Below are 51,184 nucleotides of genomic sequence, written 5' to 3'. Positions count from 1 at the left end.
GATCGTATCTGCTGTTCGTCATGCTGTTGGCCCTGAATTCCCGATCATCATGCGCGTCAGCCAGTGGAAGCAACAGGACTACGGCGTACGCGTCGCTGAAACACCAGCTGTGATGGAAGACTGGCTGTTGCCATTGGTCGAGGCTGGTGTCGACGTCCTGCACTGCTCACAACGCCGCTTCTGGGAACCTGAGTTCCCCGAGATTGACGGTGAGAACGGCCTGAACTGCGCGGGCTGGGCGAAGAAAGTAACCGGGGCCGCGACCATCAGTGTTGGTTCGGTTGGGCTAGAAAATGATGTTACTAATGCCTTCGCCGGCAAGGGATCAACCCCTGCGAGTTTGGATCGGCTCGTCGAGCGCATGGAGCGCGAAGAGTTTGATCTGATCGCTGTAGGGCGTGTTCTGCTGAGTGACAAGGATTGGGCCGCCAAAGTTGAAAAAGGCGATTACGCGGATCTGAAGGGCTTCAATCCGGCATCTTTAGCCGAATTGGTTTGAGCCTTATTACGGAGTATGGAAAGTGTAATGTTACAAAGGTTTTAGCCTGAAGAAATCAGAGGTCTCGCCTCGGATTTTGCGAGGTCGAGTCGTAATCTGTTGTTGAGTGCGCCCTGACTGTTTCAATGACCGAACATGTTAAGGCCACTCAACACCCGCGCAAACAGGATTGGGTTGCAGTGTGGCCTGGGAGTTTATGCGCAGGCTACACAGCGTCGCTAATTAATGTAGCGCTAGATACTTCATGGCGCGAGTGGGCACCGTGTCATGGCGTCCATATTTGTGCGTCGCGGGGCATCCACCAATTGGAGCTGCAAGGCTGCGGCGAAAAATGCATCGGCGACTAGGCTAGCGGAGCAGGCAAGCCGAGTTGGACTGTATAAAACTCGTGGCTTTCCTCAGCATTCATATTGCTCGTCGAGGCTTGCACGAAGCTCGGGCCCAAACGCTTCGGGTCCTGGTCAGCGGTCTACCAGCAGCTTCGGGATTGACGGAATCAAGGACCGTTCGACCTGCTGCTCAAATGGCTGCACATCAAGTTGATGCTTCCAAAACTGCGACTACACTCGGTCTTGCTGGCCCAGAAGGATCGACGGCAGCCGTGAGTTTTCGTTGGTCCCGTTGAATTATTTATCTTCGAGACAAGGAGCAGTCATGACTTCGCTAGACTCACTTCAGCAAAGGCAAATCAGTCTTACACACGCTTTCGTGGTCAACAATGCGGCGTTGCATTCTCAGTCCTGGAAAAACATGAAGAATCCTACGCCGAGTCAGGTTACGGACAATATCCTTTCGCGTCTGAATGCCTCCAAGGTAGGCGGCGGTTATGGCGTGGTCTGGGGCCCTGCGCTGGTGATGGATGGCGAACACGCGGCGCACATCACCGTAGTGCTGGCCGGCGAGAATGACATCGTCGTGGTGACGAGTGGGACACTCAAGGACTCCTTAAAGGATCAGGTGGACGATCTTGATATTTTTCCAATGGTGCCGTTGCAGAGCGTTATTCCGGGTTACCAGGGATCGGCGAGTATCGCCCAGGGAACGGCGGATGGTGTGAACGCGATACTGACCACAGCCTCGACTATCGGTGCCACGGGCACACTGTGCGATTTTCTTGGGAGGCAGCAAAGTGGGGCGACGATCCGTCTGGTTGGACATAGCCTTGGCGGTGCGCTCATGTCGGTGCTCGCGCTTTATCTGAAAGACAGGTTCCCGGGCTTTAACTTCTTTTGCGAAACCTTTGCTGCGCCCACGGCGGGAGATGGTTTTTTCGCCAGCTATTTCAATAAGCAAATGGCCGGCAATGCGCTACGCATCTACAACACGCTGGATGTTGTTCCGATGGCGTGGTGTGCAACTTCTCTCGATTACTCCCTGACCCTTTATGAGGTCGATCCCAAGGAAAACACGAGGAACATGGTTTGTTCCTGCATAGACAAGGTTGTGAATAACAACCTGAACTATACGCAATGGGGAATGGGCAGCGCGAACATGGAGCTGCGGCTCTGTGGGAAACTTCAATCCGACTGCACAAGCTACGAGTCTCAATCCGGCTATCAGCACGTCTATGAGTACATGACACTGTTGGGCCTGCAGCCCGGCGATATACCGATGCCGCCGTTCGGCAGCTAGTGAGATAGTCTCGTCGTCCAGACGTTCGGGTTGTAGTTAGGGCATTTCTTTGAGAAGCCTTAACTGCAACCCGTTTATCCGTAAACCTATTACTCGCAACGGTGCTTAAGCAGACGCGATGTGGATGGTGAATTCATCCTGCGCTCACTTGGTTTTCGGATTGACCAGTTAAATGCTGGCGCCACGGTCATCGACCGATTTCATCATTCAAAATTTGAACGTGTACCGAAATATCAGTCGATTTTCATTGGCGCTATCGGCGTAGGTGGAACGATTTGTCGAGTTTCGCCATTGTGCCGACACATTCTTGAACGGGCCGCTTTGTATTGTGTAAGTAATATCGGTAACGCGTTCCCATTCCTTGCCATCTTTTCCCTCCGATCGTAGAGACGCTGCTTGGGCTGAGCCCAAAAGGGTGGGATCTACATCTCCACCTTTTGCGTATTTCAAACCCAGGGTAAGTCCAGGTAGCCCTGCCGCTGCGAAGTCGAAATCGTAGCGTGCGATCCAGACGCGTTCTTGGGGGGCTGTGAATGTGCTGACCAACGACTCAGCGAACAGATACGTGTCGGCGCCATTGATCATGGCGAACGATGTATCCCCCCAGGCTTTCTGAAAACCTGCGCCGAAGGTGTGGCCGCTCTGGCGATAAGAAAGCATCGAGCTGAGGGTGCGGTTGTTCACATCACCTATACCTTCATCCCCTGTTTCGCTGGCAGAAAAATATCGGACGTCGGAGATTACTGCTCCGGAGCCAAGTGCTCTTTCAAACTTCAGACCGAAAAAATTCGAGCGGTAGAGATCTTCCAGTTCAGCCACGTGATAGCTGAGTGAGAGTTGTGGCAAGGGTTTGTAATCGAGTGCGAGATAGGTGTAGTGATCGGCCTTTACCGGTTTGTACCCAAAAGCCGTCAGTGACTCAAAGTCCGTTGAGTTTCGCTGTTTCACTGCGTTAATTCGTAACGCGCTGAAGGTTACAGGCTCCAGGTCTTTGGACACCAGCATTCCACCGCGAAACACTTGTGGGAGCAGGCGGCTGTTATTGCTGGACAGCAGTGGGAGTACCGGGTTGAGACCACCAATGCGTATCTCGCTGCGACCAAGGCGAGCCTTGGCGGTTGGAATGAATTTGCTGTACTCGTTATCTACATTGCGCTGTGAATCATAGGCCAATAGGCCCGAGCCGGTTCGGTCCGGGCTGGAGTCCAATTTGACCCCCAGCAGACCGAGCGCATCGACGCCAAACCCAAGCGTGCCCTCAGTGAAGCCGGACTGCACATTCAAGATAAAGCCTTGAGCCCATTCATCGCGTTTGGATTGTTTGGCCCCATCGTTGCGAAAGTCACGGTTGTAGTAGAAGTTACGCAATTCAAGGCTTGTCTGTGTGTCCTTGATAAAGTCCGCGAAGGCGTTTGGAGCCGCGCAAGTGAACAGGATTGTCGAGACCGACGTCATACGTTTTTTTGCCATCTCTAATGCACCATTTGTTGTTGTTTTTGGTGATTGCAACGCGCGCAACTCCCTAAGGGAGCTACGCGCCCGCGCTCCGCATGTTGATAGTCTTTTATAAAGTGAAGTGTGGCCGAGGGAGTGTCAGCCGCTTGAAGCCAGTCGTACGATGGCTTCCCGACTACCCGCTTGTTGGCGAAGAATGAACTTCTGGATTTTTCCAGTGGCCGTTTTAGGAAGCTCCATGAATATCACTCGGCTTGGGCACTTGTAGCGGGCCAAACGTGACTGGCAATACGCGATGAGCTCAGCCTCGGTAGGTTGTTGAGATTCACTTTTCAGCTCGATGAACGCGCAGGGCACTTCACCCCATTTATCGTCCGGCTGTGCCACCACGGCTGCATGAAGTACCGACGTATGACCATGGAGGATGTCTTCGATTTCTACGGAGGATATGTTTTCGCCACCGGAGATGATGACGTCCTTGCAGCGGTCGGTGATCTGCATGTAGCCGTTGGGATGAACCACCGCTACATCGCCGGTATGGAACCAACCGCCTTCGAATGCCTTCTGCGTCGCTGCCTCGTTTTTCAGGTAGCCCATCATCACGGTATTGCCACGCAGCAGCAGTTCACCTGTGGTCTGGCCATCATGGGGTACGGGCGCTAATGTTTCCGAGTCGGCAACCATCAAATCTTCGAACGCCGCAGCACGCGAACCTTGTCGAACACGCATTCTGGCTTTTTCTGGTGCGCTGAGTTCATCCCAGCCGTCCTGCCAAACGCAGCTGATAGGCGTACCTGCCACTTCAGTGATGCCGTACACGTGATCAACCTGGAAACCCATCGACACCACTGCGTCCAGCACTGTCGCAGGTGGTGGAGAGCCAGCTGTCAGTACGCGAACCGAGTGCGAGAGCACTGGTGGTTTCGGCGCATTGGCAATCATGGCCATCACGGTTGGGGCTGCACAAAAATGGTCAGCCTTATGCCTGGAAATGGCATCGAAGACGTTTTCTGCAGATACCTTACGCAAGCAAATATGTGTCCCTGCTGCCGCCGCAATTGCCCAGGTGAAGCACCATCCGTTGGCGTGAAACATTGGCAGCGTCCATAGGTACCGAGGTGCCGGTGGAAGCGACCAATTGGTCATTTGCAGCAGGCTCATCAGGTAAGTGCCTCGGTGACTGACCACCACACCTTTTGGGTCTCCCGTAGTGCCCGAGGTGTAGTTGAGGGCAATAGGCAGCCACTCAGTGGTGGGCCATACCCCCTTGAACTGCGGGTCACCTTCGGCGAGTAGTGCTTCATAGTCTGGGGCATCTGCATCGACACATACCGTGGCTAGATGATCGCGAATCATGATGAGTGCCGGACGGAGTTCGAGCTGCTCCAGTGCCGCAGACGCAACGGCCATGTATTCGCAATCGACCAGCAGCAATTTGCATTCACTGTGACGCAGAATAAATGCAATGCCATCGGCATCCAGGCGATGGTTAATTGTATTGAGGGTGGCACCCGATAACGGAATCCCGAAATGCGCTTCGACCATCGCTGGCGTGTTGGGTGAGAGGATGGACACGGTATCGCCGAGCTGGATGCCTCGGCCTACCAGCGATGATGCAAGTCGGTAACAACGCTCGCGTGTTTGCGCCCAGGTGCGTTGCAATTCTCCGTGGATAATGGCCACCCGCTCAGGATGTACCAGTGCGGCTCGGTCCAGGAATCCAAGTGGGGTGAGCGGGACATGGTTGGCCGGGCTTTGATCGAGTCCACTTGCGTATGCGCCACTAATCATGGGCAGGTCTCCTTATTATTATGGTGAAAAACTGCGAAAGCACTGACTGGCTCCCGCGCCGTTACCAGCGTGTTTTCAATAGCCACGGGATCGGCGTAACCAAGGCTCATGCCGCATACCAGCATTTGCTCGGCCGGGATGTTCAGAGTGTCTGAAATGACATTGTGGTATTTGAGAAATGCAGCCTGCGGACACGTGTGCAAGCCTCGGCCACGTGCAGCCAGCATGACGCTTTGCAGGAACATGCCGTAATCCAGGAGGCTGCCTTGCTCAAGCACTTTGTCCAACGTAAACAGCAGGCCAACCGGGGCATCGAAGAATCGGTAGTTGCGCCCGTGCTGTTGGTGCATGCGTTGCTTTTCACCTTTGGCAATCCCCAGCAGCCCATAGAGATCCCAACCCACCTTACGCCTGCGATCAACATAGGGCGTGACCCACTCGCGTGGGTAGTATTCGTAAGGATCTTGCAGGTCGCTACTGAGCTGCGGATCGTTGTCGATAGCGGCGATTGCCATCGACAGCCGATCTTTGGCGTCACCGGTTACGACGTGAACGCGCCATGGCTGCATGTTCACACCCGAGGCACTGAAGCGAGCGATGTCTAGAATCGCTTCAATTTCTTCATGGGGCACAGCTGTCGGGAGAAAGGCTCTGACGCTGCGGCGTGAGGCGATTGCCCAGTCGACCGTGCGCTTAAGCTCTTGCGCTGACAGTGGCGGTAGTGACAAGCGATTCAAGGTACATATCCTTTAACGTGTTCAAGCCAGATGGTCAGGAACATGAAGACGGCTAGCAGTCTGTCAGCGTGATAAGGCTGGCGCTTTGCTGACCTGGGTGGAGTCCGCATGTGCCTGGTTTACGAACGTGACCGCCAAGGCGCCTATGAGGCCTGCGAGGGCGATCACCATGAAGTTTTGTTCAAGTGGCAAGGCCAATGAAACGAGCCTGCCGATTAGTACCGGCGCGATAATTGCGCCAATTCGGCCAACTCCAGACGCGAAGCCCACGCCTGTCGAACGGATTGGAGTGGGATAGAAATCCCCTGCGTAGGCGTAGGCAATCAGTTGAGTTCCGAGTGTTGAGGCGCCAACAATGAATACGACCACGAACAACAGTTCGGTTGAACGTGTAAAACCCATCACGGTGAGCGCCACTGCTCCCACGAGGTAGAATGTAATCAGCACATACTTGATGTTGAATTTATCGCTGAGCCATCCGCCTCCAATCGCACCGATAATCGCTCCCACGTTGAACACGATGACGAAGTTCAGAGCCGAGCCAAGACTATGACCTGACATTGCCATCAATTTGGTCAACCAGGAATTGAGCGCGTAGACCATGAACAGACCCGTCATGAATGCAGCCCAGATCATGACCGTGCTGAACCCGCGACCCTCGCTGAATAGCCCTTTGATCGGACTGTCGAGCGAAGCTTTTGTCTCGGCAGGATTGCCCGCGAGTACAGCGTCACTACTCAGCGGATAAGCGGGATTGATTCTTTTGACGATGGCGCGCAGTTCCGTTTGGCGGCCTTGTTTGAGCAAGTACGCCATGGACTCTGGCAGGGTCTTCAGAATCAGCGGGATTAACAGGACGGGTAGGCCTGCGACGTAAAAGACGGACTGCCAACCATGACTTTCGATCAGTTGTTTGCCCGTGAGCGCGACCAGAATGCCGCCCACGGAGTAACCCGCAAACACTAAGGTCACCAGCCGGGTACGAAGTTTCGCTGGCGAGAACTCGCCCATCTGTGCGGTGACGATCGGAAGGACGCCACCGATCCCCAGCCCGGCGATGAAACGGGCGATGCTGAAGCTGATCGGGTCGCTGGTAAGCCCCGCAGCCGCTGTGAACAGGCTGAACAACGCTACGCAGATGGCGATCATTTTAGGACGGCCGATACGATCGGCTAAGGTGCCCAGAAAGATAGCGCCCAGCATTGTCCCGAGCAGGGCCGACCCGGCCATGACACCAGCGCTTGTAGCGTCAATTCCCATGTCCTGCATGATGGCGGGCAGTGCAGCGCCGACTACGGCGAGGTCATAACCATCGATGATCAGAATCAGCACGCACCAGAAAAGAATCAGTCGATGAAATCCGTTGAATTTTGATTCGCCCGCGAGCGTGTAGACGTTCACTGATTGCATATCGTGTCTCCTTCAATTTTATTTTTGTTGGTGAAGTGCACTTGCTTAGGTACATCAGGGTTGCTTTCCCCCAAGCGGTTAGCCATTGGGGTACTCACTGACCACCGCAACCTCGATCTGGAATTGTTGACCTCTAGCGACTGGCGTTCGTAGGGAAGCCATTTGCGGTCATTCTAGGTAGGCGATTTGGCGCCGCCCATGCCTGGCCGCACCAACTTATGTGAGCTGTTTGGGCATGTCGCAAGAGCGCCGAGTGAACCCGCTGCGGTGTGAGGACAGGGTGGTGATAGCGAATGCCAGGGACGAGCTCCTGGCTAGCGGCTAATACGCGTGGGAGTAGAGCGAGTTTGCCACTTGGTGGACTTCACTCATCTAAATGATGGCGTCGATAAGCACCTGGATTGACGCCTGTCCATTTCTTGAACGCTCGATGAAAGGCGCTGGTTTCCTGAAAGCCGGTTTCTGCCGCGACTTCCGTAACCGTCATATCTCCACGCGAAAGCAGATCAATGGCCATGTCGCGACGCAGATCGTCCTTGAGATTCTGATAATGGGTGCCCTCTGACTGCAGCCGGCGCTGAAGTGTCGAGTTGGACATGCGCAGCACAAGTGCCAGGTCATCCCGTTCGGGCCATTGGTCTGGGCTCAACCCTCGCAAGTGTCGTCTTATCTGTGCGCTGATACTGTCGTCGTTGCGATACTTCACCAAAAGACTGGCAGGAGATTCTTTTAGAAACCCGCGAAGGGTTGCGGTCGACTGCGCAATTTTCATGTCCAGGAATTTTTTGTCAAAGCTCACAGCGGTCGTTGACGCATCGTATTGAATGTTCTCGCAAAAACGCATTCGGTAGTCGCTTTCATCGTCGGGCTTTGGAGCACTGAAACTGAGCGTCTGCAATGGAATCCGTTGGTTTACAAGCCAGCATGACAGGCCATGTACCAAGATAAACCAGGTGCCGTAAGCAAATAGTCGTCGCAATATCCCCTGATCCTGCAGGACGATAAACGCTTGGTCTTCCTTGACGTATAGCTCGCCATGAATGTCATCGAGTACCAACCGCAAGAACGAGAGCATCCGAGGTAAAGCCTGTCCCAAGGTTGAGCAATCGAGTAGCGCGTGACACATCAGCTTGAAGCTGCCTCGGCGCATTGGATGACTATCAATGCCGAAAAACTCGTCATCCAGCAGGTCTGCCAGTTCCACCCACAGACGAGCAAAAGAAACAGCTGAAACTCTAGCTCTTGGGGCATCAAGCAATTGAGGGTCTATGTCCGCATTTGCTAGCGCAAGGGCCAGATCCATGCCTCGTTGCTTAGCGCTATGAAGAGCTTCATGCACCAGTGAGATTGACGTTGTTCCTTTGTCCAGGATGTTCGCCATAAGTTCTCCGTGGATGTGTGACCGTTACTCACTGTATTGCTTGCGCAGTTATCTCGCCAGCGAGACGATTTTTTGGCCCAAACGCTCATGCAAGCTGATGGCTTTGACCATTGCTCGTCACGCATCAGAAGGCGTCAACTACTCGCTGGTGACTTTAAAATCAGAGGCAATGGGGTCGATGTAAGCCGTCTGCAGGTCCCGCTCCGGGATCTCCCAAATGATTTGCCTGGGCGGCGTTTCTTTGAAGGCCGGGTTGTTGAGGTAGCTGTTTGCAGCGCCAGAGAACGCTCCGCCGTCTTTGGCGAAGTTACCCACGGGGGCGCCCAGTGCCTGCTGCAGGAACCCTGCGAAGTTGGAGTTGCGTGAGAACGAAGTGCCGATGAGCGCGCTGTTGGGGAGGTCGGCATCGCCAAAGAGGTCTGCCTCAGTATCAGGGCTGTCGGCTGACGCAGCGGGACGTTCGTGGGTGTTGGTTTGGGCGACCATTTCGGGTGCGGGTTGCCAGTTGAGCGGCAGCCAGTCGATGCCCGCCAGATGGACCAGATCGCCAGGTCGTACCGCGAGCGGGGCATGACTTTCGTTGAACGACCTGCGTGGCGTTGCGCTGATGCCCAGGGTCTTCAGGCGCTGGGTGATGGCATCGGCCGCCGCCTTCGCACCGGATTCGCTCCAGTGCGTATCGGTGCGCAACCAGGCACTGGCCCCCAGTGGTGTCAGCGCACCGGTGAGGTCCAGATTCGATACGCCAGCCCCGTCTAATTTCGAGGCCCAGGTCTGGATGCGCCCTTCGAGAACGGCTGGACGGTGCAGTGCGCAACGCTGCCCGGAAGCGATGCGGCTCTTGTCTGGAACGATGACCACCAGCAGGCTGATGTCACGTTGGGAGAGCTGCTGCTTCAGATCAATCACCGCCTGGACTTTGGCATCGGCATTGCGCTGCGCTTGATCATTGACCTTGAGCTCATCGGCCAAAAACAACCAGTCAGGACAACCCGAGCGAACCCTCGGCCCGGTGTCCCCGAGGAGCAGCCAACTGGCACCGCGCTCCAGCTCGGCGAAGGTCGTGGGGAGTTGAGCGTTCGACAGTTCCTTGGCGATCCGATGAGTGATATCGCCGTCAAGAATCTGCGGGGGCAGCACTTTATCGGGTAGCGAGATTTGCCCTGAGACAATCAGACGGCCAGAGGACAGCAGTCCGACGAACAGGAATATCAGCAGCGCCACGCCTGCCAACCGACTGCTGCGTGTCGCCAGATCATCTGGCGGAGTGGGGGGCGGGGTGTGCTTTAGGTTCGTCATCAGAATTGGAAGTACAGGAAGGGTACGGTTTCGCGACTGGCGATCAGTGCGAACGACAGCATTAAACCGGCGATGGGCCAAAGAGCGGCGGTGTAAAACGCAATGCCGCCCAGTTGTTTCTCACAGTAAGGGCGCAGCAGCGGTGCGACGATTCCGAACACACCCAGCAAGCCCGCAAGGCCGTGTACCGGGCGCAGGGTCGCGGACAGTTCATCACCGAGGGCGATGCCCTGCAGGCCGAACTGCCCGGCATACAGGCGTAGCGCGCTGTGAAAGTCGGGGGCGCGGAACAGTGTCCAGGCCAGGCAAACGAACAGCAGTGTCAGCCCATGGGAAAGCACCGGCGGTACCGGGGACAGGGTAGAGCTGTTCCAGGCACGATTCACACACAACGCAATGCCATGGGCGCTGCCCCACAGCAGATAATTCCAGCTATCGCCACCGTGCCAGAGGCCGGCGATGGCCATGATCAGGAACAGGTTGCGATAGGTCTTCCAGGTGCCGTTGCGATTGCCACCCAGCGAAATATACAAATAGTCACGTAACCAACTGGACAACGACAGGTGCCAACGACGCCAGAAGTCCTGGATGCTGTTGGCCAGATACGGACGGTCGAAGTTCTCGGGAAAGTGAAATCCCAGCATCAGTCCTAGCCCAATCGCCATGGCACTGTAGCCGGCGAAGTCGAAGAACAGTTGCAGGGAGTAGGCAAGGCAGCCAACCCAGGCGTCGGAGAAGCTGGGGTTTGGCAAACTGAACGCCACATCGACCACCGGCGACAGGGTGTCGGCCACCAGCACCTTCATGCTCATCCCGACCATGAACCGGCGTGCGCCCAGCGAGAAATTCTGCAGGTTGAAGTGACGCTGATTCAGCTCACGCCGAACCCAGTCATAGCGAATGATGGGGCCGGCGACCGAGTGGCCGAACATCGAGATATAGGTGGCGTAATTGATGAAGCTGCGTTCGACCGGCACGGTGCGGCGGTGTACATCCACCAGATAGGAAATCGCCTGCAATACGATAAACGATAGCCCGGCCGGCATGATGACCCGCTGCCAGTCCTGCGGCATGGCGCCATACCAGGTGACGGCATCGATCAACGTGCCGGCGACGATGTTGGCGTACTTGTACCAGCACAGCACCGCCGTGTTGAGCACGATCAGCATCACGAGTAGCCGCACGCGGCCCGTGCCTTTTTCCCGCGAGGCGTCAATCAGCAAACCGCCGGCCCACGCCGTGATCGTCAGCACCACATGCACTGCGAGGAACCGGGGGCTCAACCAGCCATAAAACAGCCAGCTGCCGATCAGTAGCGTGACGTTGCGCCAGGCGGCTGGGCACACTGCATAAGTGCACAAGAACAGCGGCAGGAACAACGTCAGAAACTCGAGAGAGGCAAAAACCATGGTGGTGGCGCGATCCGATCAGTGGGCCAGGACGTCAGTCGCGAGCAACAGGTGCGGACCCTTTGCGCCAGGTAGCAGCACAACGCTGTAGCGCTCGCCGGCCTTGAGCTGGCCCAAGTCAAGCGGGGCACCGACGTTGGTTTTGGCGCAGACCAATTGAACCGACAGGCTGACCGGGTTGATCGCTCGGCGTTGCACGCTGCCGTCGGCCACCTCCTTGAACAGGTCGGCGTTCTTCCCCGCAGCGCGCAAACCAGCCTGGGCGCACGCTGGGTCGGCGCTGATAAACGCCAGCGAGGCTCTCAGGCTATTGAAGTCGTCGGGTTGCTCACGGATGACGACCTGGCGGATACCTTGAGCGTTGTCTGGCAAAGCGATCACGCTGGCGAATTCGCCTGCTGCCACCTGGATGTCCAGCGGCTGGCTTTTGCCGTTGCGTTCCAGGGTGCCCTTGATCGCCTGGTTGGCGGGGACGGGCAGGTAGTCGGACACGGCATTCGAACCCTCGAGTCTTAGGCTGGCCTGTGAGCCTTCGGCCAGCAGCTGCAACGGTTGGTCAGCAGCGTTGATAAAGCGCAGGAAGGCCGAGTCCTGATCCGGGCCTGTCGGGTACAGGGCAATGTCGGCGGCCTGGGCGTGCAGGCTCAGCATCAAGGGCGCGAACAGCGCCCAGCCACATGCGTATCGGCTCATTTGCCGGCTCCTGTGCTGCTGACGGTGTTGGCGGGCAGTTTGGCCAACGCACCGCCAATCGCAGTGCCCCATGCTTGATAACCGGCGACGGTGAAGTGCTGCCCATCGGTGGTGACCCACTGCCCGGGTTTGGAGAGCGTCAGCGAATCGATGTAGGTGCAAGGCGCGACGTTCGCGGCCAAAAACTGAGACATCAACTGGGTGCGGGCATCATTCTTCTGGTACATGCCACCGGCCTTGCCCCAGGCCGGGCCCACCCAGGCGCAACGGGTCCCGGTGGCCGCGATGGCCTTGGCCAGTCCGGTGACGCTTTGCCATGCCCAGGCCTTCGGAAACACTGGCTTGTCATAGGACGCCATGGTGTCGCCGATGACCAGTACCACCAGGTCGGGTTTGTCGGCGGCGATCAGGTCCTGGATCGGTGTGGTGGTTGCCTCGCGCCCTTTGATCACGATCTTGTCGTTGCCTTTGCGCTCGGCGCCGCAGTCGACCTTTTTGCTGATCAGCCAGTCACCGGCGCTGGCACCGCAGGCACCGATGGAATGAACCAGTGCGCCTTGGCGAGTCAGGTTGTCGTGCAGCGGCTCCAGCAAATGGTCCGCGAGGCTCATATGGCTCTCCCCAAGAACAAGGAGGGACAGGCCGGCAAGGGCAGAAGTGGGCATCGAAAGCTCCAGAATGATCAGTTGGAATAAGGCGAGGTATACGGGCTGACCGGCAGGCTCATGGGGCCGCTGATGTCTTCGAACTGGTAGCGCAAAGACAGGGCACCGCTGAGTTGTTGGTAGTCGTGGGCGTTATCCAGGCCCAGATTGGCGCCCAGCAGGAAGTTCGAAGCGACCTTGTATTCAGCCGCCGCGGCGACGCTGTAGCCGATCCCGGTTTTGTTTTGCCCTTCGTAGCGCAGGCCCGAGGCCGCTTGCAGGGCTTTGTCGTTGGGGAAATAGTCGGCGCTGTCCTGCTCGAAATGCTGCACGCCGACCGAGCCTTTGACTTGATACGTCAAGCGCCCGGTGCGTTGTGCCCAGGTCACCGGAATGCCCAGGGCGAAGAACGTCTGCGGGCTGAAATAGCCGCCGTGGCCATAGGTGAAATAGTCCTGATTGTTGGCGTAGCTGATGCCGGTCATGCTCAGGCCGACGGTCAGCTTGCTGTCCGTTGCATTTTTCAGGTACCAGTAGACACCGCTGCCCAGTTCACTGCGGTTGTTGGACTCAACATGGTTACCCAACAGCTGGTGCCAGGAGGCGTAGCCATAGGCGCCGACTTCGTTGTCGTCAAAGCTCAACTGGCCACGCCCGCCGTTGGCGGTCACGCCGCCCCAGGACTGCCCGCTGCGTTTGTCCGTGGTGCCGGCAAACGAGGTGACGCTGTCAGTTACCGGACGCCGGGAAACGCTCACGCCGTAACGGACATTAGAGGAGTCGCTCACGGGGCGATCAATGCTGATGCCGCCAGTGGCGGTGGTGTATTTGAAGCCGAGCGGGGTGGTGCCCAGATCAGCTTTGAGCCCATCCGCAGGCCGTTGAATAGCGACGGAAAGGCCGACACCCTCGGCTTTTTGCGAGCCGACGCCGTCGCTCTGCGCACCGCTACCAAAGCGCGACAGTGCATCGCCGCTGACACTGCCAGCGTTCAGCGAGACGGGCGTCACGCGCAGGGCGACGCGGCTTTCATCCAGCGGGATATTAATTTCCAACGGTGTTTCAATATCGGTCAGTTTGCTCAACCCCGACTCACTGTTGTTGCTGCGAATGCTCACGCCCTGGGTGACGTAGGCACTGCGCTCCTGAAGGATTTTATTCAGCGCCAGTTGCGCGGGGCTGATGTCCTCGCTCACCAGTGCTGCGCGCGGCAGCTGCGACTCGAATCGATTGCTCGCCTGCTGCGGCCTTGGCGGGGCGTCGATGCCAAAAGGGGTGTAAGACTTCACGCTGCCCGGCATCTCCTGGACCGGTGGCGGGATCGCTGCCAGCAAGGTGTCGCGACTGACCTCGCTACGTGGACCCGAAATCCCGGCAAAAGGGTTGGGCGCCACCGTCGAGCCGGCCAGTTGGCCTCCCTGGTTCCTGCGTTTCTCGCTCTGTTCAATGGCCACCGCTTTGCGCAGCAGATCGGTCGCCGTGCCGGTCTGGCCCATGTTCTGGTAGCGGCGGGCGGCCTCTGTCAGTGTTTGAGGGTTGCCGGATTCAGTCTTGAGCAACTGTTGCAGTGCCTGTTCGGCAAAGGCCGTGTCCTGTGCCAACACCGCCGCGTCGGCGGCACCCAACAGCAGTTGTGGGTCGTTTGGCTGACGTTGTAATAGCGGTTTGTAGAGTTCGAGGGCTTTTGCCGTGTCACCATTGGCCGAGTACATCCGCGCCAATGCCGCGACGGCGGCGCTGTCACCGGGACGTTGCGCCAGTGCGGGCGCTAGCGTGTCATAAGCGCTGGCCAGATTGCCTCGTTCACGCAACTGGTCAGCCTGGCGGATGCGATAGAGATAGAGCAGGTCGTCGAAACGCTTGCGAGCCGGCGCGTTCAAGGGCCTGTTCTGAAGGTCGCGCAGAATCTCGTTGACCTGTGCGTCTTCTCCGGTTTTAAGCAGGACCGCCGCGTATTGCAGGATGAAGTCCGCCGAGGGCGCCGTGGTGTTTTGCAACTGGCCGCGCATGAGGGCCAGCGCACGGGTTGGCTCGCCGATGTCGACATACGCCGAGGCCAGGCTCGCCATGCGATCGGGACTGTTGTTGGCCGTCGGCTGAATACGATCGAGCAAGGTCAGGGCTTCCTGGCGCTGGCCGCGCTTGCCCAACTCGATCGCCTGGCGCAGTTGCAGGTTGAGGCTGACATCAGCGGCCAGCGCGTCCATGTCCGGGGTGCGCTGGTCGGGGCGCAAGCGTCCCAACGTTGTCTGGGCGGCTTTCCACTCACCCATCTGCACCGACAGCAAGGCGCTGACGTAAAGCGCATCGGCATTGTCGGGGCGGGCCTGGAGCATGGCGTTGATCAGGTCCCGAGCCTTTTGCGGTTCGCCCATCGCCAGGTTCAGGCGGGCCAGGGCGAAACGTGTCCAGATGTTGTCCGGCTCAACGCGCAGCGCGTCTTGCAAGGCATTGCGCGCAGCGGGCAGGTCGTTGCGTTGTTCGGCGAGGGCGGCCAGTTGCGTCGCGCGCAAGGCTTGCAGGCGTGCGGACTGGCCGATCTTTGCCTGTCCGGTGGCGGGCAGGCTGTTGATCAGTTGCAGGGCTTCATCGTTCTTGCCGCTCTTGAGCAGCATATTGACCAGCCCTTCCTGTGCTTGAGGGTCGTCGCGGCGCTGGTTCAAAATCTGCCGATAGTTGCGCTGAGCGTCATCGAACTGGCCCGCGCTGGCCTGAATATCCGCCAGGGCGAGGCGAGCATCTACCCCGTTTGGATTGAGCCGCAGTGCCTGGTTGACCAAGAGCTGTGCCTGGGCTGTCTGGCCTTTGGCCTGGGCGTCGCGGGCCTGCTGCAATGCTGACCAGTAGCGCACTTCGTTCAGCGCAACTTGCCAGCGGCTGCCGTCGTTTTGTCGCGTGGCCTGACTCAAGAGCTGTTCCGCTTCGGCCAGTCGGTGTTGCTGCTGGCGAATAACCCCAAGGCCACCCAGCGCGTCAGCATCATCGGGCCGGGTTTTCAAGCGTGCTTGAAAAGCCTGTTCGGCGGAGGCCTGATCGCCTTCTTTGAGCGCCTTCAGGCCGCGCGCGACTTCGGCAGGCGGTTGCCATTCCTTGCTGGCCGTCGTTGCCACCTGTTGCTTGCCCTTGTTCATCTGCGCCCGGATTTCCACGTCATCCGGATGCGTCTTGAGGTACGCCTCGAACAACGGCACTTGTGCCGGATTGGGCGGACCGATCCAGGTCAGCGCCAGGCGCCAGCTTTCGTCGGCATCACCGGCAATGTCGGCACGCTGGGTCAGCGCGGCCAGGGCGCGGACGCCCTCGGCACGGCTGTCTTCACGGCGCACCAGATGCTTGGCGTAAAACAGCGCGACGATCGAGTCGTTGGGCATCTCGCGTTGCAGGCGCTGAAATCCGCTGCGTGCCTCAGCCCAGTCAGCCTGATTGAAAGCAAGGTTGTTGTAATACTCACGGCCGATCGTACCTTGAGGTGGACGGCCATCGAACAGCGAGCGAAACACGACGGTCGCCTTGTCACGCTCACCGGCATCGACGAGGCGCCGAGCCTCTTCCAGACGCTGCTGGTTCTGCGGTTGGGCCACGCTGATGTCCTGCGCCAATTGCAGTGCCTGCCGAGGCGGGGGCTGGATGGCCTGCAAGCGGGCGAGGTATTGCTGCGCCTGTTGTGGCTTGCCCTGTTGCACGCCAATCAAGCCCAGGCCATACAGTGCGTCAACCTGGGCCGGGTCCAGCAGCAGGACTTTCAGCCAGACTTCCGCCGCGCGTTGAGGGCTTTTGTGCAACTGCCAGTACTGCCCTTGCTCGACGAGTAATGCCTGTGGTGTCGGACTTTGAGCGTGTGCAGCAGCCGTCCATGCGCTCATGACGGCGATGGCTAGCGTGCGGTGGTGCGCGTGCATGCGGTCTCCCAGGAGAGTTTCAGCGTTCCGTCTTCCCGGAATCGGTAATGTTTATCTGCCCATCCGAGGGCGAACAGGCTGAGCATGAAGTTGTAGTAACGCGGCGGACCGGCTTCGCCATCAGGCCTGGCCAGTGCTTCGTGCAAGGCGAGCTCCACGCGGCGTCGTTGCTGATCGGCCAACCCGGGTTGGCCCTTGGCCTCAAGGTAGGGAATCAGTGCAGCCCAGAATCCGAACGGGCTCTGACCCTGAACAGTGCCGTGGAGAACCTGGACTGTTTCCGGGGGAGAACCCGTTGCGACAGTGCTGCGGGCCATGCCGTCCAGCCGTTTGAGCAGGCGCGCTGCCAGCGGTCCAGAGGTATCACTCATGCCCAGCCAGAGGTACACGCGAATGGCATCGTAGCTGCCCGTGTCGCCGTGGATCGGGTCGCTTGTGAAGGCACCCGATTGCGCTGAAGTGCCTTGATAACCGACCCAATCAGCGACGAAACCGTGGCGGCTTGATTGGGCAATCATCGTCGCGGTGTTGTTGGCAATCGCTTGCCAGGGCCCCGAGGGGGCTTCCTTGGCCAGCCGTCGTAACAGTGGCAGTGGCAGGTAGCTGGGGTTCAAGCGCCAGAGAGCGTCCGGTTGGACGAAACCCTGTGGTCCAGGCAACACCATCGGGCCCAGCCCGGGGAGCTTGACGACCAATTGCGCTTCAATTGTCGCCATCAGGTGCAGGGCGTCCTGGTGATAGTCCGGCCGATGCCACAGGCGTGCGGCTTCGAGTAGGGCGTAGGCGATCCACAGGTCGGCGTCGGCGGCCGAATTGGCGTCTTGCAGGCGCCACTGACCGTCCGTGCCTTGCCCCCATAACCAGCCCGGCAGGCGTGTGGCGGTGTCGGAGCCTGCGAGGTTGGCTGAGGTCCAGCGCCAGAGTTTGTCAAAGCGTGGCTGATCGTTGCCGATCAGTGCGAAGAGCATGCCGTAGGACTGCCCTTCAGAGGTGCTGTGATTGTTCTCCTGGCTCGATTCCAGAACCCGGCCGTCGGCCTGGACGAAGCGCGCTGCATAGGTTTGCCACAGTGGCCAGGCTGGCGACTCACAGGATTTCCCGGCCGCTATCGCAGGCGCCAGCAGGGCAAGCGCAAGCACGGCGCCCCACCTGCGCGTGTTACCGCGCAGGCACTGGCGAAGTGAAACACCTCGGCTGCTCATGGACGACACAGGCATGCGCGGCTCATTGACCAAGACGACGTTTGGCCCGTAAGCGCAGGGCCAGGTAGGCCATCGAAGCAAGCAGCAGGATCCCCAGGAGGGTGAACAGCATGAGCGCCATTACGTTTTGCGAGAGGTACCACTGCAGATAGCGCAATGGGCCCAGGCTCCCGACGTAGTAATCCTGCTCGGCGACCAGCGACTCGACATGCTTGCCCCTGACCACCACCAGACTGCCTTGCAACTCGCGGGCGTTTTCTTCGCTGCTGAGCAGGGCGTTGGTTACGTCAGCCAAGCCGTTGGGCCTTGCGCTGGCGATAAACACCACACTGCGGCCACTCTTGAGCGGCGATTCGAATCCAGTCAGATAAGCACTGCCGTCGTCAGCGGTAAACCTGAAGCTGCTGCGCGCTTCACGCAGATTGGTTTTCGTATCCGGGCTGATCCAGTTGCGCACACGCAAGGGCAGGTCAGACAGTTCAAAGTACTGCGCAGCGTCTTCGCCCTTGGCCGGCAGCAGGCTTTGCCATTGCTCAAGCAGTGGCTGATTGTTGCCCGAGGCGAGCACCAGCAAATCCCGGTCGCTTTGCTCGGCCACCTGGTCGGCGTGGACCACCTTCACGCCGGTGGCCGGATAACCGGTGGAGTCGCCGAAGCGGCCCAGCAGGGTCAGATAGGCGCTCAGATCGGCCGGGCCTGGCTCGTTGGGCAGGATCACCGATGTTTCAGAGAGGTCGGCCATGCGAGTGAATGGGAAGCCACTGTCCTTGAACACCCCAAGGTTGGGCATAGCCATGAAATGTTCGTATTGGCTGAGGTCCAGGGTCGAGTCCGGGTCGATCACACCGCGCATGTTGTCGATGATGATGTCGCGGCATTCGCCCTGTTTGATGTAGTCATACATGAAGCGAAATTGCAGGCGTGATTGCAGCGCTACGGAATTGAGTGGCAACAGCATGCGCGACGTACGGGCCAGACTGTCATCGGTTTTGAGCATCGCCAGCAGGCTGTCGCTGTTGCCGAGTTTCTCGATCGAGGGCAGATCGATCGACTTGATGAAGGTGTCGTTGAAGTTGACCAGCAACGAGGAATTGGTGGAGACCGGTTGCGGCGTATAGCGGTATTTCAGGTCAAGTTGCGCACCGGGCTCACGCCAGTTGAACAGGTCGGGTGGCAAGCGCAGCGCAACCGTCATTTGTCCCGGGTTATAACCCGACACATTGAGCTCTGCGGGCTTGGCCAGTTCACCCAGGCGAACCGGGCGATCGGAGGGCAGCCAGTTAGGCGCGTCGTACGGTCGGCGTGGCTTGAGCGAGTCGATCCGGTCGATCACTACGCTCTGCCCGGAAAAGGCCGAGCCACCGAGGGCCAGCGCTGTCGCGGCGACCTTGAGATCGGCGCCATCGCGCCCGGAGACGATCAACAGTTTGCCCTGAGCATCATTCGGGTTGCTCACGAGTGTCAATGTCGGCCCCGTGGCCTCTTTGATCGGTAAGCCACTCATGGTCGTTGATTCGCTGCCGCTGACAAACACCACGGCGTTGCCTTTGGCCGGCAGGCTGGTGAGGCTGGCGGGGAAGGTTGCGCCGCGGTAGCTGGCCAGGGCGCCGAACCAGGACGACAGGATACCGGCGGCCTCAAGCTCAGGGCCGCCGGGGCGCGTGGCGAACACGAAGGGCAGCTTCAGGGGCGAGGCGTCTCGACGATCGAACAAGGGTAGCGGCAGGGCGGACAGGTCGTTGGGCTGTTTAATCGAGGACACCTGGAGGCTCAGCTGGCTCTCGTTGCCGATCCGGGCCCATAGGCTGGAGTGCAAAGGGTCTTCACATTGCATCGTGTAGTGACCGATGAACTGCAGGCTGAGCCGGTTGAATTCGGTGATGGTCTGCGGCGGAATCTGCACGGTCCGGGTCTGCAATTTACCGGCCTCTTCCTTCGGCAGGGGCAGGCTGGCGGCCACTTGATCGTTGACCAGCACATTGATCTGCGAAAGGTCAGCCAGCAGCGCCGGTGAGTAGCTGTACTGCAGCGTGACCTGCGCCGCCGTGACGACTTCATCGGCGCGCACATCGAAGTTCACACTGTCGGTGGCCTCCACGCCTTTAAGGGTCATCGAATAGCTTTTGCCCAGCTCCTTGAGGGTGCGGGTATAGCTGTTGCCCGGGGCATCGGTCCCGGGCAACGCTGTAACCGGCATCATCGCCGGCTCTGTGGCGTTGATTTGGGCGGCAGCACTCAATGCCCAGCCGCTCCAGCCCACTAGCGAGCAGGTGATCAGCATGAGTGAGCGACGAGGAAGAAAGGTCCGGCGAGTGGAAGGCTTCAAGATCGTTGCGTGTCCGCGGTGGAGTCGATAGGTGATGGAGTGTCCGGGCGTTTGCGCAGCAGCGCCTGGCTGTCCTTTAAGGTTGCTACGAACAAGCGCAGGATGGCGCGCAAGCCAATGCTGCTGACCTCGCGCAACGCCGACATTGGCGCGTCGAGGCGGCCATTACCCCACGTGTTGGCCCAGGTATCGGCCCGTGAAAAGGTCAGTCGCACCAGCTCGCTTTGCTGGCGCAGAGTCAAAGCCTCGAATTGCACGCCCGCCACGTTGTCGTTGCTGAAGACTGTTTTTGCGGGAAAGAGGCTTGAGGGCGGTGTGCGCAGAATGCAGAGCCGCAGCTTCTCATTGACGCTGAGCAGAACCTGCGGTGGCAGTACCAGACCCACGCCGTTTTGTGAGAAGTCCCGGGTTACGCAATCGAACCAGGTGCCGTCTTCGCGATAGATGCGCACGGGCAGATCCGCGGGCACTCTGGGTTCGTTGCGTACCTGAGAGGATTCAGTGGCTACCGCCACGGCGGTGCTGACGATGACGATGTTGTACACGGTCCAGGCCAGGTTGATCAGCAGGGTAGTGGCCTCGGCCGAATCACTTCCGATCAGTTTCACCACGCCGATCGCCAGACCGATCATGTTCAAGGTCAGCAGGACGATGTAAGGCCGCGCGAGCTTCCAGTTGAAATAGTCCTTTTCGAGGGTGCCGCCCTTGTCGGTCACGTTGAATTTGCCCAGCGAAGGGCTGATCAGGGCCAACAGCACTGGTCGCATGATGTACCAGGCCAATACCGACTCATACACTTCGTTCCAGAAGGAATGGCGGAAGCGCCCCTGGATGCTGGAGTTTGTCAGGCTGGAATGGAAAATATGCGGCAGTACATAGACCGTGACCATCAATGCCGAGGCATGGAAAATCTGCGCGTCGAAAAGCAGGTAGGCCAAGGGGGCGGTCAAGAACACCAGGCGGGGCAGGCTGTAGAAAAAGTGCATCATGGCGTTGAGGTAGCAGATGCGCTGCCCCAGGTTCAGTCCTTTGCCAAACAACGGATTGTCGGTCCGAAAAATCTGCGCCATGCCCCGCGCCCAGCGTATGCGTTGGCTGATGTGTCGGGAAAGGCTTTCGGTGGCCAGTCCCGCCGCCTGTGGAACGGCAAGGTAAGCGGTATTGAAACCACGGCGATTGAGCTTGAGTGCCGTGTGCGCATCCTCGGTCACGGTTTCGGTGGCGATGCCGCCAACTTCCAGCAAATGAGTCCGCCGGATGACCGCGCAGGAGCCACAGAAGAAGGCCGCGTTCCACAGGTCGTTGCCGTCCTGCACCAGGCCGTAGAACAGCTCACCTTCATTGGGTACCGAGCGAAAGGTATCGAGGTTTTTTTCGAACGGATCGGGTGAATAGAAAAAGTGCGGCGTTTGCAGCAACGCCAGGTTCGGGTCCTTTAAAAACCAGCCCATGGTGATCTGCAGGAAGGAGCGGGTGGGCACGTGGTCGGCGTCGAATATGGCAATGAACTCGCCATCGGTGACTTTGAGTGCCTCATTGAGGTTGCCGGCCTTGGCATGTTGATTGTTGTCGCGGGTGATGTAGTTGACACCAATCTGCTCACAGAAAACCTTGAATTCCTCCCGGCGTCCGTCATCGAGCATGTGCACCCGCAGTTTGCCCTCGGGCCAGTCAATGGCTTGAGCTGCGAGCACCACCAGTTTGACGATACCCAATGATTCGTTATAGGTAGGAATGAAAACGTCTACCGTCGGCCATTCTGCGGGCGGCTGTTGCAGAAACTGCGGTTTGCGGTGCAACGGCCAGGCGGTCTGTACATAACCGAAGACCAGGACGAGCAAGGCATACAGTTCGGCCAGCACCAGCCCGTAGCCAAATACGGCATCCTGCCAGTTGTCGAAGTTCAGGGTGTCGGACAGGCGCCAGTACATGTAACGCAACGAAGCGATCAGCGAGAGGGTGATCAGGGTCAGGATCGCCAGACGCCCGGCTTGCTTGCGGATGACCAGGCTGGCGGCAAAACAGACGGCGGCAAACGCAGCCTGGGAATACAGATTCAGTGGCGCAGTGAGGATGCCCAGCACCAACAATGCCGCGATCAGCCCGGCTGAGATCTTCAGGCCTTGGCGCCAACGCACGGGCCATCGACTGACGCGATCCTGGAAAGTATCCAGTAGCCCCTGCAACCACCACGTCTTTGCGGGTAGCTGATTCAGCTGTGCGGTCATGGCGTGCCCTGCTGGTTGGTAGCATCCGCGAAAAGCAGGGCACGGACCGCGCCTGACAGCGACAGAATGTCCTGACAGCCAATGCTCTCAGGTGCGTACTGGAAGAGGTCCCGACCATAAGCCAGCGACTCGTTGAACTGGTGATCGAGACGAATCGTCCCGATCAGGTCTGCGCCGAGCCGCCGCACAAACAGCACGCCCATGTCCCTGCTGAACGAGCGCGAGTCATCCCGTTGGTTGAGCACATACCGGTGCCGCTGCGCGCGTCGTCGGGTGGTTTCCAGCCACTGGGTCATGGTGTCCAGTGCCAGGTAGGAAGCCGCGTCGGCGACCGTCATCACCAGCACCAGGTCGGCAGCGTCGAGTGCCTGTTGCGAATAGACGGTCGCACCCGAAGGCGTGTCCAGGATCACGGTATCGTTTTCGCTGAGATTCATTGACGCAAGGTGCTGATTCAACCAGTCAGAATCTTCAAGCATCAATTGCCTGAGCAAGCGGCGATCGTTCATCTCGCCAGTGCCGAAGGGCAGGCACTCACTATCGCGAAAGCCCGGCAGGCGATGAGCGCCCCAGTTTGCGCCTTGCTCTTTGAGCTGGATCAGCCCGGGAACCTGCCTGGTGATACCCAAGTGGCTGGACAGCGCGTTCTGAGGGTCCAGATCAATCGCGATGGTGCGCCCGCCAGGGCGCCGAAGTGTTTTTGCCAGGCCTGCGGCGACGGTGCTTTTACCCACCCCACCGTTCGCCGAAACGATAGCAATGACCTTCGCCTTGGTCCGCTTGCGAGTCGTTTCTGGCAGACCGTCTCGACGAACCTGGTTGAGTTCACGCAACAGGTCGCTCAATCGCTGACGGTCACCCGTACCAGAACTCGCAGGTGGCTCGGTCAGGGGAGGGGATTTGGGCGCGCCAATCAATAAAGAAGGCTGTGGCTCGTCCAGTAAAAACACAGGGGGCGTTGGCGTTGATGTTGGGGGAGGCAAGGCTACCGACGGTTCTGGCTCAGCCAGTACAGGTGTAATCGGGTCGTCTTTGAAATCTTTATAGTTGGGTTGTATTTCCTGGTAACTCTGCGCATTGGCGCCAAAACGTGTAAAGAGTTTCGTAATGTCGTCAACATATTTCATGCGTTGTACCAGGAATGAAATAACTCAGAAACTCAGCATTCCATTAACTTGACAAAGTTGATGTGTCGTCTTGACGTTGGCAGAGTGCCATTAATCTAGGATGCCGGCGTCTGGGTGTCAATGATTGTTATAAAAAGTCAGCGAGGCCTGTTAATGTTAATTTGAGTGTTATTAAGATGTTATGTTATTCGTGGGAAGTGTGGAGTGTTAGAGTGCGTCTAATAATGACGGTTCGGTGGGGTGTAATGTGGTGGTGGGTAATGGGTGTGTTTATCGGAATAAATAATTTACGAGGCGATGGGTGTGAGTGTTGATCGCCTTCGATGATTGATGCTGGGTTATATATTAAGTAAGTTGACTGATGTGTTTGAAGGAATAGTGACGGTTCAAAAAAAGTATTTATTTCGGATAAGGCGACGGAAGTCGCGGATGTCAGACGGCGTAATGTTGCAAAGAAACTTTCCGTCTGGCTACAGCTGAAAATCAGCACGCCTTATCAAGTGCCCCATGTGTTACTGGATCAAGTGCACGCAGCGCGAGAGCTTAAGCTGCGCTTCGAGGCGTAAACGGCCTTGTTGGAGGTGCTGGTGGAGGCACACCCCACGCTCCAATTTTTCGTTCAAATAAATGGTGACTTCACATTTGAAGTGGAGGACCAGCGTCGCACCTACGCAAAATGGAACCCCGACAGCCATACCTCAACTGCATGCGTTGAGATGCATCCACCCACGCCTGCATTGCTCAGCTCAAAACGTCTGTCCCAAGGAAAACTGAAACACCTGTGTATCAGCATTTTCGGGTGTGCGCACCGGGAATGCCACGTTAGCGCTCAATGGCCCCAACGGGCTATACCAAGTAACCCCAACCCCTACCGAACTGGCCATCTGGTCGAGGTCGACCCCGTCGCACCCCTGGGTGGTACTAAGGTGGCATTTGTTGGAGTAGACGCTGCCAACGTCCCAGAACACCGAAGTGCGCACGGATTTGTTGTCTTTGATGAAGGGCATCGGAAACAGGTATTCAACGCCGCCGGTGATGAGGATGTTGCCGCCCAGCGATTCGGTGTCCCGGTCCGAATAATACGCCTGCCCGGCGCTGGCATAGGTGCCAGTGGCCGGAGTGTTGCGTGGGCCGAGGGTGCCGCTTTCGAAGCCGCGCACCGAACCTTCGCCTCCGGCGGTGTAGTTTTCATAGAACGGCAGGCCGTCTGTCGAGCCGTAGCTGTTGCCGTAGCCGAGCTTGGTATGGAACCGCAGCGAGGTGGCGTCGGTGACCGAGAGGAAGGCTTGCCCGGTGTAGTCAAGCTTGTAGAAATTCAGGTCGCTGCCGGGCACTGTCATCATCAGGTTCAGGTTTTGCGAATGGCCGCGGGTGGCCAGTACGCTGCGGTTCAGGGTCGACTCCGACCAACCGAGGTTAGCCTTGAGGTTGTTGAATTCTTTGCCCTCACGTTCGATGAAGTCATAGATCTCATCGGCGCTGTAGGTGCCTGGTTCGATGCTGTCATGTTGCACTGTCACGCCGAAGCTCAGCCGTGAGGTTTCATTGATCGGGTAGCCGACGGTTGTTCCGGCGCCATAGCTATTGATGGAATAGTACGAATAATCTTCATCGTAATATTCGTTGTAGTCAGTGGCGTTGTAGAACAGGTTGTAGCCTAGGCTCACGCCGTCCGGCGTGAAGTAGGGGTCGGTGAAGCCGATGTTGTACTTGCTTTGGTAAGACGAGCGAGTCAGGCCCAGGCTGGCATAGTTGCCGGTGCCGAGAAAGTTGTTTTGGGTGATTGAACCACCGAGGATAAGACCGGAGCTCTGGGAGAAACCGACGCTGGCGGTGATTGAGCCGGACGCCTGCTCTTCAACGCTGTAGTTAACGTCTACCTGGTCATCCAAACCCGCTACCGCTGGGGTTTCGACGTTGACTTCCTTGAAGAAGCCCAGACGCTCCAGACGTGTCTTGGATTGATCGATCAGGTAAGTCGAAGCCCAGCCACCTTCCATCTGACGCATCTCACGGCGCAGTACTTTGTCGTCGGTCTTGGTGTTGCCCCGGAAGTTGATGCGGTTCACGTAGGCACGCTTGCCCGGATCGACAGCGAACGTGATGTCGACGGTGTGGTCGTCATTGTGCGGGGTCGGCATGCCGTTGACGTTGGCGAAGGTATACCCCTCGTTACCCAGGCGACGGGTGATCAGTTCGGACGTGGTGGTCATCAGCTTGCGCGAGAACACCTGGCCTTTCTGAACCAGCAACAGGGACTTGACCTGGTCTTCAGGCACTTTCAGGTCGCCGCTGAGCTTGACGTCACGAACGGTGTACTTCTCGCCTTCGTTGATGTTGACGGTGATATAGACGTGTTTCTTGTCCGGGGTGATGGACACCTGGGTCGAAGCGATATCCATATTGATATAGCCGCGATCCAGATAGTAGGAACGCAGACGCTCCAGGTCACCGGAGAGTTTTTCACGGGCGTACTTGTCATCGTTCTTGAAGAACGACAGCCAGTTGCTGGTCTTGAGGGTGAATTGATCGGTCAATTGCTCTTCGGTGAAGACGGTATTACCCACCACGTTGATGTGCTGGATGGCCGCAACGGTGCCTTCGTCTATCTTGATTTTCAGGCCCACACGGTTACGCGGTTGCGCGATCACCTCGGCATCAACTGACGCCGAATAGCGGCCCTGAGCGACGTATTGACGCTGCAGCTCGTTACGCACACCTTCGAGGGTGGCGCGCTGGAAGATCTCGCCTTCGGCCAGACCGGATTGCTTGAGGCCCTTCATCAGGTCTTCAGTGGAGATCGCCTTGTTGCCTTCGATCTCGATACTGGCGACCGAGGGGCGCTCGACCACCGTGATGATCAGGACATTGCCCTCGTGCCCCAGTTGGATATCCTGAAAGAAACCGGTTTTGAACAGCGCACGGGTGGACTCCACCAAGCGGCGCTCATCCGCGTCATCACCGACGTTCAGCGGCAAAGCACCGAACACACTCCCTGCGGAAACCCGCTGAAGGCCGTTGATGCGAATATCGGAAATTTTGAAGCCTTGAGCATGCACAAGTGTGGCGTTGAGTAGCAGTGCAGCCGAGCAGAGCAGGCGCGAAAAATTCATCAAGATCTTATCCAGAACACATCGACAAGCAGCGTAGGCGGGCGCGGATATCTCACAGCAAGATGAGTCCGCGGAGCGAGCAGGCTGGTGGAGGTGAAGCATAAAAGCTCGGTGCGTTTGGTGCGGTTAACCAAGTGTCAAGTTAGGTAAAGGTTGGCCTGGGACGATGACGGTGTTCAGTGCAAGGGCGATAATGCACGGACACACACTCAAGAGCTCCCCATGATCTCCGTATTGCTAGTCGACGATGACCAGGAACTGACTGGAATGCTCATCCAATACCTGGAGCGTGAAGGCTTTGAGGTGACAGCAGTGCACACGGGCGAGGAGGGTGAGGTCCAAGCGCTGTCTGGCCGCTACAGCATCGTGGTGCTGGACGTGATGCTGCCGCGGCTGTCGGGTATCGAGGTGCTCAGGCGCATTCGGGCTGCAAGCCAGGTGCCGGTAGTGTTGCTCACTGCCCGAGGCGACAACATAGACAAGATCACCGGCCTGGAACTGGGCGCCGATGATTATGTGCCCAAGCCCAGTTCTCCGGGGGAACTGGTGGCACGTTTACGGGCAATCATGCGCAGGGTACAGCCGGTGGATCAGCCAACCACCGAAGTGATCAGGACTGGCCCTCTGGTCTTGTGGCCCGGCAAGCGCCAGGCCCTCTGGCAGGGGCGCGAGCTGGGGGTGACCAGTACCGAGTTCAGCTTGCTCGAAGAGCTGGCCCGTTGTGCCGGGCAGGTGGTGAGCAAGCAGGATCTGTCGCTCAATGCCTTGGGGTGTCCCTTGACTCGCTACGACCGGCGTATCGACGTGCATATCAGCAGCATTCGCCAGAAGCTGGGGCCGCGGCCCGACACCAAAGCCTGGATTCAGAGCGTGCGTGGCCTCGGTTACCTGTTGATCGCCGAATGATGAAGCCCAGCCGGCTGTTCTGGAAGCTGTTCCTGGCGTTTTGGCTGGCCACTAGCCTGACGTTTTTGGTCGGGTTAGGCCTTCTGGTGCTGGGCAGTTCCAGACCCGGAGATCCTCATCTGGAAACGATCCTGGCCAGCGAAGAACAGCTGCTGCGACAGTTTGGTGTCGAGTCGGGTCGTCAGCTACTGACAGTGTGGGGGCATCCCGATGACCAGGCCATTGGCGTGTATAACAGTGCCGGCCAACTGCTGGCGGGGGCGCCGGTTCCGCAACCAGCCTATGAGCAGTCAATCATCAGCAAGGAGGGTGTTGCGCTGTCGCTCAGGTCTACACATTCCCCTGGTAAAAAAGGTGACAGAGGGCCTAGTCACTGGACTCCGTTGATCATCGGCACGGTGATGAGTGCGCTGTTCAGCGGGTATCTGGCGTACTACCTGGCATGGCCGTTGGCCTATCTTCGGCGGGCAATGAGCGACGTGGCCCAGGGGCGCTTCGAAACACGGGTCAAGCCGATGATGGGTGGGCGTCGCGATGAAATCGTCGATCTGGCCGAGGACTGCGACCGAATGGCCAATCAGCTGAAACTGCTGGTGGAGGCTCAGCAACATCTGTTGCACGACATCTCTCACGAACTGCGTTCACCGTTGACACGCATGCAAGCGGCTATCGGGCTGCTGCAGCAAGATCCTGCACGCCTGGAAATGGTGGAGCGCATCGAGCGCGAATCGGTGCGTATGGATACGCTGATCGAGGCGTTGTTGACCCTGGCGCGTATGCAGGGTCGGCCCGAGAGTATCGAGCGCGAGCCAATTGATATCGTCGAGATGCTGTCGGTGATCGTCGAGGACGCTCAATTCGAGGCGCAAATGAAAGGTTGCCGGGTAAGCCTGCAAGCGTGTCCGGCCTTTGTCAGTCGTGTCAGCGGCGAACTGCTGTATCGGTGTTTCGAGAACGTCATTCGAAACGCGGTGCGCTATACCAAGCCGAACACGGCTGTTGTTGTAGTGGCTCAGATCAATCTCGACGCAGACTACCTGACGGTGCAGATTACCGATCGGGGGCCGGGTGTTGAAAGCGAGCGATTGCAGGACATTTTCCACCCGTTCGAGCGCGGCCTGAACGAGGCCAGTGCCGGTTTCGGGCTGGGCCTGGCGATCGCTTCAAGGGCTGTAGAAATACACGGCGGCACGATCATGGCGCGCAATGAGTCGTCCAGTGGGTTAACCGTGGAAATCAGCTTGCCCCATAGGGCGTGATCTTTACACGATATTACATTGGCTTGACGGCTCTGTACGCTCCGCCTCAGTAGACTTCCCGCTCAAACTTACTCAGCGTTTGCTGATGTTTTAGAGTGGAGGTGGTCATGTTTCTGGTTCATAAAAAAGGTTTCGTTCCCGGTAAGAAAATGGTCGACGGACTTGTGCCCTATGACTTCTTTTGCGAAGACAATCCGGCCATTAATCTGTTTGTATTCACTGGTTCCACCGCCCAAGGCAAAGCGGTCGAAGAACAGACACTCTGGGGGTTTACCCGTCTGGAGCGCTTTGAGGCACTGACCGGCACCCTCGTGTCGAACAAGAAGAATGAAGGCTGGTTTCAAACGGTCAATGTACTCACTGGCCCTGCCCAGAATGGTACTCAGGGCGTGAAGTTTCAGCGGGTGCTGAAAATCATCAAGCATTGCGGTGCATCGGGCCGTGTCGCCAGCAAGGTCGACTACGAGATCCAGACAGATGAAGGCGACACCTACTTCACTCACCGCCTTGCTACATCCGACAGTGCGCAAACCATCATCTATGCGGCGGATCAATAATGGCAATCTCGACGACGCTCAGGCGTCGGTGAGCTGAAACCGATAACCTACCCCATACAACGACTCGATCGGATGCTCTCCCGGGCAGGCCTGTTCGAGCTTGCGTCGCAGATTACGGATATGGCTGTCGATCGTGCGGTCGGTGACCACCCGGTGATCGGAGTAGATCCTGTCGAGCAACTGATCCCGAGAAAACACTCGTCCAGGAGAGCGGGCGAGGGTATTGAGCAAGCGCAGTTCCAGAGGCGTCAGGTCCAGTGCCACACCGTCGAGGGAGGCTTGGTACTGTGCTTCGTCAATCTGTAGACGCGGTGCTGCTGAGGTCAAAAGATGCGGGCTGCGTCGCAGGATGGCTTTGACCCTGGCGACCACTTCGCGAGGACTGAAGGGTTTGCAGATGTAGTCGTCGGCGCCCAGGTCCAGCCCGAGCAGGCGATCCACTTCCTCGACGCGGGCGGTGATCATAATGATAGGCACGGCACTGAAGTTGCGCAGTTCCTTGCATACTTGCAGACCGTCACGTCCAGGCAGCATCAGGTCGAGCAGGATCAGCCGCGGCTCGCGGGCACGTACCGCCGGTACCACCTCCAGCCCGTTGTCCAGGCACTGGGTCGCATAGCCTGCGGCGATCAAATAGTCGCGCATCAACGCGGCCAGTTTGGGTTCGTCTTCGACGATGAGAATCGGGTTGTCGTTGACCATTGTTCAGGCGTTCCGTGGCAGGCGCAGGGTCAGCCAAAGGCCACCCAAAGGAGAGTGATCGGCACTGAGGTTGCCGCCATGGGCCTGGGCGATGCTGTGACAAATAGCGAGCCCCAGACCGGCGCCACCACTGGCGCGATTGCGTGAGGCTTCGCCGCGGTAAAAACGTTCAAACAGCCGCGGCAACTGATCCGCGTCGACTCCGGGGCCGGAATCAAGGAAATCGATGCGTACGACGTCGCCATCGCTGGCTGCGCGAATGCGCAGCACACCACCCTCATCGGTATAACGGACGGCGTTTTCCAGCAGATTGCCGAACAGTTGCTGCAAGCGCTTGGGGTCGGCCTCCAACCGCAGCGGCGAGGTCGGTAGCTCCAGCTCCAGGCGTAAATGCCGGGCATTGCAACGTTCCTGGAACATCGCCACGCAACTGTCCAGCAACTCGTTGATATCACATTCGCTCTTGCGGTAAGTCAGTGCGCCCACATCGGCCAGAGACAGTTCGTACAGGTCATCCACCAGTTTGCTGAGCATGCCGACTTCGCCTTGCAGCGATTTCATCGAGGATTGATCGAGGGTGCGCACACCGTCCTCAATGGCTTCCAGTTCACCACGCAACACCGACAGTGGGGTCCGCAGCTCATGGGAAACATCGGCCATGAACTCCCTGCGCATTTTTTCGTTGCGCTCCAGCGTATACGCAAGCTGATTGAAGTCGCGAGCCAGCTGACCGACTTCGTCATTGGAAGACACTGCCACCCGGTTGCTGTATTCCCCTGCGGCCAGTCGGTGCGTGGCAGCGGCCACTCGCTTGACCGGGTCAAGCAGGGTGCGGGCAATCCACCAGGCGATCAGCATTGCTAGCAGCAACGAGATTACGCCCATGCCCAGGCTGGTGCGCAACAGGTACAGGCGAAATCGTTCGCCACCGGCTTCGGTCACGTTCTGAAACGGCGTTACCGCCAGCCAGCCGACGGTTTTACCGGCAACCTCGATAGGGCGCATCAGGGCGTCGTCGGCAATCGCCGAGTAGCCGATGACGAGTTGCTTTTGCTGGTCCAGCAGGGCAATGCGAAATACCGCGCCAGTCAGGTCGGAAGTGGGCGGGTTCGGTCGGTGCGGGTCGGTGAAATCTACGCCCGGCTCCGGCCGCATGAGTTCGAACCAGCGATCCGGCTGGTTGCGCAGGAATTCCCAGCTGCCTTCGTGCTCATAGGCGCCGGCCAGGCGCGGCAGTACCGGGGTCATGCGCAGCAAGGCCTGTTCGTTGAGGTAATCAAGAAAGCCCTTGCCGAAGCTCCAGCCGTTGGCCACCCCCATGCTCAGGATGACAAACAGCACGCTGGCCAGTACCGCAACAAACAGCTTGGTGGAGATACTCAGTTTCATGGGCTCGGGCAGGTCGGTGAATGGCCCGCCCATTTAGGCCCCGGCGCGACGAAGATTCAAGCTCGCGGGGCAATCTTCAATTTTCCTGCACATTTGCCTCGCAGTATGGCGCCTGGCTTCAGCCATCCCGTCTTGCAGAGGCATTTATGTCGACCAAACTTTTCGCCAAATCCTTGGTGACCGCCGCCATTCTACTTTCCTTGATCGTCCTGCTCGTGTTGAGCGGATGCTCCCCCGGCGAATCCGCGCCGGTTATCGAACCGCCCAAGGTTTCAGTGATCACCGTGCAGCCCAAAAGCCAGGCGTTGACCACGGAACTGGCCGGGCGCACTCAAGCGTTCATGGTCGCCGAGATTCGGCCGCAGGTTGGCGGTATCGTTCAGCAGCGGTTGTTTGTCGAAGGTGCCGAGGTCAAGGCCGGGCAGGCGCTGTATCAACTGGACGCGTCCTCTTACAAGGCCGCGTTGGCTGAAGCACAGGCGACCCTGGCCAAGGCTCGCGCCACGTTGAAGTCGGCCCAGGCCACTGCCAGGCGTGACGCACAGTTGGCAAAGATCGATGCCATCAGCCAGCAGGACAACGAGGATGCCCAGGCCAGTCTGCTGACCGCCGAGGCTGAGCTGCAAGTGGCGCAGGCCGGGGTGGATACCGCGCGCATCAACCTGGCCTATACCCGCATTAGCTCGCCCGTCAGCGGACGCATCGAAACCTCGACGGTCACCCCTGGCGCGCTGGTGGTGGCCAATCAGGACAGCGCACTGACCACGGTGCAGCAGTTGGACCCGATCTACGTTGATGTCACCCAATCGACCACCGAGTTGTTGCGCCTCAAGCATGACTTGGCCAGCGGCGCGCTGCAAAGCAACGGCGAGGGCGAGGCGCGGATCAGCCTCAAGCTCGACGACGGCAGCACCTACGCCCATGAAGGTCGCTTGAAGTTCAGTGGGGTCAGTGTCAATGAGGGCACTGGCACGGTGACCTTACGGGCAGAAATCGCCAATCCTGACCGGCTATTGCTGCCGGGTATGTATGTGCGGGCGGTGCTGGAACAGGCTCGGGACGACCAGGCGATATTGATTCCACAACAGGCGGTGAACCGCAGTGCCAGTGGCGTGACCTCGGTGCTGGTGGTGGTCAATGGCAAGGTCGAACAGCGCGTGCTGACCATCGACCGCGCCGTGGGCAATCAGTGGTGGGTCACGGCTGGTCTGAAGGCGGGTGACCAGGTGATTGTCGAGGGCGGGCAGAAAGTCCGAGTCGGTGAATCAGTGGTGGCACAGAACCCCGGTACTCGCAGCCGCACGTTGAAATCGGCGCCTGTTGCCATTGCGCAGGAGGGTTGAGCATGGCGCGTTTCTTTATCGATCGGCCGATTTTTGCCTGGGTCATCGCCATCGTCATCATGCTTGCCGGGGCCTTGTCGATCAGTCAGTTGCCCCTGGAACAGTACCCGGACATCGCGCCGCCGACGGTTCGTATTTCCGCCACCTACACCGGCGCCTCGGCCAAGACCGTGGAAGACTCGGTGACCCAGGTCATCGAACAGCAGATGAAAGGCCTGGATAACCTGACCTACATGTCGGCCTCCAGCAGCTCGGCGGGCAGTGCCAGTATCAACCTGACGTTCACCGCGGGCACGAACCCGGATGTGGCGCAGATGCAGGTGCAGAACAAGCTGCAACAGGCTGAGTCGAGACTGCCGCAGTCGGTACAGAGCGAAGGCCTGACCGTGACCAAGGGCGGGTCGGACTTCCTGATGATTGCCGCCCTGGCTTCTGACAACGAAAGCGTGACCGGCACCCAGATCGGCGATTACATTTCCAGCACCTTGCTGGACCAGATCAGCCGTATTGATGGCGTCGGCGATGTGCAGACTCTCGGTTCGGGCTACGCCATGCGCATCTGGCTGGACCCGGCCCTGCTGGAAAAGTACGCGTTGATGCCCTCGGACATCAGCAGCGCCCTGGAGGCGCAGAACACCGAAGTCTCCGCCGGCCAGCTCGGTGCATTGCCAGCGGTGGCCGGGCAGCAACTGAATGCCACCATCAGTGCCCGCAGCAAACTGCAAACCGCCGAAGAGTTTCGCAATGTCGTGGTCAAGTCCACTAGCGATGGAGCCGTGGTGCTGCTGGGGGATGTGGCGCGAGTCGAGCTGGGCAGTGAAAGCTACGACATCAGTTCAGCCCTCAACGGCAAGCCCGCCGCCGCCATGGGCGTGCAGTTGGCCGCTGGCGCCAATGCGCTTGAAGTCGGCGAAGCGGTGAAGGCCAAACTCAAGGCGTTGGAGCCGTTCTATCCGACGGAAATGCAGCTGAAAAATGTGATTGCCTACGACACCACGCCCTTTGTCAGCCTGTCCATCGAGGAGGTGGTCAAGTCCTTGGGCGAAGCCATCGTCCTGGTGGTGCTGATCATGTTCCTCTTCTTGCAAAACCTGCGGGCCACGCTGATCCCGGCGATCACCGTGCCAGTGGTTCTGCTCGGCACGTTCGGCGTACTGGCGCTGTTCGGCTATTCGATCAACACCCTGACCATGTTCGCCATGGTCCTGGCTATCGGCCTGTTGGTGGACGACGCGATTGTGGTGGTGGAGAACGTCGAACGGGTGATGGGCGAACAGGGGCTGTCGGCCCTGGCCGCCACGCGCCAGTCGATGGATGAAATCACCAGCGCCCTGGTCGGCATTGCCCTGGTCCTCAGCGCCGTGTTCATTCCGATGGCGTTTTTTGGCGGCTCTACGGGGATCATCTACCGGCAGTTTTCGGTGACCATCGTTTCGGCCATGGTGCTCTCGGTGCTGGTGGCCATGACGCTGACGCCGGCGTTATGCGCGACCCTGCTCAAGCCGTCCGATGCCCAGGGCCATGGTGCTCAACGCGGGTTCTTCGGCTGGTTCAACCGCACCTTCGAACGCGGCGCAGAGGCCTATAAAGGATGGGTGGGGGCAATTTTTCAGCGTGGACGTGCAAGTCTGCTGGTGTATGGGTTGGTGGTGCTGGCGATGGCGGCCGGTTATTTCAGCTTGCCGACTTCGTTCCTGCCGGATGAAGACCAGGGCATTCTCATGGCTCAGGTGCAGTTGCCGGTGGGAGCCACGGACAGCCGTACTCAAGCCGTGGTGAAGCAATTCGAAAGCTACATCCTCGAACAACCGGAAGTCGAGGCGCTGATCAGCATCTCTGGCTTGGGCATGAACGGTAACAGCCAGAACGCCGCCCGCGCCTTTATCCGGCTCAAGGACTGGAGCGAGCGGTCGGGGGCAGGGCAGGATTCGGCGTCCATCGCCCAGCGGGCGACCATAACACTGTCGAGCATTGGTGATGCCAATGTGTTCGTGATGCAACCCCCGGCTGTGCGGGGCCTGGGGCAGAGTTCGGGTTTTGATGTGCAACTCAAGGATCTTGGTGGCCTGGGGCATGATGCGCTGGTGGCGGCGCGGGAGAAGTTTATCGACCTGGCCAGCAAAGACCCTCGCCTGCTGGGGGTACGCAGCAATGGCCTGGATGACTCACCGCAGCTCAAGGTCAGCATCGACGATCGCAAGGCCGGGGCCTTGAACCTGAGCACCAGCGACATCAATACCACTTTATCCACGGCGTTGGGCGGCACTTACGTCAATGACTTCCTCAACCAGGGCCGTGTGAAGAAGGTCTACGTTCAGGGCGAGGCTTCGTCGCGGATGCAGGCAGTCGACCTGGAGCATTGGTTCGTGCGCAACAGCAACAATGAGATGGTGCCCTTTTCCTCGTTCGCCAGCAGTTCGTGGAGCTATGGCTCACCGTTGCTGGAACGCTACAACGGCAACGCTTCGCTGGAGGTGGTCGGCGATCCTGCGCCGGGGGGCAGTTCCGGGGTCGCCATGGATGCTGTGGAAGCGATTATCAAGCAATTGCCGGAAGGCATCGGTTATGAGTGGACCGGGCAGTCCTATCAGCTGCGCCTTTCCGGTTCGCAAGCACCCTTGCTTTACGGGATATCAGTGCTGTTCGTGTTCCTCTGCCTGGCCGCGCTTTACGAGAGTTGGTCGGTGCCATTCTCGGTGATGCTGGTGGTCCCGTTGGGTGTGGTTGGTGCGGTGCTGGCCACCCGTTTCAGTGGTTTGAGCAACGACGTGTACTTCCAGGTCGGGCTGTTGACCACCGTGGGGTTGGCGGCCAAGAACGCGATTCTGATCGTCGAATTCGCCAAGCATCTGCAAGAGCAGGGCAACAGCTTGCGGGAGGCGACGCTGATCGCCGTGCGGCAACGCCTGCGGCCCATTCTCATGACGTCCCTGGCGTTCATGTTCGGCGTGCTGCCTCTGGCCTTGAGTTCCGGCGCCGGTTCCGCCGGGCGCCAAGCCATCGGCACTGGCGTGCTGGGCGGGATGTTCACCGCCACGGTGCTGGGGATCTTCTTCGTACCGTTGTTCTTCGTGCAGATTCGCCGTCGCTTTGGCCGCGTTTCCACGGCTTCGACCTCCGTCCAATCCGCCCAGACAGGTGACACATGATCAAGTTTCGCTGGCCACTGCTGGCCGTCCTCGTGCTGCTCGGTGGCTGTATCAATCTGGCGCCGCAGTACGAGCGCCCTGAAGCGCCTGTCTCCGAACAATGGCTGCCGCCCGCCAGCACGCCCAAGGGGGAGGCAGGCGCCGATATCGAGTGGCAGCAGTTCTTCACTGACAGCCGTCTGGCGCGCTTGCAGTCCCTGGCCCTGGTCAACAATCGCGACCTGCGCCTGGCCAGCCTGAACATCGAAAAGGCGCAGGCTCAGTACCGCATCCAGCGAGCCGAGGCCTTGCCTTCGATCGATGCCGGCGTCAGTGGCACTCACAGTCGCACGCCCGGTTCGTTGTCCAGCAGTGGCTCGGCGGCCACCACTCATGACTACAGTGCGCAACTGGGCCTGAGCAGTTATGAAGTGGACGTGTTCGGGCGGGTACAGAACCTTCAGGACGAAGCGCTGGAAGACTATCTCGCGCTGACCGAAACCCGGCGCAGCACGCAGATCAGTCTGGTGGCCGAAGTGGCCACGGCCTGGTTGACCCTGGCGGCGGACAACGAGCGGTTGCACTTGGCCCAGGAGACCTTGCGCAGTCAGCAGGCGACCTACGAATTGACTCAGCGTAGCCACGCATTGGGTGGTTCTTCCGGTCTGTCTGTGGCGCAGGCGCAAACCACTGTGGAGTCGGCTCGAGGCGACGCGGCGGTCTATGAAAGCCAGATTCTCCAGGACCGCAATGCGTTGCGTCTGCTGGTTGGCAGCGATATTCCCGAGGAGCTGTTGCCAGGCGCGAACCTGGAATCGGCTGCGGCGCTGGTTCAAGTGCCGGCGGAGCTTCCGTCCAGCCTGTTGCAACGACGCCCGGATGTGTTGGCTGCCGAACACACGCTCAAGTCGGCCAATATCGACATCGGCGCGGCCCGTGCGGCGTTCTTTCCGAGTATCAGCCTGACGGCCAGTGCGGGGTCTTCAAGCTCGGCCTTGTCCGGACTGTTCAAGTCCGGCAGTGGCGCCTGGACGTTTGCCCCGAGCATCAGCCTGCCGATCTTCGATGCCGGTAGTAACCGCGCGACGCTGGATTCGGCCAAGGTCGAACGCGAAATACAGGTGCAGACCTATCAGCAGACGGTGCAGAGCGCGTTCAAGGAAGTGGCCGATGCCCTGGCGGTACGCAGCACGCTGGATCGCCGCATTACGGCTCAGCAAGCGTTGACTGACGCCAGCCGCAAAAGCTTCGAACTGTCCGACGCCTTATACCGTGGCGGTTCGCAAAGCTATCTCGAAGCCTTGGACGCCCAACGCTCGCTGTACAGCGCACAGCAGGACCTGATCACCCTGCGCCTGACCGAACAGAGCAACCGGGTGACGTTGTACAAGGTGTTGGGCGGCGGCTGGAATTAATGGCAGAAGGTCGAGGGCCAGTCGTTTTGTCCATTTCACCAGTCTGCACCCAATTTGCAAACAGACTTATGCAGCGGTCGATTCCACTCTGATGTCGCTCGCGGTATCACGGAACAGCCGAGGCGACATGCCGAACGCCGATTTGAACTGTCTGCTGAAGTGAGCACTGCTGCCATAGCCCCAGGCAAAGGCAATCTCGGTGAGTGAGCGATGGGCATGTTCCCGGTTGCGCAGATCTTCGGCGCAACGCGACAAACGCCGCTGCCAGATGTATTCGCTGATGCTGCAGCCAAGCTCCTCCTGAAACGCTCGGTGCAAGCTGCGCACCGAGCATTGCTCTGCGTTGGCGATGCGCTCGATGGTCAGGTCGCGGTCGGCCAGGTGGCGCTCGATATAGGCCTTGAGGCGGTTCTGCTTGAAGAAGCGGAAGTCGTGTTCGAGTTGCTTTTCTTCCTGTTTATTCTTCAGAACGTTATCCAGAAGCCCCACGATACTGTCGCCGATCAGCCCTGCCGAGTTATTGTTGAGCAAGGGATATTGGTTGTAAGCATCACTGACGAGATGCATCAGCATTCGGCCCAGCCCATTGCGACCGTTAAGATGAACATCGCCCGCTTGCGTGAGCAGTTCGCTCCTCCCCTGGAAAAGCAGGATGAAATGTTCGCAGCCTTGAGTACTGGTGACGCTGAAAGGCTGGCCGCTGTCGACCAGTAGCATCTCGTCAGGCGCTAACGCGCTGCTGTGTCGACCTTGCTCGAAATGACTGACACCGGCAATCTGCAGTATCAACATGCGCGGGGTGTCGAGCGAGTCGACCGCTTTGCTCAGATGGCGTGAGTATCGATGGGCACTGGCGGTCATTCGACAGAAACGCAGCTGACCCAGGTCTCCATATTCAAGCCGCCCCTGAAAGTTGTTGTTATGCAACGGGTCGATGAATGTAGATTCCAGGCGTTTGATATAGTCCGGAGTGCGGCCCAGGTGATCACTCATGAACTCTTTCCACTTCATCAGTCGGTCGGAGTGAACGATTTGATCGGTGGACACACAGGCTAAATTATTCATTTTTCGCCTCTATTTTTTATTGTTTTTTGTCGATTGGGCAAAGGAGCTTGCCCAATCCTGGCCGAGTCAGTATTGGCAAATAATCAGAAGGGGTAGTTATGGCCTCCGGGCTGCCAGGTGACCCAATGGGCACGGGTGAACTCATCCAGGGCATAGTGACCATTGAAGCGTCCGAGGCCTGAGTTTTTTTCACCACCGAAGGGCGCATTGGGCTGATCATCGACGGTGATGTCGTTGATATGGGTCATGCCCGCCACGATGCCACGGGCAAAGTTCAAGCCGCGGGCCATGTCCCGGGTGAACACCGCGCTGGACAGGCCATACTCGCTGGCGTTAGCCAGTTCCAGGGCATGGGCTTCGTTTTCGGCGATCAGCAGCGGCAGCAAGGGCCCGAAGGTTTCATCGCGCGCCAGTTCCTGATCGGCCCCCACCTCACCGAAGACATGGGCAGGCAGCACCAGCCCGGATGCCGGGCCTCCACAGAGCCGTTTGAGGCCCGCGTTTTCGGCGGCATCGATTTTACGGAGCAGGCCATCGAGCTGGTTCTGATTGACCACGGGTCCAATCACCGTGTCTGCGTTGGCCGGGTCGCCGGTCTTGAGATTGCGCACTCGCTCCACGACCAGCGCCGTGAAGTCTGCATACAGCGAGCGGTCGACGATCACCCGGTTGACGCTCATGCAGATCTGGCCTTGATGCAGGAAGCGCCCAACCACCGCGGCGTGCGCCGCGATTTCAATATCCGCATCATCCAGGACCACCAGCGGAGCGTTGCCGCCCAGCTCCAGCGCAACGCGTTTGATGTGTTTGCCACCGGTTGCGATACGGCCGACATTGCGACCCACATCCGTTGAGCCGGTGAAAGAGATCAGGCTCGGTACCGGGTGTTCGACGAAGGCATCGCCAATCTCCGAACCTGCGCCTACCACGACATTGAGCGATCCATTCGGGAAGCCTGCTTCTTCGAACAGGTGGGCAATCAGCAGGCCCCCGGTCACCGCCGTGTCGCTGGCGGGCTTGAGCACTATGGTATTGCCGAGCGCGAGAGCCGGTACCACCGAACGCATGCTCAGATACAAAGGAAAATTCCACGGACTGATAACACCGACCACACCCAGTGGTTCACGAAAGACAAAGCTCTGTTCGCCAGGCTTGTAGCTGGTCAGAATCCGTCCTTCAACCTGCATCGGCAACGTTGCGCACTCACGAACAAGGCTCAGGGTGAATTGCCATTCCATGCTCGCTTTGATACGTGTACTGCCGGACTCCCGAATCAGCCAGTCGATGATTTCGTCGCGGCGGCTCTGGATGACCTGAGCCAGTTTTTCCAGTTGGGCGCTGCGCTGTGTTGGATGCAGCTGTGCCCATGCCGTTTGCGCACGATGTGCAGCCTGATAGGCATCATCGAGATCGGCAATCGACGCCAGCGGCATCTCCAGCAGTTGTTCGCCATTGAAGGGATTGCGGTCATCCAGGCGTCGTGAGGAGCGACCGGCACGCCAGGTGCCGTCGATGTATTGGTCGCCGTTGATGGAGTAGGGGGTGAAATGTCGAGTCGTCATAGTCTTACCTTTGGAGGCAGGTGGCCGCGTCGATTAAGGAAGTTGATGATGCAAAACCTTGTCTGTAAAAAAGTGCTCAGCTCCTGATCCAGGCGCGTCCCCAGGAGTTGAGCGTGTATTCCCCTTGCGGCCAGACACCGGGTTGGCGGGCGGCATCGGTCATTTCCAGTTCGGCCGAGAACTCCAGGCGGTTGCGATCGGCATCGACCACCATGAAGAACAGATTGTTGCCCGGCCCATGTCGGCCGGGGCCGAAGAAGATGGTGATACGTTCCTTGGCGAAGCGATCACCCCAGTCGCGGATGTCATTCCATTCGTTGGTTTCGTAACAGTGATGATCCCATTCGTTGTTCGAACCGCGGAAAAACGCCAGCGAGTGATGCTCATCATCCGAGCGCAGGAAGCACACCATGAGCTGGCCGGTCTGCTCATCGACGACATTGTCCGAGACGGTAAACCCGACCGTATTGACGTAGAAATCGATCATGGCTTCCAGCTCAGTGGTTTGGAATACCACGTGCTGCAGGCGGCCCGGCATGCCTTGTCGGTCGACACCGGAATCAGTGCGAGATACGCCAAATATCGTTTGCCGGCCCTGAGGGTCACGAATCAGAAAGGCACCCGGTTCGAGCAACGGTGAGTCGATGTCTTCGACAGCACAGTCGTGCTCGATCAGGCGAGCGCGCAGTTCTCCCAGCCGAGCCTGATCGCCCAGGTCATAGGCCGCCGCGAGCAGGCCACTGTGATCGGCGGGCGACACGAGCATGGCGCGTTGTGGGCCACTGAGTATCCAGCTGCCATCGGGTTGCGCCAGGCCGTCCATGTCCAGCATCCGCCGATAGAAATCGATTTGTCGTTGCGGCTCTTTGCTCGCCAGGTGCAGGTAGCACAGGCGCGCAGGGGTGCAGGTCTGTAGGGTTTGCATAAACACCTCCGTGACTTTAAGGGGTCAATGAAAGACTGGCGTGATGCGGGTCTCGGCTTCGGGGTATCGCCGAGGCGACGCCGAACAACGACTGCAACGACTCGGCAGCCTTTGTTTCGCCGGCCTTGTCGAAGATGGCGGCGATATAGCGATCCGGGCGCAGCAGCAAAAACTTGTTTGAATCGCCCAGTATTTCTTTGAGCAACCCCTGGCGGTCATGAAGCACCGTGCAGCCAGGTATCGAAGGCATTGTTTTGACATGCTCGGGAAGGATCAGAATGCGTTTGGCTTCAAGGTGGAACCAGAAGCCATGCTGGAGTTCATCGATGCGTTGGCGGGTGTGGTCGCCGTACTGAATCAAGGCGAAGCCGGCGCCGATCGAGTCATCGAGCAGAGATGCCTGGCCCTGGGCATCGGTGAGCATCGGTTGAGGGAACATGTGCCCGCAGGAGAGTTTTCCGGCTTCACCTTCGGTCAGTACCAGTCCTTTGGTGAATCGGGGTTTAGGCTTGAAGCGCATTTGCAGGAAATAGTCCCGCAACGGTGGCAGCAGGCCGATCAACGCGAATGCACCGCTGATCAAGCGAGCGCGCAAGACGGTTGCCGGCGCCATGACCACGCCGAGGTTCAAGGCCAGTCTGATCAGTGCCCAGGCGTGATCGCGACGCTCGCTTTCGTAAGACAGCAGAGCCGTATCAGCCATTTTGCCCTTCAGCACGCCAATCAGTTTCCAGGCCAGGTTATGGGCATCGCGAACACCGCTGTTCATGCCTTGTCCGGCATAAGGCGGGGTCAGATGGGCGGCATCGCCGGCGAGAAACACACGGTCTACTTGCCACCGCTCGGCAACCCGGGCGTGGAAGGTGTAAACGGTTTTGCGCACGATGGATGCCGGGGTGTTGCCCTTGAAGGGCTGAAGCAACGCTTGCAGGCGAGTGTCGCTGAGCACCTGTTCATCCGTTTCGTGCGGCTTGAGCAGAAACTCGAAGCGGCGGGTACGGTGGGGACCGGGCACTTCTACGACAGGGCGGCGTGCATCGCAGTACACGCGTGTTTGCCAGAATGGATCGTCATCTTGATCGGTGTCGACCACCAGCCAGCGCGAGGAGAAGCTCGAGCCAACCATCTCGATTCCGAGTTGCTTGCGCACCGGGCTACGGCCGCCGTCGCAGGCGACCAGATAGGCAGCGTTGACTTCCATCATCTCGCCATCGGCGTCACGAATCAGCGCGCGCACGCCATGGTGGTCTTGACTGAATTCCAGCAGCTCGTGGCTGAACCGCGCCGTCAGGCTGGCAAAGCGTTCGAGGCCTTTCTTCAGGGTGCCCTCGAACAGTGGCTGGCGAAAGGCATTGCGCTTGGGGAACCCATACAACTTGCCAGTAGGCTCGACTTTGCCGAAGCAGCGGCCACCGGGCCGAGTGAAATAGTGCACGCCGTAGCCAGGCACCACATCACGCAATACGGCTTCATCCAGCCCGACGGCCTGCATGGTGCGCAGGGATTCATCATCGATCGAGACGGCACGAGGTTCGGTCACGGTCCCGGGCTTGCGATCGATGATCAATGTGTTCACACCTGCCTGGCCAAGCAGGTTAGCCAGGGTCAGTCCTGTAGGACCGGCGCCGATGATCAGCACGTCGGTGTTGATACTGTTGAGGGTTGTCATTGTTATTCCCTTACGGATGGCTCAGTCCAATTGCTTGGGACGGTTGGCGAGTGCCACCATGAGCTGCGACAGCTTCTGCGCCAAGGCAAGGATTTGCTGTCCCTGTCCTTCTTCCTGAGCTCTGTCGCGTTCTTGAATCGGGCGAACGCAGCTGATGCTGCCGACGACTTTGCCGTCGCCATCGAATATGGGGGCGGCCAACCCGTAGACGCCCGGGTCGACCTCGCCTGCGCTGGCAACATATCCCTGACGACGTAATTGCTGCAGCGAACGGCGGAACTGTTCCCAGGTCTGGCCAAGGTTGCTGGCGCGCACCTCATCGGGGTTTTCAAGAAATAGCTGACTGTGCTGGCGCGCGTTCATGTTGGCGAGGATTGCCTTGGAGGTCGCGCCCAGGAACAACGGCCTCGGTGAACCGCGTGAATAGCTGACCTCGCTGAACAAATCACCGTGCTGGTGAATACAGACCACTTGGTCTTTGAACAGTCGGCAGATCAGCCAGACTTGCTGCTCGCTCCAGCGTGGGAAGCCCGGCTCCAGCGATTGCGCCGCGCGCACCAGCGGATCGCTCAGCCGCAACTGGCGGTCCCAGGTAATGATCCGGGCACCCAGCGCGTAACGCCCGGCTTCGACCTGGAACAACAAGTTCGCCTCGGCCAGTTCACGCACATAGCGGTAGACGGTAGAGCGGGTAAACCCCAATGCGCAGACCATGTCGTCGACAGCCCAGATCGGACTCTTTTCGGTGAACAGATCGAGTACCCGCAGCATGCGTTCCAGGCTCGATCCTTTGGTGTCGGTATCCTGATCTGGCAGTTGTTGTGATTCAGATAGTCTGTCCATTGCTTAGTGCTCGTCGACGATGCTGTTGCGCAGGATGCCGATTCGTGAAATCTCGATCTCGACTTCATCGCCCGGCTTCATCCATACCGGCGGCTCACGGAAAGCGCCGACGCCACCGGTGGTACCACTGACTATCACGTCGCCGGGAGCCAGTTCGGTGAAGGTGGAGCAGTATTCGATCAGCTTGCGGACATCGAAAATCATGTCGCTGGTGCTGGTGTGCTGCATCACTTCGCCATTCAGGCGGGTGGTCAGCTCCAAGTCCTGCGGATCACCGATCTCGTCGCTGGTAATCAGCCAAGGGCCAAAGCCGCCGGTGTTCGGGAAGTTCTTGCCCGGTATGAACTGAATGGTGTGCTTCTGCCAGTCGCGGACGCTGCCATCGTTGTAGCAGGCGTAACCGGCTACATAGTCCAGCGCGTCGGCCTGTTTGACGTGACGCGCCGGTTTACCGATCACCACCGCCAACTCGCCTTCAAAATCAAGCTTGTGCGAGGCTTTGGGCCGAACGATGGGTTGCAGGTGGGCGGTCTGGCTGTCGGCGAAGCGGGTAAAAATCATCGGGTAGGTCGGCATCTCACGACCGGTTTCACGCACATGAGTGGCGTAGTTGATGCCAATGCACAGCACTTTGCCCGGGTTCGGGATAACGGGCAGAAAGGTCACTTCAGCCAGCGGGATGCGCGGCAGGCTCGCCAGAACGACGCTGGTCAGATCGGCCAGACGGTTGTTGGTAATGGCTTGCTTGAGATCGGTGCCGAAGGTGAGTTTGAGCGATTCCAGGTCAATAACCTGATCGCCGTCGACAACACCGTAAGTGCTACGGCCTTGAACAATAAAGCTCGCGAGTTTCATTGAGTGCTCCTTGATAGAGGATCAGTGCATGCGCACGGGGTGCAAAAAGGCATGGCCGTGGGTAAGCGCGGCGGCTGAGGTTTAATCTAGTTGTGTGATTTAATCCTGTAAAGTGGGAATTTTAATAAATCCCGCAATACAGAAATAGTTCGTTTTTGTGTGTTGTGGACAGCTCTTTGCCGACCCTCAGGAACAGGCAATACGGGACAGTGACGTTAGAAATGTCATGCAGTCGGCGATGCTGTGGGACTCAGAAGGATAGAAGCCGCATTCCGGCTGGGTTCATCACAGACTTCTGGTCATTTCAGCGGACAGTTCATTGCTTCATTTTTTGCTTGGCGCCCAGCAACCGTGCAACGACATGCGCATCCGGAATGGGATTTTGATTCGTGCAATGGGGCCGCTCTCCATGTCGCGAGAATCCAGAACCACGAGCTCACTACGACCTTCTGCGATGAGATTGAGAAGGGCAACGACATAGCCATCTGCTTCCCCCGCATCAGGGGAGCGCGGAATGAAAATGGGCTCCTGGAAGCATCCGCTGTCACCGGGGAACCAGGCGTCGGTGGTTCCTGTTTTCAGGTTCACATGAGCCAGCAGGTTGAAGAATTGAAACGGCATCGGTCCATTCGCAGGGTTGTATGGGCGCTCTGGATCAAAGGCGAGTATGAAGCCGTGTTCGTACTTTCTACCGATGTAGCGGTCATCACACCTTGGAAACTCGCAGGGATAGTCAGTCAATGGCTGCGGTTGAATGTCATCCCGCGTACCGGTCAGGTCGAAGGTCCAGCGCATCAGGCAGGCCGCCAGCGTTTCGGGTGGCGGGACATGACCGTCCGCCTGTGGAAAGAAGTAGAAGATGTTCCCGCCGGTAACCGGCATGTCTACATAAACCTTGCCATTGTCATCGAACGCATTGAGCGTATGGCCTTGGAAGCCGTCCTTCGGGCCCTTAAACCAACGAACATCTTCCGCGCGTCCATTCCGTGGCACCACGGCGAAAAGCTGAGGTAGATGGGGTTGCCATTGAAAATGCGGCCCGCCGTTTCTCATGCGTTCGACGTCCACCGTCAATGGAATCAGCGGGAACACTACGTAGCGTTCGGTCACCGCAAAATCATGAACCATGGCCGCATAAGGTGCCTGGAACCAGATCTCATGCAGTAGTTTCCCGTCCGGCGAGATTTCGAAATAGGCCAGGTCAGGCGTGCCGTCCCCTTTGGCTTCATAGCTGAATGCCAAGAGGTTTCCTGTTGCCGGGTCGAGCTTGGGATGGGCTGTGAATGTCGCTGATTTGACCTGGTCGTCAAAATTCCATTCGCCAAGGGTCTCCAGCGTTTCGAGATCCATTGCCCAGGGCATGGCATCTTCTTTGAGCGCAAGCAGGACGCCATTGTGCGGCACCACGGTTGTGTTCGCAGTCGTGTTGTTCTTCGCCGCGAGCGGGTCATTGGTGTAGACGTTTCGATAGATGCCATTGAGCGAACGACCTTCACGGCGCTGAGCCATCAAACGATCAGTCTTCACGTAGCGGCGTCGCATCGAGACCCTGCCGTCGGCGAAGTAGAAGCCGCTGACCATCCCGTCACCGTTGAAAAAGATATCGTTGCCCAGCAAGGGCGGGTACTGCGGGTCTGGCGCGACCTGATAAAAAGTCCCTCGGATCGAGGCGGGAAGGGCGCCTTCAATCTCGAGGTCGAACACCTCTGCTTCCACGCGGCTGGGCGTATAAAGAGCGCCGGAAAATTCAGGGGTTTGGGGAAATTGGCTGGTCATCAGGACAACCTCTAATGATGGGCATTTTTGTTCATTGATGGGATGGGTCATCAGCAGCCACCATCCTCCTGGGGGATTTCAGGCTGACAGAGGGGATTGCTGGTCCGGAAGGCTTCACGCCTCGACGAAAGCGCGCAACGACCAGACACGAGATAACCAGGGCTATCAAATAGGCTGAGGCAGCCAGCCATCCGACTGCCCGGAAATGTCCCTCACCGACGACTAGTGCTGCACCAAATGGGCCGAGCCCTTGGCCGATAAAAATGGCGGCGTTACCTAGTCCGGCCAATCGGCCGGAAGGGTCCAGTTCGGCCGCCATGGAAAGCAGGTAAGGCAGGCTGAAAAACCACACCATATGGATCAGGCAGGCAGTGGCGACAAAAGCAATGGGACTATTGCCATAGACCATGACCAGCGTCGCCAACAATGCTGTACCGAAGCTTAATAGCTGCGGAAACAGCAAACCCAGGCGCCGTCCGATCAGCCCGGCAAGACCTGCCCCAAGGGCTCCGGCAAGGATGCTGCCCCCCAGAATCCCCCCAATCTGCTGCGGTTCCAGGCCAATGCTTTTGCCGATGCGCTCTTGGTAAACCCACAGAGCGGAATGCCCAAAAAACAGAAGCACAAAAAGCATGATTAACAGGATGGATGTGAGACCAAATGGCTGGACCGAACCGATCGCCAAGCGATGTGTTTCAGGGTACCGCTTGGGCACTCTCAAGCAACCCAGCGCCGCGAGCACGCTGGTGATAGCCAATAGGGAAAACGCGCCATTCACGCCGTATGATTTCAGGATCATAGGCATGGAGGTCACGAGCAGCATGCCCCAGAGGAGGTTGCCGATATTGATGACCGCGAAAGTGGCATCTTTAGATGTGCGCAGGGCTGCTGTGGCGTAGACAACCGCCATAACAGCGCCACCGCTTGCGCCACAGATCATTCTGGAAATGAGTAACGAAGTCTGGCTGTGGAGCTGAGTGCTGGCTAGATTACCTAATGCCAGGATCAGCAAGGCAACCAAGGCGAAGCGGCGCCGGTCGACGTTCACCATCAACATGGCGCAAACGCCGCAAGCGACCGCCATTGCAATAAGTTCTGCTGCGAAAATGGCGCCTATTGCATTAAGAGGCAAGTCGAGTTGGTCGATAAAAGCTCCGCCCAGGATAGGCTGGATCTGTAGCGTTCCTAGAGATATGACCATCATCAGGCAAACAGCGGCCAATGATTTTTTGCTGTCGATGGATTCGAGCGCGTTCATGAAGCATCACCTCGGGTAAAGGGGCCCGCTCCTCATGCATGGGCGGGCGCACACGTCAGTCAGAACTTGTGGGCGTAACGAATCTGGACGGCGTAATCCGTTCGGGCGCGGTTCTCGACGCCGGTCTCTTTATAGGTGTTCAGCCAAAAGCCTTGGCCATCGCTGATTTTCCAGAACAGGCCCGGGCCGACGCCCAAAACCTTTTCCCGAGAGTCGCTCAGCCGACTCCCGTTGACATCGTCATCTGATAGTTGCCTGAAGTAGTACCCGTTGATGCCGACCGATACGTTGGGGACCACTTCATACGAAGCTGTGAAGTTGGCCCACGCCGACTGTCCTGCCTGGGTGTCGCGTACAGGCTGTCCTTCGAAGAATTGCGCTGAACTACTAGCGGGGTCGTTGTTCTTGAAGTTGTACAGGTAGTGCAGCCGCCAGCTCACCTCCCAACGAGGAGCTGGCATCCAGGTCGCTGCCCAGTAAGGGTTCAGAGAGAAGAAGTTGGAGCCTGGGTTCAGGTCTTTATGTTTGTCGTATTTACCGGTTGGAAGGATGGTATCGAAGGCCAGGCGCTGCACAAAGACGGGCCTGCCGTGGGCGTTTACGATTGGATCGAACTGGATCTGAGGCCCCACCACGATATCACCAAGGCCGGTGCCGTTATCCTGGAGCTTGGGGCCGTCGTCACCAAAGTCACCGTCCAGGGATACGATTGGCACCAACAGACTCCAGCCCAGGTGCGCACCGCCTCCGATGGAGTCAGGTGAGTAATAGCTCAACTGATTGATCAGCGTGATGATGTTGATCTTGGGGTTATCGAAGGCGCCATTATCCTTGCCAGCGTTGTCCTTGATGCTGCGTGCGGTGCTGAATTTTAGATAGGTCAGATGTGATAAGCCGGGTGGCCCCGCGAAACCGTCGTAAAAGCTGGTGCCGCCCAGGTTGATACCGCTTGGCTCATTCACCGAAGGTGGTGGACCATCTGCTGCATAGGTGGCAAACGATGCGAAGCTGAGTGCCAGGCATGCTGGCAGAGATTTTGTCAGGCTCATCGGAGTGGCTCTATTCTTGGAATTGTGAGCGGGGTAGCTACCCCTGGCGCTTCGACTTTAATTCTTGGGTGTTTGTGATGCTTGAGCACAACGGCCAGAATTGACTGAGCGCGCCATGATGCAGGAGGGGCGACATGGTTCATCGCTCGGGTCCGTCTGAACGGCAGAGGGGGCGGTGATCATCCTTAGCCCGGACGACGCATCAGTCGTCGGCGAGCTGACGCTAGGGGCATCGATCCGCGCGTCCATCGGCAGTTGGAGCGTAATGCCAGGCGCCTGGCCTCGGAAAACGCCTAAGAAGCGGTCGTTCAGCATTGAAAGTGGCACGCAAAGTTGAACATCGTGTTTCTGGTCGTGCGTCTCGATAGTCCGGTCGGACCCAGAACCTCCGGCCTCAATTGGGCGTGAGTAAATGAGGTGATAGCAGCGAAGGCCGGTGCAAGCTCATCGTGGTCGTGGCTGCCAATACGATAGGGAATGCCGGCGATAGCTTGCAGTGCCGCGAGGATCAGCGCCTGGTAGTGCTGGTGTGCTTGATCGCCGAACTGCATCAGGGAGAGAGTATTCAGGGGAGGGCATCGCTTCGACTCCATTCGAGAGAGTGGGGAACTTAGCCGCAGGAATGGCTGACAACAAAAAGCCCGCGCATGGCGGGCTCTCTGTATGGGGTCAAATCCTTTTGTCCGTTCAATCTGCGCTCCGTAATGTGAGCACTTCGTGAAAAGCATGTCGCTGGAACGAAAAAAACCGGCACTTGGCCGAGCGCTCTGTCGATGGGGCCAAATCCTTTTGGCTGACCGCATTGTGCAGGGTAGGTGTGACGAAGGCATGACAGGGCGGATACGAAAACGCGGGTAAAAGCCCGCATAAGGCGGGCCTTCGGACGGCAGGACTGGCAGCACGAACACGCATCAATCTCCTCGCGATGGCGTTTCCTCCAGCGCAACGACCTCCAGCATCACGCCCGTGCGCGCCACCACCCGGACCTGCTGGCCCAGGTGCAGGGGCGAGCGGCTCTGTACTTGCCATCTTTCGCCCTGCAATTGCACCCAGCCGCTCATCGGCAGACCCGGCAGCAGTCCCGTCACCGTGGCCTGGCTGCCGACCAAGCCCGCATCGCCGCTGACCAAGGCACGGCGTCTGGCCTTGAGCGCCACGCCGACCAGCGTCATCAGCAACAGGGCGCTGATCAGTGCCATGCCGATGATCAGCGTCAATGGAATGCCGAAGCCCGGTACATCGGTGTCCATCAAAATCACTGCGCCCACTACAAAAGCAACCACCCCACCGAAGCCGATTACACCGAAACTCGGTAGAAACGCCTCGGCGATCATGAAGGCGATCCCTAGCAGGATCAGTCCGACCCCGGCGTAATTCACGGGCAACAATTGCAGGGCATACAGCCCCAGCAACAGGCAGATGCCACCGAGCACCCCACCAACACCCGACCCTGGGTTCATGAATTCGAAGATCAAGCCATAGACCCCGAACATGATCAGCAGCAACGCTACGCTGGGGTTAGTGATCACCGCCAGCAGTTGTGTGCGCCAATCAGGCGCATGGTCGATGAGTGCAGCCCCGGCGGTGTTCAGCTTCAACATTTGACCAGAGACATTCAGGCTCTTGCCGTCCAGTTGCTTGAGCAGGTCTGCCACGTCATTGGCCACATAATCGACCACCTTGAGTTTGAGCGCTTCGTGGGCCGACAGGCTGAGCGATTCACGTACCGCTTGTTCGGCCCAGTCGGCATTGCGTCCACGTAGTTGTGCAAGGCCACGGATGTAAGCCGCCGCATCGTTGATCTGTTTTCGAGTCAAGGTATCTTGCGGTTCACGCGCAGAATCCTTGTCGGTGGTGGGTGGGCCTGGCGGTTCGGGCGCGGTCCCGGGCAGGCCGCCGATCTGCACCGGTGTAGCAGCGCCCAGGTTGGTGCCGGGGGTCATCGCGGCAATGTGGCTGGCATACAAAATATAGGTGCCGGCGCTGGCCGCACGTGCGCCACTGGGGGCGACGAAACTTGCCACTGGCAAGGGGCTGGCCAGAATCGCCTTAATAATCAAGCGCATCGAGGTGTCCAGCCCGCCGGGGGTGTCGAGGCTGATGACCACCAACTGCGCGCCCTCGGTCACCGCACGCGCCAAGCCGCGCTCCACGTAGTCGGCACTGGCCGGACCGATAGCATCGTTGACGGTCAGTACTACGACACTGCCTGCCGCCATCGTCGAACCCGTCGGTAACCCGATCAGTATGATTAGCAAGAGCAGGCGGCACCACCAGTGACTGTTCACGGGACCTCCAGTTGCGGATATGACAGCCTACAACCCTCACTCAAAGCGTAGTTGAGTCAGTCATGGGTGATGCGGGCGCGGAGGTTAGTCCATTGCCTATGGAGATAGGGACGATTCTGAACATTTCGAACGACATGCCCTGTCGTCATTGGTTGGCAGGTCAATCAGAGTGATCAGGTTGCTGGTGAACCGTCAGAATCCCGGGTCATGTCGGTGATCCCGGCCCATTGGCGCATCAGTTTGGCGTTGAGCCGCGTATCAGGCTCGACCGTGTTGTCGGGCCTGAGCTTACGGTTGCCTGACAATATCGACCGAGATCTCCACCGCCGCAATCGTGCCTCTGTTCTCAA

At 58.5% G+C, this 51,184-nt stretch carries 35 protein-coding genes and 2 pseudogenes (1 of these 37 running past the window's edge); 8 read left to right on the top strand and 29 right to left on the bottom strand.

The genetic code is table 11. The features are described from left to right. Positions 1-499: pseudogene (locus KW837_RS07890) on the top strand (12-oxophytodienoate reductase); the annotation flags it as partial. Positions 500-1,153: 654 nt separating this feature from the next. Beyond that, a complete protein-coding gene (locus tag KW837_RS07885) occupies positions 1,154-2,131 on the top strand; it encodes a lipase family protein (RefSeq protein WP_218395131.1) in 978 nt (325 codons plus the stop codon). A 207-nt stretch (positions 2,132-2,338) separates the two neighbouring features. Here the strand turns inward: KW837_RS07885 and KW837_RS07880 are convergent, their stop codons facing one another. The 15 genes from KW837_RS07880 to bamA all read right to left on the bottom strand — a co-directional run bounded on the left by KW837_RS07880 (position 2,339) and on the right by bamA (position 26,845). Further along, entirely contained in the window at positions 2,339-3,601 is a 1,263-nt protein-coding gene (locus KW837_RS07880) for an OprD family porin (RefSeq protein ID WP_256348622.1), read from the bottom strand. A gap of 123 nt (positions 3,602-3,724) precedes the next feature. Next, positions 3,725-5,377 carry an AMP-binding protein gene (locus tag KW837_RS07875; protein ID WP_218395130.1) on the bottom strand — a complete coding sequence of 551 codons (1,653 nt, stop codon included), beginning with the start codon at positions 5,375-5,377 and terminating at the stop codon, positions 3,725-3,727. After that, entirely contained in the window at positions 5,374-6,114 is a 741-nt protein-coding gene (locus KW837_RS07870; RefSeq protein ID WP_218395129.1) for a nitroreductase, read from the bottom strand. Before KW837_RS07870 ends, KW837_RS07875 begins: the two co-directional genes overlap by 4 nt. Positions 6,115-6,177: 63 nt before the next feature. After that, the gene (locus KW837_RS07865) at positions 6,178-7,524 is read right to left on the bottom strand and encodes an MFS transporter (protein ID WP_218395128.1); all 1,347 of its coding nucleotides are present in this window, start codon (positions 7,522-7,524) and stop codon (positions 6,178-6,180) included. Positions 7,525-7,888: 364 nt separating this feature from the next. After that, positions 7,889-8,905 (bottom strand): AraC family transcriptional regulator, encoded by a 1,017-nt coding sequence (locus KW837_RS07860; RefSeq protein WP_218395127.1) that lies wholly within the window; start codon positions 8,903-8,905, stop codon positions 7,889-7,891. Positions 8,906-9,043: 138 nt separating this feature from the next. Next, positions 9,044-10,204, bottom strand: a complete 1,161-nt coding sequence (locus KW837_RS07855; RefSeq protein WP_218395126.1) for a cell division protein FtsQ — start codon at positions 10,202-10,204, stop codon at positions 9,044-9,046. Then, on the bottom strand, positions 10,204-11,613 hold the full coding sequence (locus KW837_RS07850; RefSeq protein ID WP_218395125.1) for an MBOAT family protein: 1,410 nt from the start codon (positions 11,611-11,613) through the stop codon (positions 10,204-10,206). Before KW837_RS07850 ends, KW837_RS07855 begins: the two co-directional genes overlap by 1 nt. An 18-nt stretch (positions 11,614-11,631) precedes the next feature. After that, entirely contained in the window at positions 11,632-12,306 is a 675-nt protein-coding gene (locus KW837_RS07845; protein WP_218395124.1) for an alginate O-acetyltransferase AlgF, read from the bottom strand. Further along, a complete protein-coding gene (locus KW837_RS07840) occupies positions 12,303-12,971 on the bottom strand; it encodes an SGNH/GDSL hydrolase family protein (protein WP_218395123.1) in 669 nt (222 codons plus the stop codon). Before KW837_RS07840 ends, KW837_RS07845 begins: the two co-directional genes overlap by 4 nt. Positions 12,972-12,988: 17 nt before the next feature. Beyond that, positions 12,989-16,849, bottom strand: coding sequence for a cellulose biosynthesis protein BcsC (locus tag KW837_RS07835; protein WP_218395122.1), 3,861 nt, complete (start codon positions 16,847-16,849; stop codon positions 12,989-12,991). Continuing rightward, complete coding sequence (gene bcsZ / locus KW837_RS07830; protein WP_256348554.1) at positions 16,825-18,066, bottom strand: cellulose synthase complex periplasmic endoglucanase BcsZ; 1,242 nt, start codon at positions 18,064-18,066, stop codon at positions 16,825-16,827. Before bcsZ ends, KW837_RS07835 begins: the two co-directional genes overlap by 25 nt. Before the next feature lie 7 nt (positions 18,067-18,073). Further along, complete coding sequence (bcsB, locus tag KW837_RS07825) at positions 18,074-20,377, bottom strand: cellulose biosynthesis cyclic di-GMP-binding regulatory protein BcsB (protein WP_256348553.1); 2,304 nt, start codon at positions 20,375-20,377, stop codon at positions 18,074-18,076. Then, positions 20,374-22,605: a UDP-forming cellulose synthase catalytic subunit gene (bcsA, locus tag KW837_RS07820; protein WP_218395120.1), complete on the bottom strand. Its 2,232-nt coding sequence runs from the start codon at positions 22,603-22,605 to the stop codon at positions 20,374-20,376. The genes bcsB and bcsA overlap by 4 nt, the downstream gene beginning before the upstream one ends. Next, positions 22,602-23,732 carry a cellulose biosynthesis protein BcsQ gene (gene bcsQ / locus KW837_RS07815; protein WP_218395119.1) on the bottom strand — a complete coding sequence of 377 codons (1,131 nt, stop codon included), beginning with the start codon at positions 23,730-23,732 and terminating at the stop codon, positions 22,602-22,604. The genes bcsA and bcsQ overlap by 4 nt, the downstream gene beginning before the upstream one ends. 746 nt (positions 23,733-24,478) lie before the next feature. Further along, entirely contained in the window at positions 24,479-26,845 is a 2,367-nt protein-coding gene (gene bamA, locus KW837_RS07810) for an outer membrane protein assembly factor BamA (protein ID WP_218395118.1), read from the bottom strand. A 222-nt stretch (positions 26,846-27,067) separates the two neighbouring features. Here bamA and KW837_RS07805 point away from each other — a divergent pair, with 222 nt between their 5' ends. The 3 genes from KW837_RS07805 (at position 27,068) to KW837_RS07795 (ending at position 29,567) form a co-directional block, all read left to right on the top strand. Continuing rightward, positions 27,068-27,751 (top strand): response regulator transcription factor, encoded by a 684-nt coding sequence (locus KW837_RS07805; RefSeq protein ID WP_218395117.1) that lies wholly within the window; start codon positions 27,068-27,070, stop codon positions 27,749-27,751. Further along, positions 27,748-29,010 (top strand): ATP-binding protein, encoded by a 1,263-nt coding sequence (locus KW837_RS07800; protein ID WP_218395116.1) that lies wholly within the window; start codon positions 27,748-27,750, stop codon positions 29,008-29,010. The genes KW837_RS07805 and KW837_RS07800 overlap by 4 nt, the downstream gene beginning before the upstream one ends. A gap of 107 nt (positions 29,011-29,117) precedes the next feature. After that, positions 29,118-29,567, top strand: coding sequence for a hypothetical protein (locus KW837_RS07795; protein WP_218395115.1), 450 nt, complete (start codon positions 29,118-29,120; stop codon positions 29,565-29,567). An 18-nt stretch (positions 29,568-29,585) separates the two neighbouring features. Here the strand turns inward: KW837_RS07795 and KW837_RS07790 are convergent, their stop codons facing one another. Further along, on the bottom strand, positions 29,586-30,269 hold the full coding sequence (locus tag KW837_RS07790) for a response regulator (protein ID WP_218395114.1): 684 nt from the start codon (positions 30,267-30,269) through the stop codon (positions 29,586-29,588). Between the two features lie 3 nt (positions 30,270-30,272). Next, a complete protein-coding gene (gene baeS, locus KW837_RS07785; RefSeq protein ID WP_218395113.1) occupies positions 30,273-31,691 on the bottom strand; it encodes a sensor histidine kinase efflux regulator BaeS in 1,419 nt (472 codons plus the stop codon). Positions 31,692-31,804: 113 nt separating this feature from the next. Between baeS and KW837_RS07780 the strand changes: the two genes are divergently transcribed. From KW837_RS07780 to KW837_RS07770, 3 genes are read left to right on the top strand one after another with little or no spacing between them, the layout of a single operon-like run. Beyond that, positions 31,805-33,001, top strand: coding sequence for an efflux RND transporter periplasmic adaptor subunit (locus tag KW837_RS07780; protein ID WP_218395112.1), 1,197 nt, complete (start codon positions 31,805-31,807; stop codon positions 32,999-33,001). A gap of 2 nt (positions 33,002-33,003) precedes the next feature. Next, positions 33,004-36,150, top strand: a complete 3,147-nt coding sequence (locus KW837_RS07775; RefSeq protein WP_218395111.1) for an efflux RND transporter permease subunit — start codon at positions 33,004-33,006, stop codon at positions 36,148-36,150. Continuing rightward, positions 36,147-37,544, top strand: a complete 1,398-nt coding sequence (locus tag KW837_RS07770; RefSeq protein WP_218395110.1) for an efflux transporter outer membrane subunit — start codon at positions 36,147-36,149, stop codon at positions 37,542-37,544. Before KW837_RS07775 ends, KW837_RS07770 begins: the two co-directional genes overlap by 4 nt. A gap of 66 nt (positions 37,545-37,610) precedes the next feature. Here the strand turns inward: KW837_RS07770 and KW837_RS07765 are convergent, their stop codons facing one another. The 12 genes and pseudogenes from KW837_RS07765 to KW837_RS07715 form a co-directional block, all read right to left on the bottom strand. After that, a complete protein-coding gene (locus KW837_RS07765) occupies positions 37,611-38,609 on the bottom strand; it encodes a helix-turn-helix domain-containing protein (protein ID WP_218395109.1) in 999 nt (332 codons plus the stop codon). A gap of 83 nt (positions 38,610-38,692) precedes the next feature. Continuing rightward, the gene (locus KW837_RS07760) at positions 38,693-40,171 is read right to left on the bottom strand and encodes an aldehyde dehydrogenase family protein (protein ID WP_218395108.1); all 1,479 of its coding nucleotides are present in this window, start codon (positions 40,169-40,171) and stop codon (positions 38,693-38,695) included. A gap of 76 nt (positions 40,172-40,247) precedes the next feature. Then, on the bottom strand, positions 40,248-41,096 hold the full coding sequence (locus KW837_RS07755; protein WP_218395107.1) for a VOC family protein: 849 nt from the start codon (positions 41,094-41,096) through the stop codon (positions 40,248-40,250). A 16-nt stretch (positions 41,097-41,112) separates the two neighbouring features. Further along, on the bottom strand, positions 41,113-42,765 hold the full coding sequence (locus tag KW837_RS07750; protein WP_218395106.1) for a bifunctional 3-(3-hydroxy-phenyl)propionate/3-hydroxycinnamic acid hydroxylase: 1,653 nt from the start codon (positions 42,763-42,765) through the stop codon (positions 41,113-41,115). A gap of 21 nt (positions 42,766-42,786) precedes the next feature. Beyond that, on the bottom strand, positions 42,787-43,608 hold the full coding sequence (locus KW837_RS07745) for an IclR family transcriptional regulator (RefSeq protein WP_218395105.1): 822 nt from the start codon (positions 43,606-43,608) through the stop codon (positions 42,787-42,789). A 3-nt stretch (positions 43,609-43,611) separates the two neighbouring features. Then, entirely contained in the window at positions 43,612-44,463 is an 852-nt protein-coding gene (locus KW837_RS07740; RefSeq protein WP_218395104.1) for a fumarylacetoacetate hydrolase family protein, read from the bottom strand. A 324-nt stretch (positions 44,464-44,787) separates the two neighbouring features. Beyond that, on the bottom strand, positions 44,788-46,239 hold the full coding sequence (locus tag KW837_RS07735; protein WP_218395175.1) for a carotenoid oxygenase family protein: 1,452 nt from the start codon (positions 46,237-46,239) through the stop codon (positions 44,788-44,790). A 31-nt stretch (positions 46,240-46,270) separates the two neighbouring features. Then, complete coding sequence (locus KW837_RS07730) at positions 46,271-47,497, bottom strand: MFS transporter (RefSeq protein WP_218395103.1); 1,227 nt, start codon at positions 47,495-47,497, stop codon at positions 46,271-46,273. A 59-nt stretch (positions 47,498-47,556) separates the two neighbouring features. Then, complete coding sequence (locus tag KW837_RS07725; RefSeq protein WP_218395102.1) at positions 47,557-48,546, bottom strand: transporter; 990 nt, start codon at positions 48,544-48,546, stop codon at positions 47,557-47,559. Between the two features lie 402 nt (positions 48,547-48,948). Continuing rightward, positions 48,949-49,139 (bottom strand): annotated as a pseudogene (locus KW837_RS29030) (hypothetical protein); the annotation flags it as partial. 318 nt (positions 49,140-49,457) lie between these two features. Further along, positions 49,458-50,834, bottom strand: a complete 1,377-nt coding sequence (locus tag KW837_RS07720; RefSeq protein WP_218395101.1) for a nodulation protein NfeD — start codon at positions 50,832-50,834, stop codon at positions 49,458-49,460. Positions 50,835-51,122: 288 nt separating this feature from the next. Beyond that, positions 51,123-51,184, bottom strand: partial view of a cupin domain-containing protein gene (locus tag KW837_RS07715; RefSeq protein WP_192344462.1) — the 3' end only. The gene runs 283 nt beyond the window's last position; the window shows 62 of its 345 coding nt (coding positions 284-345); its start codon lies off the right edge, out of view; it ends in the stop codon at positions 51,123-51,125.

This window comes from Pseudomonas sp. PDM24 (genome assembly GCF_019218905.1).
Lineage (GTDB): Bacteria > Pseudomonadota > Gammaproteobacteria > Pseudomonadales > Pseudomonadaceae > Aquipseudomonas.
This window is presented reverse-complemented; position numbering and strand designations above follow the sequence as displayed.

Bases quoted from the DNA above. Each gene is read 5' to 3' on its own strand.
- KW837_RS07740 (WP_218395104.1), bottom strand. From the start codon at position 44,463: ATGAAACTCGCGAGCTTTATTGTTCAAGGCCGTAGCACTTACGGTGTT.
- KW837_RS07845 (WP_218395124.1), bottom strand. From the start codon at position 12,306: ATGAGCCGATACGCATGTGGCTGGGCGCTGTTCGCGCCCTTGATGCTG.
- bamA (WP_218395118.1), bottom strand. From the start codon at position 26,845: ATGAATTTTTCGCGCCTGCTCTGCTCGGCTGCACTGCTACTCAACGCC.
- KW837_RS07750 (WP_218395106.1), bottom strand. From the start codon at position 42,765: ATGACAACCCTCAACAGTATCAACACCGACGTGCTGATCATCGGCGCC.
- KW837_RS07775 (WP_218395111.1), top strand. From the start codon at position 33,004: ATGGCGCGTTTCTTTATCGATCGGCCGATTTTTGCCTGGGTCATCGCC.
- KW837_RS07885 (WP_218395131.1), top strand. From the start codon at position 1,154: ATGACTTCGCTAGACTCACTTCAGCAAAGGCAAATCAGTCTTACACAC.
- KW837_RS07855 (WP_218395126.1), bottom strand. From the start codon at position 10,204: ATGACGAACCTAAAGCACACCCCGCCCCCCACTCCGCCAGATGATCTG.
- bcsZ (WP_256348554.1), bottom strand. From the start codon at position 18,066: ATGCCTGTGTCGTCCATGAGCAGCCGAGGTGTTTCACTTCGCCAGTGC.
- KW837_RS07760 (WP_218395108.1), bottom strand. From the start codon at position 40,171: ATGACGACTCGACATTTCACCCCCTACTCCATCAACGGCGACCAATAC.
- KW837_RS07875 (WP_218395130.1), bottom strand. From the start codon at position 5,377: ATGATTAGTGGCGCATACGCAAGTGGACTCGATCAAAGCCCGGCCAAC.
- KW837_RS07850 (WP_218395125.1), bottom strand. From the start codon at position 11,613: ATGGTTTTTGCCTCTCTCGAGTTTCTGACGTTGTTCCTGCCGCTGTTC.
- KW837_RS07805 (WP_218395117.1), top strand. From the start codon at position 27,068: ATGATCTCCGTATTGCTAGTCGACGATGACCAGGAACTGACTGGAATG.
- KW837_RS07880 (WP_256348622.1), bottom strand. From the start codon at position 3,601: ATGGCAAAAAAACGTATGACGTCGGTCTCGACAATCCTGTTCACTTGC.
- KW837_RS07860 (WP_218395127.1), bottom strand. From the start codon at position 8,905: ATGGCGAACATCCTGGACAAAGGAACAACGTCAATCTCACTGGTGCAT.
- KW837_RS07795 (WP_218395115.1), top strand. From the start codon at position 29,118: ATGTTTCTGGTTCATAAAAAAGGTTTCGTTCCCGGTAAGAAAATGGTC.
- KW837_RS07865 (WP_218395128.1), bottom strand. From the start codon at position 7,524: ATGCAATCAGTGAACGTCTACACGCTCGCGGGCGAATCAAAATTCAAC.
- bcsQ (WP_218395119.1), bottom strand. From the start codon at position 23,732: ATGAAATATGTTGACGACATTACGAAACTCTTTACACGTTTTGGCGCC.
- KW837_RS07735 (WP_218395175.1), bottom strand. From the start codon at position 46,239: ATGACCAGCCAATTTCCCCAAACCCCTGAATTTTCCGGCGCTCTTTAT.
- KW837_RS07765 (WP_218395109.1), bottom strand. From the start codon at position 38,609: ATGAATAATTTAGCCTGTGTGTCCACCGATCAAATCGTTCACTCCGAC.
- KW837_RS07755 (WP_218395107.1), bottom strand. From the start codon at position 41,096: ATGCAAACCCTACAGACCTGCACCCCTGCGCGCCTGTGCTACCTGCAC.
- KW837_RS07730 (WP_218395103.1), bottom strand. From the start codon at position 47,497: ATGAACGCGCTCGAATCCATCGACAGCAAAAAATCATTGGCCGCTGTT.
- bcsA (WP_218395120.1), bottom strand. From the start codon at position 22,605: ATGACCGCACAGCTGAATCAGCTACCCGCAAAGACGTGGTGGTTGCAG.
- KW837_RS07840 (WP_218395123.1), bottom strand. From the start codon at position 12,971: ATGCCCACTTCTGCCCTTGCCGGCCTGTCCCTCCTTGTTCTTGGGGAG.
- KW837_RS07725 (WP_218395102.1), bottom strand. From the start codon at position 48,546: ATGAGCCTGACAAAATCTCTGCCAGCATGCCTGGCACTCAGCTTCGCA.
- KW837_RS07835 (WP_218395122.1), bottom strand. From the start codon at position 16,849: ATGCACGCGCACCACCGCACGCTAGCCATCGCCGTCATGAGCGCATGG.
- KW837_RS07780 (WP_218395112.1), top strand. From the start codon at position 31,805: ATGTCGACCAAACTTTTCGCCAAATCCTTGGTGACCGCCGCCATTCTA.
- KW837_RS07745 (WP_218395105.1), bottom strand. From the start codon at position 43,608: ATGGACAGACTATCTGAATCACAACAACTGCCAGATCAGGATACCGAC.
- KW837_RS07770 (WP_218395110.1), top strand. From the start codon at position 36,147: ATGATCAAGTTTCGCTGGCCACTGCTGGCCGTCCTCGTGCTGCTCGGT.
- KW837_RS07800 (WP_218395116.1), top strand. From the start codon at position 27,748: ATGATGAAGCCCAGCCGGCTGTTCTGGAAGCTGTTCCTGGCGTTTTGG.
- KW837_RS07790 (WP_218395114.1), bottom strand. From the start codon at position 30,269: ATGGTCAACGACAACCCGATTCTCATCGTCGAAGACGAACCCAAACTG.
- baeS (WP_218395113.1), bottom strand. From the start codon at position 31,691: ATGGGCGGGCCATTCACCGACCTGCCCGAGCCCATGAAACTGAGTATC.